This window comes from Kiloniella litopenaei, from assembly GCF_000982415.1.
GTDB lineage: Bacteria > Pseudomonadota > Alphaproteobacteria > Kiloniellales > Kiloniellaceae > Kiloniella > Kiloniella litopenaei.
In genome coordinates this window covers 1-52,707 of sequence record NZ_LANI01000032.1, presented here as the reverse complement: position 1 = coordinate 52,707, position 52,707 = coordinate 1, and the positions used below count along the sequence as shown (strand labels likewise).

The 52,707-nt window shown below is 45.6% G+C and carries 78 protein-coding genes and 1 pseudogene (1 of these 79 only partly in view); 29 read left to right on the top strand and 50 right to left on the bottom strand.

The genetic code is table 11. From position 1 onward, the window contains the following. The 22 genes from WH95_RS20815 to WH95_RS20810 form a co-directional block, all read right to left on the bottom strand. On the bottom strand, positions 1 to 1,223 hold the start of the coding sequence (locus tag WH95_RS20815; RefSeq protein ID WP_052742151.1) for a tape measure protein. The gene continues 1,282 nt to the left of window position 1, outside the view; the window shows 1,223 of its 2,505 coding nt (coding positions 1-1,223); its start codon is at positions 1,221 to 1,223; its stop codon lies beyond the left edge, outside the window. Then, positions 1,220 to 1,393, bottom strand: coding sequence for a phage tail assembly chaperone (locus WH95_RS21895; RefSeq protein WP_407060152.1), 174 nt, complete (start codon positions 1,391 to 1,393; stop codon positions 1,220 to 1,222). Before WH95_RS21895 ends, WH95_RS20815 begins: the two co-directional genes overlap by 4 nt. 23 nt (positions 1,394 to 1,416) lie before the next feature. Further along, positions 1,417 to 1,779, bottom strand: coding sequence for a gene transfer agent family protein (locus tag WH95_RS18575; protein ID WP_046509879.1), 363 nt, complete (start codon positions 1,777 to 1,779; stop codon positions 1,417 to 1,419). Beyond that, on the bottom strand, positions 1,779 to 2,189 hold the full coding sequence (locus tag WH95_RS18570; protein WP_046509878.1) for a phage tail tube protein: 411 nt from the start codon (positions 2,187 to 2,189) through the stop codon (positions 1,779 to 1,781). Before WH95_RS18570 ends, WH95_RS18575 begins: the two co-directional genes overlap by 1 nt. Before the next feature lie 43 nt (positions 2,190 to 2,232). Then, complete coding sequence (locus WH95_RS18565) at positions 2,233 to 2,616, bottom strand: DUF3168 domain-containing protein (RefSeq protein ID WP_046509877.1); 384 nt, start codon at positions 2,614 to 2,616, stop codon at positions 2,233 to 2,235. Beyond that, entirely contained in the window at positions 2,609 to 3,094 is a 486-nt protein-coding gene (locus WH95_RS18560; RefSeq protein WP_046509875.1) for an HK97 gp10 family phage protein, read from the bottom strand. Before WH95_RS18560 ends, WH95_RS18565 begins: the two co-directional genes overlap by 8 nt. Beyond that, a complete protein-coding gene (locus WH95_RS18555) occupies positions 3,091 to 3,411 on the bottom strand; it encodes a phage head closure protein (RefSeq protein ID WP_046509874.1) in 321 nt (106 codons plus the stop codon). Before WH95_RS18555 ends, WH95_RS18560 begins: the two co-directional genes overlap by 4 nt. Continuing rightward, entirely contained in the window at positions 3,408 to 3,965 is a 558-nt protein-coding gene (locus WH95_RS18550) for a head-tail connector protein (RefSeq protein WP_046509872.1), read from the bottom strand. The genes WH95_RS18555 and WH95_RS18550 overlap by 4 nt, the downstream gene beginning before the upstream one ends. A gap of 2 nt (positions 3,966 to 3,967) precedes the next feature. Further along, positions 3,968 to 4,177, bottom strand: a complete 210-nt coding sequence (locus tag WH95_RS18545) for a hypothetical protein (protein ID WP_046509871.1) — start codon at positions 4,175 to 4,177, stop codon at positions 3,968 to 3,970. Positions 4,178 to 4,239: 62 nt separating this feature from the next. Next, positions 4,240 to 5,544, bottom strand: a complete 1,305-nt coding sequence (locus WH95_RS18540; protein ID WP_046509869.1) for a phage major capsid protein — start codon at positions 5,542 to 5,544, stop codon at positions 4,240 to 4,242. Positions 5,545 to 5,559: 15 nt separating this feature from the next. After that, entirely contained in the window at positions 5,560 to 6,408 is an 849-nt protein-coding gene (locus tag WH95_RS18535; protein WP_046509868.1) for a head maturation protease, ClpP-related, read from the bottom strand. Next, the gene (locus tag WH95_RS18530; protein WP_046509866.1) at positions 6,398 to 7,645 is read right to left on the bottom strand and encodes a phage portal protein; all 1,248 of its coding nucleotides are present in this window, start codon (positions 7,643 to 7,645) and stop codon (positions 6,398 to 6,400) included. Before WH95_RS18530 ends, WH95_RS18535 begins: the two co-directional genes overlap by 11 nt. 6 nt (positions 7,646 to 7,651) lie before the next feature. Next, complete coding sequence (locus WH95_RS18525) at positions 7,652 to 9,448, bottom strand: terminase large subunit (RefSeq protein ID WP_046509865.1); 1,797 nt, start codon at positions 9,446 to 9,448, stop codon at positions 7,652 to 7,654. Beyond that, entirely contained in the window at positions 9,408 to 9,788 is a 381-nt protein-coding gene (locus tag WH95_RS18520) for a hypothetical protein (RefSeq protein ID WP_046509863.1), read from the bottom strand. The genes WH95_RS18525 and WH95_RS18520 overlap by 41 nt, the downstream gene beginning before the upstream one ends. Before the next feature lie 176 nt (positions 9,789 to 9,964). Next, complete coding sequence (locus WH95_RS18515) at positions 9,965 to 10,315, bottom strand: HNH endonuclease signature motif containing protein (protein ID WP_046509862.1); 351 nt, start codon at positions 10,313 to 10,315, stop codon at positions 9,965 to 9,967. Positions 10,316 to 10,588: 273 nt separating this feature from the next. Then, entirely contained in the window at positions 10,589 to 11,077 is a 489-nt protein-coding gene (locus tag WH95_RS18510; protein ID WP_046509861.1) for a hypothetical protein, read from the bottom strand. Positions 11,078 to 11,081: 4 nt separating this feature from the next. Further along, on the bottom strand, positions 11,082 to 11,228 hold the full coding sequence (locus WH95_RS21345) for a hypothetical protein (protein WP_157846017.1): 147 nt from the start codon (positions 11,226 to 11,228) through the stop codon (positions 11,082 to 11,084). Further along, complete coding sequence (locus WH95_RS18505) at positions 11,229 to 11,531, bottom strand: hypothetical protein (RefSeq protein WP_046509860.1); 303 nt, start codon at positions 11,529 to 11,531, stop codon at positions 11,229 to 11,231. It abuts the gene before it with no gap. Positions 11,532 to 11,533: 2 nt separating this feature from the next. Continuing rightward, a complete protein-coding gene (locus WH95_RS18500) occupies positions 11,534 to 12,388 on the bottom strand; it encodes a hypothetical protein (RefSeq protein WP_046509859.1) in 855 nt (284 codons plus the stop codon). Continuing rightward, on the bottom strand, positions 12,385 to 13,773 hold the full coding sequence (dnaB, locus tag WH95_RS18495; protein WP_046509858.1) for a replicative DNA helicase: 1,389 nt from the start codon (positions 13,771 to 13,773) through the stop codon (positions 12,385 to 12,387). The genes WH95_RS18500 and dnaB overlap by 4 nt, the downstream gene beginning before the upstream one ends. Then, a complete protein-coding gene (locus WH95_RS18490; RefSeq protein ID WP_046509857.1) occupies positions 13,760 to 13,945 on the bottom strand; it encodes a hypothetical protein in 186 nt (61 codons plus the stop codon). The genes dnaB and WH95_RS18490 overlap by 14 nt, the downstream gene beginning before the upstream one ends. Then, a complete protein-coding gene (locus WH95_RS20810; RefSeq protein WP_052742150.1) occupies positions 13,936 to 14,634 on the bottom strand; it encodes a KilA-N domain-containing protein in 699 nt (232 codons plus the stop codon). The genes WH95_RS18490 and WH95_RS20810 overlap by 10 nt, the downstream gene beginning before the upstream one ends. Before the next feature lie 326 nt (positions 14,635 to 14,960). Here WH95_RS20810 and WH95_RS18480 point away from each other — a divergent pair, with 326 nt between their 5' ends. Further along, a complete protein-coding gene (locus WH95_RS18480; protein WP_046509856.1) occupies positions 14,961 to 15,566 on the top strand; it encodes a hypothetical protein in 606 nt (201 codons plus the stop codon). Positions 15,567 to 15,601: 35 nt separating this feature from the next. On the opposite strand, the gene WH95_RS18475 is transcribed toward WH95_RS18480, so the two are convergent. From WH95_RS18475 to WH95_RS18420, 13 genes are all read right to left on the bottom strand, one after another. After that, complete coding sequence (locus WH95_RS18475) at positions 15,602 to 16,066, bottom strand: hypothetical protein (RefSeq protein WP_046509855.1); 465 nt, start codon at positions 16,064 to 16,066, stop codon at positions 15,602 to 15,604. Continuing rightward, positions 16,066 to 16,545: a hypothetical protein gene (locus WH95_RS18470; protein ID WP_046509854.1), complete on the bottom strand. Its 480-nt coding sequence runs from the start codon at positions 16,543 to 16,545 to the stop codon at positions 16,066 to 16,068. Before WH95_RS18470 ends, WH95_RS18475 begins: the two co-directional genes overlap by 1 nt. Further along, entirely contained in the window at positions 16,542 to 16,766 is a 225-nt protein-coding gene (locus WH95_RS18465) for a hypothetical protein (protein ID WP_046509853.1), read from the bottom strand. Before WH95_RS18465 ends, WH95_RS18470 begins: the two co-directional genes overlap by 4 nt. After that, positions 16,763 to 17,125 carry a hypothetical protein gene (locus tag WH95_RS18460; RefSeq protein WP_046509852.1) on the bottom strand — a complete coding sequence of 121 codons (363 nt, stop codon included), beginning with the start codon at positions 17,123 to 17,125 and terminating at the stop codon, positions 16,763 to 16,765. The genes WH95_RS18465 and WH95_RS18460 overlap by 4 nt, the downstream gene beginning before the upstream one ends. Next, a complete protein-coding gene (locus WH95_RS18455) occupies positions 17,126 to 17,311 on the bottom strand; it encodes a hypothetical protein (protein ID WP_046509851.1) in 186 nt (61 codons plus the stop codon). Next, entirely contained in the window at positions 17,308 to 17,670 is a 363-nt protein-coding gene (locus WH95_RS18450) for a RusA family crossover junction endodeoxyribonuclease (protein ID WP_046509850.1), read from the bottom strand. Before WH95_RS18450 ends, WH95_RS18455 begins: the two co-directional genes overlap by 4 nt. Further along, positions 17,667 to 18,452, bottom strand: coding sequence for a DNA cytosine methyltransferase (locus WH95_RS18445; protein ID WP_046509849.1), 786 nt, complete (start codon positions 18,450 to 18,452; stop codon positions 17,667 to 17,669). Before WH95_RS18445 ends, WH95_RS18450 begins: the two co-directional genes overlap by 4 nt. Next, positions 18,452 to 18,712 carry a DUF2312 domain-containing protein gene (locus WH95_RS18440; RefSeq protein WP_046509848.1) on the bottom strand — a complete coding sequence of 87 codons (261 nt, stop codon included), beginning with the start codon at positions 18,710 to 18,712 and terminating at the stop codon, positions 18,452 to 18,454. The genes WH95_RS18445 and WH95_RS18440 overlap by 1 nt, the downstream gene beginning before the upstream one ends. 114 nt (positions 18,713 to 18,826) lie before the next feature. Further along, positions 18,827 to 19,138: a hypothetical protein gene (locus tag WH95_RS18435; RefSeq protein ID WP_046509847.1), complete on the bottom strand. Its 312-nt coding sequence runs from the start codon at positions 19,136 to 19,138 to the stop codon at positions 18,827 to 18,829. A 38-nt stretch (positions 19,139 to 19,176) separates the two neighbouring features. After that, positions 19,177 to 19,647 (bottom strand): hypothetical protein, encoded by a 471-nt coding sequence (locus tag WH95_RS18430; protein WP_046509846.1) that lies wholly within the window; start codon positions 19,645 to 19,647, stop codon positions 19,177 to 19,179. Positions 19,648 to 19,662: 15 nt separating this feature from the next. After that, entirely contained in the window at positions 19,663 to 19,908 is a 246-nt protein-coding gene (locus WH95_RS21340; protein WP_157846016.1) for a hypothetical protein, read from the bottom strand. Beyond that, positions 19,905 to 20,096, bottom strand: coding sequence for a hypothetical protein (locus WH95_RS21335; protein ID WP_157846015.1), 192 nt, complete (start codon positions 20,094 to 20,096; stop codon positions 19,905 to 19,907). Before WH95_RS21335 ends, WH95_RS21340 begins: the two co-directional genes overlap by 4 nt. An 11-nt stretch (positions 20,097 to 20,107) precedes the next feature. Then, on the bottom strand, positions 20,108 to 20,356 hold the full coding sequence (locus tag WH95_RS18420; protein WP_046509844.1) for a hypothetical protein: 249 nt from the start codon (positions 20,354 to 20,356) through the stop codon (positions 20,108 to 20,110). A 120-nt stretch (positions 20,357 to 20,476) separates the two neighbouring features. Here WH95_RS18420 and WH95_RS20805 point away from each other — a divergent pair, with 120 nt between their 5' ends. The 3 genes from WH95_RS20805 to WH95_RS18405 are packed head-to-tail and all read left to right on the top strand — an operon-like array spanning position 20,477 to position 21,947. Next, positions 20,477 to 21,184, top strand: a complete 708-nt coding sequence (locus tag WH95_RS20805; protein ID WP_157846014.1) for a S24 family peptidase — start codon at positions 20,477 to 20,479, stop codon at positions 21,182 to 21,184. 51 nt (positions 21,185 to 21,235) lie between these two features. Then, entirely contained in the window at positions 21,236 to 21,475 is a 240-nt protein-coding gene (locus tag WH95_RS18410) for a hypothetical protein (protein ID WP_046509843.1), read from the top strand. Next, complete coding sequence (locus tag WH95_RS18405) at positions 21,468 to 21,947, top strand: hypothetical protein (RefSeq protein ID WP_046509842.1); 480 nt, start codon at positions 21,468 to 21,470, stop codon at positions 21,945 to 21,947. The genes WH95_RS18410 and WH95_RS18405 overlap by 8 nt, the downstream gene beginning before the upstream one ends. 92 nt (positions 21,948 to 22,039) lie before the next feature. Here the strand turns inward: WH95_RS18405 and WH95_RS20800 are convergent, their stop codons facing one another. Next, entirely contained in the window at positions 22,040 to 22,588 is a 549-nt protein-coding gene (locus WH95_RS20800; protein WP_052742148.1) for an HNH endonuclease, read from the bottom strand. 179 nt (positions 22,589 to 22,767) lie between these two features. Between WH95_RS20800 and WH95_RS18395 the strand changes: the two genes are divergently transcribed. From WH95_RS18395 to WH95_RS18345, 12 genes and pseudogenes are all read left to right on the top strand, one after another. Continuing rightward, positions 22,768 to 23,121, top strand: coding sequence for a hypothetical protein (locus WH95_RS18395; protein WP_046509841.1), 354 nt, complete (start codon positions 22,768 to 22,770; stop codon positions 23,119 to 23,121). A gap of 139 nt (positions 23,122 to 23,260) precedes the next feature. After that, positions 23,261 to 23,935 (top strand): DUF3560 domain-containing protein, encoded by a 675-nt coding sequence (locus WH95_RS20795; RefSeq protein ID WP_052742147.1) that lies wholly within the window; start codon positions 23,261 to 23,263, stop codon positions 23,933 to 23,935. Next, on the top strand, positions 23,928 to 24,254 hold the full coding sequence (locus WH95_RS18385) for a hypothetical protein (RefSeq protein WP_052742146.1): 327 nt from the start codon (positions 23,928 to 23,930) through the stop codon (positions 24,252 to 24,254). The genes WH95_RS20795 and WH95_RS18385 overlap by 8 nt, the downstream gene beginning before the upstream one ends. Continuing rightward, a complete protein-coding gene (locus WH95_RS21330) occupies positions 24,247 to 24,417 on the top strand; it encodes a hypothetical protein (protein ID WP_157846012.1) in 171 nt (56 codons plus the stop codon). The genes WH95_RS18385 and WH95_RS21330 overlap by 8 nt, the downstream gene beginning before the upstream one ends. Beyond that, the gene (locus WH95_RS18380; RefSeq protein ID WP_046509840.1) at positions 24,414 to 25,301 is read left to right on the top strand and encodes a YqaJ viral recombinase family nuclease; all 888 of its coding nucleotides are present in this window, start codon (positions 24,414 to 24,416) and stop codon (positions 25,299 to 25,301) included. The genes WH95_RS21330 and WH95_RS18380 overlap by 4 nt, the downstream gene beginning before the upstream one ends. Continuing rightward, entirely contained in the window at positions 25,298 to 26,302 is a 1,005-nt protein-coding gene (locus tag WH95_RS18375; protein ID WP_052742145.1) for a recombinase RecT, read from the top strand. The genes WH95_RS18380 and WH95_RS18375 overlap by 4 nt, the downstream gene beginning before the upstream one ends. A gap of 580 nt (positions 26,303 to 26,882) precedes the next feature. Continuing rightward, entirely contained in the window at positions 26,883 to 27,497 is a 615-nt protein-coding gene (locus WH95_RS18365; protein WP_046509838.1) for a Lar family restriction alleviation protein, read from the top strand. Beyond that, a complete protein-coding gene (locus WH95_RS18360; RefSeq protein ID WP_046509837.1) occupies positions 27,494 to 27,931 on the top strand; it encodes a hypothetical protein in 438 nt (145 codons plus the stop codon). Before WH95_RS18365 ends, WH95_RS18360 begins: the two co-directional genes overlap by 4 nt. A gap of 5 nt (positions 27,932 to 27,936) precedes the next feature. Further along, positions 27,937 to 28,134: a hypothetical protein gene (locus WH95_RS18355; RefSeq protein WP_157846011.1), complete on the top strand. Its 198-nt coding sequence runs from the start codon at positions 27,937 to 27,939 to the stop codon at positions 28,132 to 28,134. Then, positions 28,131 to 28,280 (top strand): annotated as a pseudogene (locus tag WH95_RS21890) (excisionase family DNA-binding protein); the annotation flags it as partial. The gene WH95_RS18355 and the pseudogene WH95_RS21890, both read left to right, overlap by 4 nt. 14 nt (positions 28,281 to 28,294) lie before the next feature. Further along, the gene (locus WH95_RS18350; protein ID WP_046509835.1) at positions 28,295 to 29,368 is read left to right on the top strand and encodes a tyrosine-type recombinase/integrase; all 1,074 of its coding nucleotides are present in this window, start codon (positions 28,295 to 28,297) and stop codon (positions 29,366 to 29,368) included. 328 nt (positions 29,369 to 29,696) lie between these two features. After that, complete coding sequence (locus WH95_RS18345) at positions 29,697 to 30,230, top strand: hypothetical protein (RefSeq protein ID WP_157846009.1); 534 nt, start codon at positions 29,697 to 29,699, stop codon at positions 30,228 to 30,230. On the opposite strand, the gene WH95_RS18340 is transcribed toward WH95_RS18345, so the two are convergent. The 5 genes from WH95_RS18340 to WH95_RS18320 all read right to left on the bottom strand — a co-directional run bounded on the left by WH95_RS18340 (position 30,227) and on the right by WH95_RS18320 (position 33,764). Beyond that, the gene (locus WH95_RS18340) at positions 30,227 to 30,736 is read right to left on the bottom strand and encodes a hypothetical protein (RefSeq protein ID WP_046509833.1); all 510 of its coding nucleotides are present in this window, start codon (positions 30,734 to 30,736) and stop codon (positions 30,227 to 30,229) included. The genes WH95_RS18345 and WH95_RS18340 overlap by 4 nt on opposite strands. A gap of 103 nt (positions 30,737 to 30,839) precedes the next feature. Then, positions 30,840 to 31,079: a hypothetical protein gene (locus tag WH95_RS18335; protein WP_046509832.1), complete on the bottom strand. Its 240-nt coding sequence runs from the start codon at positions 31,077 to 31,079 to the stop codon at positions 30,840 to 30,842. Between the two features lie 155 nt (positions 31,080 to 31,234). After that, on the bottom strand, positions 31,235 to 31,759 hold the full coding sequence (locus WH95_RS18330; protein WP_046509831.1) for a hypothetical protein: 525 nt from the start codon (positions 31,757 to 31,759) through the stop codon (positions 31,235 to 31,237). 235 nt (positions 31,760 to 31,994) lie between these two features. After that, entirely contained in the window at positions 31,995 to 33,320 is a 1,326-nt protein-coding gene (locus WH95_RS18325; protein WP_052742144.1) for a Y-family DNA polymerase, read from the bottom strand. Between the two features lie 6 nt (positions 33,321 to 33,326). Next, positions 33,327 to 33,764, bottom strand: coding sequence for a LexA family protein (locus WH95_RS18320; RefSeq protein ID WP_046509830.1), 438 nt, complete (start codon positions 33,762 to 33,764; stop codon positions 33,327 to 33,329). 185 nt (positions 33,765 to 33,949) lie between these two features. Here WH95_RS18320 and WH95_RS18315 point away from each other — a divergent pair, with 185 nt between their 5' ends. After that, a complete protein-coding gene (locus WH95_RS18315) occupies positions 33,950 to 34,507 on the top strand; it encodes a GNAT family N-acetyltransferase (RefSeq protein WP_162199399.1) in 558 nt (185 codons plus the stop codon). Between the two features lie 120 nt (positions 34,508 to 34,627). Continuing rightward, entirely contained in the window at positions 34,628 to 34,966 is a 339-nt protein-coding gene (locus tag WH95_RS18310; protein WP_046509828.1) for a hypothetical protein, read from the top strand. 92 nt (positions 34,967 to 35,058) lie between these two features. On the opposite strand, the gene WH95_RS18305 is transcribed toward WH95_RS18310, so the two are convergent. Together WH95_RS18305 and WH95_RS18300 are read right to left on the bottom strand one after the other, a co-directional pair. Further along, positions 35,059 to 35,280 carry a hypothetical protein gene (locus tag WH95_RS18305; RefSeq protein ID WP_157846007.1) on the bottom strand — a complete coding sequence of 74 codons (222 nt, stop codon included), beginning with the start codon at positions 35,278 to 35,280 and terminating at the stop codon, positions 35,059 to 35,061. A 138-nt stretch (positions 35,281 to 35,418) separates the two neighbouring features. After that, positions 35,419 to 35,775: a DOPA 4,5-dioxygenase family protein gene (locus tag WH95_RS18300; protein ID WP_218044529.1), complete on the bottom strand. Its 357-nt coding sequence runs from the start codon at positions 35,773 to 35,775 to the stop codon at positions 35,419 to 35,421. A gap of 168 nt (positions 35,776 to 35,943) precedes the next feature. Between WH95_RS18300 and WH95_RS18295 the strand changes: the two genes are divergently transcribed. The 3 genes from WH95_RS18295 to WH95_RS18285 all read left to right on the top strand — a co-directional run bounded on the left by WH95_RS18295 (position 35,944) and on the right by WH95_RS18285 (position 39,166). Next, complete coding sequence (locus tag WH95_RS18295; protein ID WP_052742142.1) at positions 35,944 to 36,585, top strand: MarC family protein; 642 nt, start codon at positions 35,944 to 35,946, stop codon at positions 36,583 to 36,585. Between the two features lie 210 nt (positions 36,586 to 36,795). After that, positions 36,796 to 38,265, top strand: a complete 1,470-nt coding sequence (locus tag WH95_RS18290; protein ID WP_157846006.1) for a sensor histidine kinase — start codon at positions 36,796 to 36,798, stop codon at positions 38,263 to 38,265. An 82-nt stretch (positions 38,266 to 38,347) separates the two neighbouring features. After that, the gene (locus WH95_RS18285; protein WP_046509826.1) at positions 38,348 to 39,166 is read left to right on the top strand and encodes a phosphodiesterase; all 819 of its coding nucleotides are present in this window, start codon (positions 38,348 to 38,350) and stop codon (positions 39,164 to 39,166) included. A 2-nt stretch (positions 39,167 to 39,168) separates the two neighbouring features. Here the strand turns inward: WH95_RS18285 and WH95_RS18280 are convergent, their stop codons facing one another. Further along, positions 39,169 to 39,867, bottom strand: a complete 699-nt coding sequence (locus WH95_RS18280) for a DUF4126 domain-containing protein (RefSeq protein WP_218044528.1) — start codon at positions 39,865 to 39,867, stop codon at positions 39,169 to 39,171. 405 nt (positions 39,868 to 40,272) lie between these two features. Here WH95_RS18280 and WH95_RS18275 point away from each other — a divergent pair, with 405 nt between their 5' ends. After that, on the top strand, positions 40,273 to 40,863 hold the full coding sequence (locus WH95_RS18275; protein WP_052742140.1) for a sigma-70 family RNA polymerase sigma factor: 591 nt from the start codon (positions 40,273 to 40,275) through the stop codon (positions 40,861 to 40,863). 80 nt (positions 40,864 to 40,943) lie between these two features. Here the strand turns inward: WH95_RS18275 and WH95_RS20790 are convergent, their stop codons facing one another. Beyond that, positions 40,944 to 41,624, bottom strand: a complete 681-nt coding sequence (locus tag WH95_RS20790; RefSeq protein ID WP_052742139.1) for a cupin domain-containing protein — start codon at positions 41,622 to 41,624, stop codon at positions 40,944 to 40,946. A 233-nt stretch (positions 41,625 to 41,857) separates the two neighbouring features. Between WH95_RS20790 and WH95_RS18265 the strand changes: the two genes are divergently transcribed. Beyond that, positions 41,858 to 42,652 (top strand): amino acid ABC transporter permease, encoded by a 795-nt coding sequence (locus WH95_RS18265; protein ID WP_218044527.1) that lies wholly within the window; start codon positions 41,858 to 41,860, stop codon positions 42,650 to 42,652. A gap of 84 nt (positions 42,653 to 42,736) precedes the next feature. Here the strand turns inward: WH95_RS18265 and WH95_RS18260 are convergent, their stop codons facing one another. Beyond that, positions 42,737 to 43,072: a PilZ domain-containing protein gene (locus WH95_RS18260; RefSeq protein WP_046509825.1), complete on the bottom strand. Its 336-nt coding sequence runs from the start codon at positions 43,070 to 43,072 to the stop codon at positions 42,737 to 42,739. Between the two features lie 50 nt (positions 43,073 to 43,122). Further along, a complete protein-coding gene (locus WH95_RS18255) occupies positions 43,123 to 43,524 on the bottom strand; it encodes a response regulator (RefSeq protein WP_046509823.1) in 402 nt (133 codons plus the stop codon). A gap of 395 nt (positions 43,525 to 43,919) precedes the next feature. Between WH95_RS18255 and WH95_RS18250 the strand changes: the two genes are divergently transcribed. From WH95_RS18250 to hutI, 3 genes are all read left to right on the top strand, one after another. Then, entirely contained in the window at positions 43,920 to 44,513 is a 594-nt protein-coding gene (locus WH95_RS18250; protein WP_052742138.1) for a pentapeptide repeat-containing protein, read from the top strand. Between the two features lie 45 nt (positions 44,514 to 44,558). Further along, positions 44,559 to 44,987 carry a DUF983 domain-containing protein gene (locus WH95_RS18245; protein WP_046509822.1) on the top strand — a complete coding sequence of 143 codons (429 nt, stop codon included), beginning with the start codon at positions 44,559 to 44,561 and terminating at the stop codon, positions 44,985 to 44,987. A gap of 233 nt (positions 44,988 to 45,220) precedes the next feature. After that, positions 45,221 to 46,450 (top strand): imidazolonepropionase, encoded by a 1,230-nt coding sequence (hutI, locus tag WH95_RS18240; protein WP_046509821.1) that lies wholly within the window; start codon positions 45,221 to 45,223, stop codon positions 46,448 to 46,450. Between the two features lie 21 nt (positions 46,451 to 46,471). On the opposite strand, the gene WH95_RS18235 is transcribed toward hutI, so the two are convergent. Beyond that, positions 46,472 to 46,852 (bottom strand): VOC family protein, encoded by a 381-nt coding sequence (locus WH95_RS18235; RefSeq protein ID WP_046509820.1) that lies wholly within the window; start codon positions 46,850 to 46,852, stop codon positions 46,472 to 46,474. 9 nt (positions 46,853 to 46,861) lie between these two features. Then, a complete protein-coding gene (locus tag WH95_RS18230) occupies positions 46,862 to 47,320 on the bottom strand; it encodes a deoxycytidylate deaminase (RefSeq protein ID WP_046509819.1) in 459 nt (152 codons plus the stop codon). A 234-nt stretch (positions 47,321 to 47,554) separates the two neighbouring features. Here WH95_RS18230 and WH95_RS18225 point away from each other — a divergent pair, with 234 nt between their 5' ends. The 3 genes from WH95_RS18225 to WH95_RS18215 all read left to right on the top strand — a co-directional run bounded on the left by WH95_RS18225 (position 47,555) and on the right by WH95_RS18215 (position 51,996). Then, on the top strand, positions 47,555 to 48,832 hold the full coding sequence (locus WH95_RS18225) for a glycosyltransferase family 87 protein (protein ID WP_046509818.1): 1,278 nt from the start codon (positions 47,555 to 47,557) through the stop codon (positions 48,830 to 48,832). Positions 48,833 to 48,938: 106 nt separating this feature from the next. Further along, positions 48,939 to 50,174, top strand: coding sequence for a glycosyltransferase family 87 protein (locus WH95_RS18220; RefSeq protein ID WP_157846005.1), 1,236 nt, complete (start codon positions 48,939 to 48,941; stop codon positions 50,172 to 50,174). Positions 50,175 to 50,220: 46 nt separating this feature from the next. Continuing rightward, positions 50,221 to 51,996, top strand: coding sequence for an SLC13 family permease (locus WH95_RS18215; protein WP_046509816.1), 1,776 nt, complete (start codon positions 50,221 to 50,223; stop codon positions 51,994 to 51,996). Positions 51,997 to 52,017: 21 nt separating this feature from the next. Here WH95_RS18215 and WH95_RS18210 read toward each other — a convergent pair whose 3' ends face one another. Beyond that, positions 52,018 to 52,596 carry a DUF1415 domain-containing protein gene (locus WH95_RS18210; RefSeq protein ID WP_046509815.1) on the bottom strand — a complete coding sequence of 193 codons (579 nt, stop codon included), beginning with the start codon at positions 52,594 to 52,596 and terminating at the stop codon, positions 52,018 to 52,020. Between the last annotated feature and the right edge of the window lie 111 nt (positions 52,597 to 52,707).

Below are 52,707 nucleotides of genomic sequence, written 5' to 3'. Positions count from 1 at the left end.
ATTTGCTTATTTAAGGAAACGACCTGCTTGTTGATTTGGTTAACAGCATCATTGCCGTCTACATCATTAAACCCTAGATCAAGAAGGTTGCTCTTGTGTTTTTCCAGCTCTTCCGTGGCTCGAATTTTGGCTTCTGCCGCTTTTCTTTGCAAACTATCAAGATCAAATTCGAGTTGTATCTGCAAGGGTGATTTATTTAGGTCACCCCGAAGTGATGATACAATATCTTGAAGCTTTTGAAGCTCCCGCCTTTTCTCTTCAACGTCCCCACCAAAGAAGCTGATCTTTTCCGAGATGCTTATTTCTTTTTTTAGATCGGCGATTTCAGACGAAAGGCTCGAAATTGACTGCTCTGCATCCTCAAGCCCCGCGTCTTCAATGAAATCAGAAAAACCGCTAACAGCTTTAGCAAACCCCTTAGAGAACCCCGTTGCCCTATCCATTGTGGAAATCAGACGCAAGAAGGCATTATCAAGCTGGGTTAATGCCTCGGCTCCTGTTTTCTCGATCTTGTCGAACTCTTCTTGCAGTGCCTGTGATTGCGTAGATAGAGCATTGACTATCTTGTCCGCGGTTAATGATCCCTCAGCCCCGAGAGCGCGAAGTTCACCAACAGAAACGCCCAAGCCATCAGCAAGGGCTTTTGCTAACCGGGGAGCGTTTTCCAGAATAGAACGAAGCTCGTCACCTTGAAGCCTGTCAGATTGCAAAGCTTGCCCGAACTGCTGGACAGCCGCCGCAGCTTCCTGAACACCACCGCCAGATATACGGCTGGCCTGATTAACAATCGTCGTTAGCTCAATAAGCTTGGATTGAGAGAGGTTTAATTCTTCCGTACTTCTCGCAACTCTCGAATAAAGATCCGCAGTGCTTTCAAAGCTGGACCTTGTATTCTGAGCTACAGAAAACAAGCTATTTTGTGTGGCAGTCAGTTCAGCAGTGCCGTTTGTTACAAGCTTTAACCTGTTTTCCGTCTGCTTCCAGGCTTCCGCATAGCGATAGATTTGCTGGACAGATAAGGCCCCTGCAACAGCACCCAACGCAGGAACAACGGCACCAGATAGAACCCGACCCAATCCAGCAAACTGGCTATTCGTCCGCGCAACCGTCTGGTCCATCTTACGAGTGAATTTCTCGCCTGACTGCTCGGCTCTCTTAAGCTCACGACGCAACCCTTCGGTCTTCGCCTCGATCTGCCATATAAGCCGTTCAATTTCACTCATATCACGTTTGCTCGTTCAAGTTTTTGACGGAACTGTGCGAAATCCTCTTCGCTATCCGACTTGTCATCAGGCGAGTTGGATTTTGTCCTTTCCTCGAGTGAGGCAAAGAACTCGTGCGGTGTGGATTTCCAGAAGACGTTAGGGGACCAACCAAGCACCCCTGATGCGATACCGAGATAGCGACGAAAAGGGATTACTTCGAACTCTTCGCCGCTTTCGCGTTTCCCTCAGCACTCTTTGCCTGACCACCAGTAATGGCATAGTCAAAGAACAATCTGACAGGTGTTTGAACACCCTCAGAGAGAACCCCAGAAGCCACAACCATCGGGCCAACTGCACCAAAGGTTGCTGGCTCACCCGCAGCATTAAGCCCATGGGTAATGATCGAAGTAATCTCTGTTAACGTGAAGTCACTCGCGTAAACTTTACGGGCCAGAGCAACAATACCCATGCCTGTTTCCGCTTCGATCTTACAAAGGCACTCAAAGGACGGAACAAGCTTATACTTATTGCCGTCCAAAGTTATCGGAACTTCGCCCCTGATTTTATTTACCATCAGGAATAAGTAGGCTGACCAGCATTTTGAAGGGTAACGCTGTATTCGGTAGCCCCATCATTTGCCCCACCAATATCAAGCTGTGTGATTGAGAACGCGCCAGCGTACTTATTGCCAGAATCATTCAGAATCAGTTCACAATTCACATTCGTTCCAGCTTCCCAATGAGCGCGAAGGATTTGCAGCCCGTTCGTGTCGGGCCACACAGCAAAACCGGACGAAGTGACCGTCATATTCCGGGTGCCGGGCAACGTCGAACCCCAACCGCCTGTCGTCTTGTCCGACACATCAACCGCATTTGCTGCGCCGCTCATGCGAGTGTCTTTTTGACCAGACAAGTCATTGAATGCTTCTGGGTCAGCGCCATCACCAACCTTTAAGATGACCTTAACGCCACTCTCTTTAGCCATTTTCCTTACTCCATAAAAAAAAGCCGCTCAAAAGCGGCTGGAATTAACCTTGAACAAAAATTCTAAATCGTTGCACACCGTGATAGGTATGCCCGTCTGGCTCTCGGATCGTATCGCCAAACACCCAACGGATTTCACGAACATCAAAGCCCGTTACAGTAAGAGGTTGCTTGTGAAGACTTGCGTAAATCTGCGCTCCAAGCTCCTTGACTTCTTTGCGTCCGGCATAGTCAGACCACGCGTGTATCGTCAGCGTTATTTGCTGTCCGTCATCCGTTTTTGTACTGTCGTCGGTCGCAGTATCATCGCCTATCGTGACATAAGGGGCCTGTGCTTCTGGCGGCACATTATCATAGACGTTCACTGATAAATCTGCGCTCAACTTGGCGTAGATAGCCTCCTGAACCTTCCATGACGCATCAGCCATTACGAACCATCCTCTTAACAGCTTTATTTACAGCATCACCGACACGCCTACGGTTTTCTTTACGATTAATCTCTGCGGCTGGCGTCATAAATGGTCTTGCTGGTGTACCAGGGTGCTGCCCGCCACTACCAACTCTAATTTGCTTACCCTTAACGAATGACCGCCGCTTTAAGCTGTGTGGCTTTGTGCCGTACTCAACCCACGCAGGCTCATAATCAACATCGTTTCGTTTAAGCTGTGATTTCGTCCGAAACCCCATCACAACTTTAAAACCGTTGGATTGAATACCTATGGCCTGTTTATCAGCAAGTGCACGCTTCAATTCAGGATAAGGCGCTCTTTTAATGGCATCAGCCTGAACCGTCTGAGCCGCTTCAACCAAAGCCTCTTTAACTTCTTTGGTAATTTCTTCTGGCGCACGTTGCAGCAAACGGCGCAGTTTCGCAGCCTGTCGCCTGTTGTGAGCCTTAGCACTCATGTCGCAGCCCCTAATTCAGCATTGAAAAACAAATACCTTTCGCTGCTATCACCTTCTAAAATCTCTCTGATATTCAGGATTTTTGATCCCCAAACAACGCGCCAAGAGGATGAAATACCACGGCTGCGGATTTTAATTCGATATAGTGTTGTCGATGCTTCTTTGTCGGCTGTGATTTGCTCGCGACCAGAGAGGGGCTTTACATTGGCCCATACTTTGGCGACCTCTCCCCAAGTTTCAGTTTGACCTCCACCGCCATCACTAACGAGTGACAATTCTTGCAAGGAAATCCGCTCCCGAAGCCGTCCCTTATTCATGCCAGCTCCCACACCCGATAAGGACTTAACATATTCTCGGCTGTGGTCAGGATACTGCTATCAACCTCGTCAAAATAGTATGTAATCAAAAGCAATATTGCATGTTTGATATCATCTGGAACCTTAGACGAATCACCATAGCCCGCAGTGTATTCAATACGAATGCGATCAAGACTTTTAGTGCTATCAAGATCAGGCCATGACTGATTAGGGGCCAGCTTTACGAAAGCCTGTCCGAAACGCTCTCCAACCTCGTAAACAGAAGCAGCGAGTGTCTGCTCTACTCCGTCAACATCGTCATACTTAACAGAATTAACAACACCAAGCGGGGGCATCTGCAACCAGATACAATCCAGCCAGCAATCAAGTGTCGCTGTATAGGTTCTGGTCACCAAAGCCCGCCCCAGAATTGTCTCAGCATGGGCTGTAGCCGCCGCAATATGAGATGTGATAAGCGCATCAGCGTCGGCTGTGTCCTCCATGGACAATTGACGCTTTGCTTCTGCGAGAGAAACAGGCTTGTCCGCTGCTGGTGTTGTTATGGTGAGTGACATGGTTATTTTTTGACCGCGCCAACGCTTATTGCCGCATCCAGAAGGTCTTTAGGGCAATCATCACCCTTTGCAAAATCCGTTGGGTATGGATTTCCACCAGTTGCACCCTTGAATGCCTTTTCAAACTTCTTTCCGCTTTTTTCCGATTCAAAACGGCTGTCCTGAGTCTTCTTTTCTGTCTTCTCAGGGGCTTCTTTTTTAGTGTTACTCATAATGATCACCTATAAAAAAGGGGCGCAGACTGGTCCACGCCCCATCATTAAAAATAAGCCAATTAAGCCGCGATTTTGTGGTAGCGCATCCACTCAGGATTCCACAAACCACCGCCTACACGCTTGGTTGTGTAGAACATGGTGTAAGGCTTATTGGTGTACGGGTCGCGAAGCAAACGAACCCCCCGACGATCAAAGATGCGATAAGTTTGCTTCATATCGCCGTAAAGCACTGGAATTGCGTTAGCCGCAATATCCGGCAATCCAGACAATTCACGCATAGCTTGCCCAGCCACAGTCTGGGGTCGGTCTGCCGCATACGAGGGTTGCCACAAATAATTACCGTCGCCATCTTTAAGTTTACGGATTGCGGCGATTGTGTTGCGGTTCGCAAAATAACCCGTATCCCTTGATGTGCGGCGGGTTGAAATTGCGTATTTTAAAGAAATCAAACCATCTGCTGTGATTTGAGAGGCGTGACCAGAATTAACCTCAGCAATCGGGCCAAGAGGATGCCGATCAGCAGCAGCCAAAGCGCCTTCAATGGTTGAGGTATATTGTGTTATGCCTTTTGGCTTCTTAACCCCATCACCGCTTACAAACGCAATGCCTTCTTGCGTCGCAAATTCATCTTCAATTTCACTTGAAATCCACGCAGCAATATCAGTTTCTGAATCTTCAAGAACATAATCTGTTGCTGCTGGATTTGCGTAAACTTCCCCGAAAGAAAATTCGTAATCCGCGAAAGCAGAGCCGTGAGTCGCATCCCGCTGCTCGGTTTCGCCGACCCACCCGGATGATGTGCCGCGCAAATTATAAAGATGCTTAAAGCCCGCGCCCGTTACTGGGACTGCCGTTGCGTACATACGCATTTCGGAAGCATCTTTAAGTTTGTCAGTAATCTGACGGTCCCATTCGACAGGTGCCGTTAGCCCTCGCTCCACATCATTTGTAGCTGCGAGAGGGGCCATAACGCCACCTGGGCGATTAGCTGCTTTCAGTTCTTTTTCAAGGGCCTCACCGCCATTGCGGAACCAGTCATTGAACTTGTCGTTATACGCCTTAACTTCTGGTGCGATCTCTTCTTGATCTCGGACAGGATCAAACTGCAATGCCGCCATTTTCTTGGCGTTTTCATCGACGGTCGCTTGAAGTTCATTCAGCGCTGCGTTGATGCGATCAAGCTTTTCAACGTCGATCACATCAGCAACGCCTTTTTTTACTTCGGCTTTGATGATTTCTTCATTTGTTGCCTTAAATTCAGCAAAGGCTTTTTGAACCGCCTCTACAGCAGCTTTAGGGTCGGTGGCATCTGCGCGCACAGCCATAAAGCCACGCGGACCGCGTGTTTTATCTAGCGTCTTCATGATATTTTCCTATGTTTATCGGATTGAATTAGCCAAGTTCATTAGGCTTAGGGATATATCGTCAGCGCAGGGCGTAACGGTTACAGTAGCGCCGAGCTTACTGCCTTTAACATCACCCAGAAGCGCGCGGCGTTCTGAGCGAGTCATGTCTGGTTTATGCGCTCGAAGCGCGTTGTCTAATTTGATTGAGGCTCTAATTGCCTTTGCATCTAGGGCTTGTGTTTCGTCTTGTTCAATCTGGTCGCTTTCCAGAAGTGAAGTAGCCAAGCCAGCCTCTACAGCTTCCTTGCCATTAAAATACGTCTCGTTATCCATCCACTCGGACGTTACCTCAACACTCTCGCCCGACCTCTTTGCGTAAAGCTCTGCCATCGCGGTATCGAACGGCTCCAAAGTGTCAGCAGCCCCTCTTAAATCGTGGCGATTTCCAACAAAGACAGACCAAGCATTATGGATCATTAAGAACCCGCTCTCACTGATCTCAATATCATCACCGGCCATTGCAATCACAGATGCAGCGGATGCAGCGATACCGAGGATTTTAACCGTAACTCGCCCCTTATGTTCCCGAAGCATGTTGTAAATCGTGATGCCCTCAAAGAAGTCGCCACCAGGGGAATTTAATTCAACAGTAATATCTTGCTCACCGATACTGCGAAGGGCTGCGCTAATCCGCTTTGCTGTTACGCCTCCACCAGAAAAAGGATCGTCGCCAATCACATCGAGCATCGTAATTGTCGTGTTGTCACTGTCAGCCGCTTTTACAGCAGGGTTCCAACCGTCAATAGCTTCGTCTTTCATGATCCAGCCACGAACAATAGAGCTATCAAAAGCCTTTATTTCAGGAAGTTTTTTAAGACTCATTGTCTTTATCTCCGTTCTGCTTTCCTGCGGTGTTTGGCGGCTCATAGAAACGGTCACCACCCTCTCTTGGTGGCAGACCCTCTGAGCGGCGTACCTCATTCGGGCTACGATAACCCCATTGCAGAGATTTTGCGTTTGCCTCAGACCGGGCTGCAATATCGCCACGTAACAGTTTTGACGAATCAACCTCTGCAACTAAATCCATACGATTAGACAGCAGGTCGCGCTCGGTGGCCCCCGTCCAGGTCTCGAACCAATCATTGAGGGTGTAATTCACAAACCCCATTGATTGCTGCTCGATGCCAGAACCCCATGAAGTTGATGTTTCAGTGAACCCGATCATATGCGGAGGAACGCCAAAGAACATGGCTATCTCTATGACTGAGAACTTTTTATTTTCAACAAATTCAGCATCTTCGAAGGTCATCCCGAGAGACTTGTATTTCATATCCTCTTCGAGAATGAGGGTCTTACCCGCGTTCTTTGACCCTCGATATTTTTCTAAACCATCACGAAGTCGCTTTTGCGCGTCTGGCCCCATTGATTTAGGATGCTCTAGCACAGCGCCTAGATTAGTTCCGTTCTTGAATGTTGATGACCCATGATCTGATGCGGCCTTTGAAAAGCCTATCGCCTCTCTAGCGTACTGGATTACAGATAATCCCTTAACCCCATCCAGTGACATGCCTCGTAGGTGGAAGATATCATCCTGTGCGAACTCAACTTTCGTCCCATCACGGCGTGTGTATGTGTACTTAAGCGAAAGATCGTTCTCTTGCTTAACTTCTGTCTGGCTAGGAGGCATTGGGATTAAAGAAACTATTTTACTCCCAGAGCGCACTTTGTAAGCGTAGCCATTACCCCGCAGCAAAACACACATTTGCAGATATTTTCTAAACTCTTGCGCCGTCTGCCAACCATTTGGCTTGCGATTTATAAGGACTGAAATAGGGTTTTTGTAATCAACCTTTAACGTCTCTTCATCCTTAATTCGAATAGGGACGGTCCCGATGACACCACACAGTAAATTTACACAGCGAAAAACCGTAGAAACCTGTAAGCTTTCGGACTCCCCCACTGCCACGCCAGAAGCGGTTTCTTTGCCGGAGCGCATATAATCTGCAAGCTCTTGCGAAGACGTCACATTACTTAAATCGTACGTCTGGCCCATCGCTTGAGGCGTGTTTTCTTCTTTGGCCGGTACTTGATCGCCCCGGAACCAATCCCTAAAACCCATTTTGCCTCACATCACAAGTAAGCCGCGCTCTTCATAAACAGAGTCAGCACCATTCAATTGCCCAGCCTTAGCCGCGCCAATTCCCATCGCTAAAGCCACAGCACCATCAATCCGGCCTGTTGCTTTTCGCTTGTCAAAAACTTTATTACCCACACCGCTTGGATCTTCCCGGGCCACAACAGAAGACACATTCCAACGCAGGACCGGATTAATCGGCGTTACAAAACGCTCTTCAATGATTGCGTTTTCAAACTCTTCAATAGATCCCGGCATCCAGAGCGGGTTTTCTTTAGGCTTCCCATGTTCATCGAGAATATGATCGCCGCGAACGTCTTTTAACGCCCCGCCACGCCTGAACCCTTGTGGGTGTTCAATCATCGGCGGCTCAATACCTAAATCTGCGAAATCGTCTTCAAGTTCTTTAAATCTGTATCGATCATAAGCAACGGCTTGTAGGTCAAAATCTTCCATCACCTCACCAAGCCGCGAACCAATTGATTCCAATTTAACAATCTTGCCGTCAGTCGCGTTTAAGTAACCTTGCTCGACCCATTGAGGGTAAGGCACCCGGTCTTGATCTGCCCGATGCTTCATTGTTGCGCCCGGCGTCCAGAACTCAACAAAGCAGTGGTATTCATCTTCAACAGCAAAGACCAAAGCCAGTGCCGTTAAATCCTTTGAGTAAGACAAATCCAGACCAGCCCAGCATGGCTTTCCGATATAATCAGATAGCTGAACATCTTTTTCACATGCATCCCACGCCTGCTTTGATACCCAAGCACTTTCAGCATCAGTCCATCGGCAAAAGTTCAATCGAAGAACCGTATTTTGTTTCCCTGGCATCGCTCTTGCCGCAGCGACTTGGGAGCGTAAATAATCCTCTTTAATCGTAATCCCTAAAGTCGGGTTAGCTTTCGCCCAGCAGCTTTCGTCCGTAAAGGGGTCATCATCGTCATCAAGCGCGGCAATATAAGTAAAGAAATCGTCATCGATAACATCACCCTTACAAACCCGCGCACCGTGTTCGTGTTGTTCCCAACAAACCGTTGTTCTGTCTGACCCGCTATTCGTGATCATAAACAACAGCGGTTGTTCGCGACCTTTAAAACCAGCCTCAAGCATTTCCAGACAGGTTCTGTCCTTGTGCTCGTGAAGCTCGTCAACCAAAGCGCAGTATGGTCGCGGCCCTGACTGTCCGTTGTCGTTCGATATAGCCTTAAAAAATGATTCCGTTGGCAAGTGCGACAATTGCCAAACCGGATTGCCACCCGATCTGGTTAATCTGTTACTCAGGTTAGGCGAAGCATTGACCATCGAAACCGCATCGCGAAACAGGATCATTGCTTGATCTTTTTTTGTTGCCGCCGCGTAAATCTCTGCCCGCTGCTCTTTATCAGCGGTCATCATGTAAAGACCAATACCCGCAGCCAGTGGCGACTTACCTGATCCCTTCCCCGTTTCTATATAAGCAGTTCGAAAGCGACGATTTCCATTGTCCTTCTTCCAGCCAAATAATGACCCGACACAAAAGGCTTGCCAGTCAGCCAGTTCAAAAGGGACAACCTCCCCAAGCCTGAAATCGAGAACCGTCAGGACAACCCGAAAGTAATCAATCACCCTTGCAGCGGCTTCATAGTCAAACCACAAACCCCGCTTATGCCCGTTTTGCAAATCATCCAAGTGGCGCCTGCAAGCCCCTCTAACATGTGGGCCAGCCGGAAAATCACCGTCAACAACACCTTGCGCGTATGCAGTCGCCCGATCAGTTAAAGAAGCTGTCTGCCGGGTCTCTCGTTTTGCCATCAGGTATTGTTATCTTTGTCCTGTCTGCGGGCGTTCCGCCCATCGCCGAGATACACATTCTAAGTTGGTTTATTTCAGCGTTCGTCATCTCTTCGCGATTAATCAGCTTGCACCGAAGCACACAGGCGATTTCCATCAAAACCCGATCAGAAGCAGCAAGCCATGGGAAATCTTTTTTAAACCCCTCCCAGATACCGCGTTCGTCATCGTTCATAAATTCGGACGGCTCACCGAGCGGTACAATTCCATCAGGCTCGGACCTGTTTTCGAACCGACCTTTGTTTTTCCGGTCCTGTCCCGTTGCCCGCGCCTTAGCTAACGGCGTTCTGTGGTTGGGCATTACCTAAATCCCGAAAATCTGAACTGTGGCGCTGAAAATGTAACTCCCCTCGGCGGTCCCTTACCCTAGACCCCTAGACTTTTACCCCTCCCCCCCTATAGGAAGGCTCAGGATAAGCATCTTTAATCATCAATGAGGTGTAAGGCACTGGAGTAAATCAAGCGCATCAGTGAGCTTTAAAATCGCTTTGTTTTGTTAAACGGATGCGCCCCATCAACGGGCCAGCCATCAGAGCCAATCTCGTTAGAGTAACCACGCTTCTCATCGGCTTGCTTGGTGCTGTTGTGGCATGGGCTACACAATGCCTGATGATTGTCAGTATCCCAGAATAACTTGTTGCAACCTTTGTGCGGTTCGATGTGATCCACTACGTTCGCACTGGCGATGATACCCTTGGCCTTGCACTTCACGCACAGCGGGTTAGCAGCTAAGAACTCCTTGCGATACTTGCGCCAGCGGTTGTCATAGCCACGCTCTCGTGAACTACCGCGCTTGCGGTCTATCTCTTTCCAGTTCTTTTTAGCCATGATCCCCAACGCAAAAAGCCCCACCGAGAGGCAGGGCTTTGGTCGCACGTTTTAGAAACTATCTGAAATGTATCACTCAGCCCCGAACCTGTCAACAGAGCATGAACATAAAGAGATTAAAAAGGGAACAGTCACTCGTCTCAAACAATCACAAATCATGGATGCGAATCCCGTATGGGTCGCCACTTCGGCACTTATTGCAAAATTTTTCTTTTTATTACAACCACTTAAAAAAGTGTGTCCCGTTTTGTAGGTCGGTGTGTCCCGTTTTCATCACGCCCTCGGCATCCCATAATGATCCGCTAAAAAATCCAGTGACAAAGACAGCCCATACATACCGCCGTCACGCCCTCGTCCAACTCGTTTAGTATGCTCTGCAACTTTAACTTCATGCAAGCACACATCAACAATCAATGACTGCGCCGAATACGGCAAAGACCTCAAAGCCCTGACAAAACTACTCCAGCACAACGCCTGATGCTCTGACATTTCCCGCTTGGCCCCACCACCATCAACACGCACAGTCATGCCCACGACCTGCACAGGCGAACGCCCCGCGCTGTACCACGTCTGATACAGCCTATCACCAGCCTCCCATTGGCGATGTGTAATATTCCCCCGCACTCTGTACCGATCTATCAACCGCTGATCTGTGACACGATGCGCGAACACTCCGGCTTGCTCTGTGAGAATGCCGCTCTCGATAACCCTGCCCTGTTTACGCTGCCACTTGATGAGGCGATCTTCGCTTGCTTTGGTCATGCGCTTACTTCCCCTCCAGCAGTCCGACGCCACCAAACAAAGCGGCAGCAAGAAAAATGAATGTTGTAAAATCCCAATCATCCAGCCTTGAAAAATAAATCCCCACCGCGGCAAGAATTAATACTACGAGAGCCTTACCAATCATGATCATTTAGCCCTCCGCTTTCATCAACTCGCCAAAGCTATGCAATTCGGTGTATTGCTTGATCTTGCAAAAAGCTTGATGAACTTCCACCGGGTCAACACCATGATTCCTAGTAATAAAAACAAATAGATCTTTCAGCATCTCCATACGTATTTCATCGCTTTCAGCCCCAACCCAGTCGCGCCGACAAACCCCATTGCAATTAGTCAATCTCGCCTGTTCTTTCGTTTCCTTGTCGTTCCAGTCAATAACTTCCACGGGGCCCGTTTTCTTGCGCCATAAAATTTTTGCGTTTTTTATATCGATCATTGTTACCCCCAAATCCCGTGTTCAATTTCGATGCCGTTTTCCTTAAAAGCGATATCATCAAACTTAGGCTTATCCTCTTCCGGCAACTTCCTTCTGCGCTGAATATATTTCATCAGGTTCTCGTGCCCACCTTCCCGTTCAAGCTTGGTTACGAGCTTGGCTTCTGCAATCTGCCTTGGCGTTTTTAAATCTCCGCTCTCAAGCTTCTTAACCATCCCATCCATCCAATCCACGTCATAACGCATCATCGAACATTGCTGGATCAAGGCTGTCCCGCATTCCAAACCAGCCCTTTTAAGCCACGCCTTAACCGCCCCTTCTGCATCCGTCCGTTTCAGATATTTGATCCCCTTTGCCATACTCACTAATTGAGAAAAAGTTGGGCTATCTACCCCTTTTGGCAATTCGATCTCATTTTCCGAAATTCCCCCTTTACCCTCTTCTTTTGTTATCTTGTTATCATTGTTGTTTGTGGTCGCTTGCTGGTCGCTTGCTGGTCGCTTGCTGGTCGCTTGCTGGTCACTTTGTTGGTCGCTTGGTTCTTTTTTATCTTGATATTTCTCGTAATTGTTTATTGTTATCAATGAGTAAGAGCTACTCGGCTCGATGGTCACATCGTTGGTCATTTTAAGGTTTTTAAGGGCAGTTCTGATGGATCTCTCTGAAATCAATAATTCTTGAGAAAGGGCCTTTCTTCCGGTGATTAATTGACCCCTTTTCACAGTCACGCCACGCCACTTTTTAGGCTCGTGATTTGCTTTCAAAAGAAGGTGCATAAACACGCGAAAAGTATTCGCGTCGGTATACCATTCCCACTCCACCATACGTCTATGGACACACACCCAACCATTGATCATGCCGCATATCCTTCCTTAGCCAAATTTCCAAATCTCATGTACTGTAATTGCGCCGATAGCCCCACTGTGCCGACCCTGCCCGCTCTGTTCTTACTGATAATCAAATCAGCCTTGCCGTAAGACGCTTCCTTACGAGCTTCCCAAGCCTCAATTGCCTTTAAGTCGCTGTTGTTCTGTGGCTTCTCTCGCTCTGCGTAGTATTCATCACGGTACAGAAAAGCGACTATATCGGCATCTTGTTCTATAGACCCTGATTCACGTAAATCAGATAGCTGGGGGCGCTTGTCTTCCCGTTGCTCAACAGCCCTAGAAAGCTGTGACAAGGCCAGCACAGGTATATCTAGATCACGGGCTATGGCCTTGAGTGTATTACTTATCTTGGTGACTTCCTGAACCTTGCTCTCGGCTCTGGCAGATAAAAGCTGTAGGTAATCCACAATTATGAGCTTGATGTTGTGCTTCCGCTTCATCCATCTGGCTTTTGCCGCCAGCTTTTCCACAGGAAATCCCGCCGAATTTTCATCAATGATTATGGGGAGATTTTCTATCTGCCTATAAGCATTTCGACACCGTATAAATTCATCCTCGTTAAGTCGCCCTTGGTTGATACACTCGGAATCAACCGTGGCGAGGTCAGCCGCCATTCGGTCATGTAGCATTTCAGGAGACATTTCGAGCGAAAACACTCCGACGGGTATACCGTCTGATGCGATCTTCCGCGCCATATTAATGGCAAGAGCGGTTTTCCCCATAGATGGCCTTGCCGCAAGAATGATAAGGTGTGTTTGGCATAAGCCACCCATCCGGCGATCTACATCAATAAAACCTGTTGATAGCCCCCGTATCTCACCACCTCGCTTGTATGCTTCCTCAAGACTCTTGAAGGCGCTTTGGGCAACTTCCTTTGTGGATCGTTGCTTTTTCTCGGTGCCCTTCTCAATTATCGAATATAAACGCCCCTCAAGCCCTTCTATTACGTCGCGGCCCGTCTCTTCTAGATCTATAGATAAAGCCCTTTCGGTGGCTTCTTGTGCTGCCCTGATTGCCTCGCGGCGCAAGTGCAAATCTTCAAGTTGTTCCGCATAATCTTTAATATTGATAACAGTAACCAAAAACGACTGTAATTCACCCAGATAAGCTCTAACATCAATATCGGTCAATAAAGGGTGCTGGTTAAAGTAGTTTGTCAGAGTAACGGCGTTTGCTTGCTTTCCGGCGTTTATCAAATCAGTGATAACCTGATAAATATCTGCGTGGATTTGAAAGTGAAAATGTTCAACGCGCACAGTGTCGGACACATAGTAATAGGCTTTATTGCTCGCCATTAAAGCGGCAATAAACGCCATTTCAATCTCTTCGTTATGAGGTAGTTCATTTGGATGCATCACCACCCCCAAGCATACGCTCTATCAAGTTAGCCTCAGCCTCGGCCCTGTGAGCCGCGCAACCAAGCGCGGCCCTTTCATGTTTTGTCAGGAAGTGTTTGAGCCGTTCCTTGGTTTCCCGAAGCTCTTTGGCTGTCTTCCTGTACCGATAAACTCGAATATCTAGTGCCATGGAATAAGCGCCTTTCCTTCGAGACTTTTAAGGGTGTCGCGGTACAGGGAAGCCGCCTCATATAGATTCCTCAAAGCTTCCTCGTTGTTGTTGCCGAATGCCTGTATACTGGCCTCAGTCATCAAGCGCTCAGCCTTTGGGAACGTCGCACCAGCTTCACCCCATGTCAGACTTAATGGTGTCAGCCGCTTACTCTCGGCAAGTGTTGACCGGATAAGCTCTCTGAGTTCTGCGCGGATATTGTTTTGCTTTGCTCGGTGATAGCTCTGCGCCTCGTCCCACCGCTCTATAGGCGTCTTTGTGTGTTCCGGTTTCTTGACTGGCTTTTTGCGTGTGTGAGCACGTACTGCGACGGGCGCTTGTCCGGTCATCCAGTCATAAACCCAATTCGTCACCTGAACGGCAAATTCTGGGGATAACCACTGCGCTAGATGAAGGGCGACTTTAGGATGAACCCATGTGCCTTGTTCGGCTGGGCGACCACCGCGCTTAATCTGGATTAGGTCCGTTATGGGATTTCCCATATCGTTACTGAGGGCGCAAAGATACTCGTTTGTAGAGGATAGGCGTCTGTAGTCAGCGAGTAGTTTATCAGCAGCGTTACACATAGCTGTCGCGCTGATAAACCCATCGCTTGAACGTTGGTTAATTACAGATGAATTTATGGTATGTGGAATTAAATTGGTCATTTTAAGCCCTCTTTTCGGCTGTTGAGCAACCGACACCAAAGAGCTTCTAACGACCCACTGGTGGCGGGAGGTTTAGAACCTGAAAAGAGACAGGCGGGTTTATTCCCCCGAAGGGTATTGTATTCACCGCCCTCCCACCGAAGTGAGACACCCAAATTTTGGGCACAAAAAATCCACACTTTCGGGGTGGGTATCCGCTCTTTTAAAGGTTCTAACGCCTCAAGAGGAAGACTACGCCCGATGTATATTTTTGTCAATAATGAAGAAAGTTCTGGACTCTGGTAGAGTCTATTTTGAAAACTTCCCGCTAAGGGGGAGTAAGAAAAATGGTCGAATTTGTTATTACTGCCATATTTATTGGCATCGTTATTTACGTTCTCAATGATCTCTTTGGTGGTAAAGAAAGTAACTACAGCCCGAGAAGCAGCCGTGATGAGTATAATTACAAAGGCCAAGTAAGTAGCCCCAAAACTATTGTCAACCAAGGCATGGCACCTAATAACGGCAAAGAGATTTTTAACAGTATCCCTATGCAAAGCATTGCTCGAGTTAGCGCAATTCCGGTAAGTGAAGACAGGGAGATTACCGACAATCAGCGAAATGCAATTATTGAACTTAGAATAAGACCTGATAATCTCACGTTTAGCGATGCTCATGTAATATTGAATCTTAGAGCAGTTATAAGGATACTGATCGAAAGAGTTGAGAATAAACGGACCAACGCCTTGGGGTGGTATGAAGTCGATGCCGCAATCGCATTGTGCGCGCAAGTCGCTGTTACTGAGCCAGCAATCCTTGATTATTGCAGCGACCCCAAGACGACACAGGGCGTAAAAAGTGAGCGCCTCCCCTCTGGTGAAGCCAAGAAGGCCCTTGAGGCGATTGCAGGAAGGTCTTACACCAACATTTCGAAATTGGCGGGGTATAGTTAAACCCCCACCTGTAAAGGATTCCTTGACAACTGCGGTCATATCAATATCCCCGTACTTAACCCTGACACATTAGTTTCTTCTGTATCGCATTCTGGGGTGTATGGGTTGTCTGCTCCCTGCCATGCAGGGGTTAATTTACAATCGCCACAGATACGCATTCCGACCCATTCGCTCTTAAATGTCTTCTGACAGGAAAGGCATTTGCGCTTTTTAACGGCCTCGGATAGCGGCTTAGAATGCTGACTGGTTTTTCGTGAATACCGCTCAACCTCAACCACGTCAGCGGGATTTGCCTTAAGCACAACATAGCGAGAACGATGATTGCCGAGGCACTGTATAAGACCTTTCGCCACCAGCTCCTGTATATGCCTAGGGAAAGACGAAATATCAGCCATGCCGCTTTTATTCTTAAGCTCGGTATATGAAATCTCATGACCAGGAGCGTCAACGAGAGCAGCGAAAACTTTATAGGGCGTAGGTGTTAGTTGTATCTCAGTCATCAAATCACCCCCGTAACAAGACTGGACACGCCGAAGCCGTCACCGTCGCCTGTGGGTGTGAATTGGTTGTCATCGGTCCATGCCCGGCTTGTTTTACACGCCTTGCAAATACGCTCCCCCGGCCATTCGCTCTTGAACTCGGTGCGGCACTTTAGGCACTTACGGCTTTTCTCTTGGCCCTTGTATTTGTTGGATTTCGGCTTGGCAGTGTTTAAAGGAATATGAATGCGGTCCACTTGAACAGGTCCTATCTGTACCTCATCGAGGCGCTTATTCGCGTGAACCGTTTTGTTTTTGGTCCCGCCTGTTTTCGAGATCAACCCGGCTTGACTTAGGAAGCATATTGAATTGCAAAATGCAGTTCTTGATTTCCCACTTAATTCCGCAAGCTTTTTATATCGAATTTGTCCGAGCGGAGCCTCGGTAATTAGCTTGAATAGATTGTATTCCGATCTGCGGAGGTTTGTTTTCTCAGTCATTCGGCTGCCTCCACCTCATCAACATCAAGAACAATGCAGCCAAACTCAATTGAGGTGCCGTCATCATTCCAAGCCCGTGAATCAGGATCAATCTGGACACGAACATCGAAGAACACCTTTTCGCCCTTCTTTAGCCGTCTCTTTAAGCTATGACGACCTCTGATAATATCCAGAGCGGCATACCCGCTGCTTTTGATCTTTGTCTTCGCTTTCTCGGTCATTCGGCTGCCTCTGCTTTTCTCATGTTTTCACGAGCCAAATTCATAAGCATCTTGAACTGCAAAGGCGGCATAACCCTCTTCACTTCATCTATGAAGTAGTTCTCAATACCTCTAAATTTCTTTTTGTCGCCCAGGGATTTGATTTGTCCTTGTAGGTGTTGAGCTTCTTTAGCTAGTTCCGCACGTTTAGGGTGCTTTTTAGGGAGTGCAGTCAGCTTCTCAACGACTACCTTGTAAATAGACACAAGGTTTTCTCTGCGCTCTTTGTCCGTTGGCTCACTGATTCCGTCCACAGATGTATTTCTCATCGTCATCCGCGAGACTGCGCTCTGAGCCTTTCTTGAGGCGACCTTGTACATTCACCCGCCCCTAGTCATTCTGCTAATGCCAAGTCGTATTTTTGACGTCAGCGGCATTTCGTCTATTAGCTTCTGCGTTGTGGACTGACGGAGCTTTTTCCAAGCGGCATGGATGCCCCGTGTATCTCCGGCCTTTGTCACCTCTTGAAGCCTTGCGTGGTGTTTTTTCCAGTCGTTACGTTTCACGCCGCCCTCCCATATCCTGTAATCCAGATAATCGTGTCTTCGCGGTCCTCGTATTCGATATCGACACCGCGCATTTTCCGGTCATCGTCAGTTGCGCCGATGGAAACAAGCACGTCAGAAATCGGCTTAATGAGGTTATCCACATCTGCCTTAGTTACGTGTTGATTGACCCTGATAATGAGTTTGTACGGACCTTCGATCTTATGCCTTAGCTGGCTTTTGAACTCGTACTGCAAGGCCATGATCCAAGCCTTGTATTCAGCAGTCTTAACCCTGCCTCTGCCCTTCACGTTTTTATAAGCGTTGTTCAGGCTTATGGGTTTGGCTTGAGTTGTGTATGTGGCAGAAGCAGGGGTCATTGCGCGGCCTCCGCATAACGAGCCGTTTCAGCTTCAAGAATTGCGTATCCGATCCACTCAGGCACAAGAGGGTGAACAGCGTTTCCAAGCGACTTTATTCTAACTCGCTCCATCCCAACGGATACCCCATCGCCGCTTCGTAAAATGAGCTCACCTCCAACCAATGACGCCCAAGCTCGAGAGTTTTTGTTGCTATTGAAGGCGAGTGCCTTTTTCGTGCTAATAAATGTGCTCCTGAACGAGATAAATCCTTGTAGTCCCGGGCATTTGGGGTAGGCCACGATCCAGACCCTGTCCCTCTGGTGAGGTGCACCAACGCAGGAAGCCGGTATGCAATACCATTCCGCGTCATACCCGATCTCGGCCAAGTCTGCGAGAACTCGGCCAAACCATTCGCCTGGTTGCTCGTCAGGGCCACTAAGCAAATTTGTGACGTTCTCCACGATTGCGTACTTGGGTCGAACTTCGCCAATAATTCGGCAGAGCTCGGACCAGAGGCCTGAGCGTTCCGCTTCGATGCCGGCTTGCTTTCCTGCGATACTGAGGTCTTGGCAGGGGAAGCCGCCTGTAACGATATCAACGGCAATTCCATCGGTAATAAGTTGCTTTGCGTTGACATTTCGAACGTCCCTATAGATCGGCACATCAGGCCAATGTTTTGCTAATACCTTGCGGGGGTAATCTTCAATCTCGCAGAACGCGACAGTTTCAAAGCCGCCGGTTCGTTCAAGGCCAAGAGAAAAGCCGCCTATGCCTGAGAAGATGTCGAGAACTTTGAGCATCACTCTGCAGCCTCTCGTGCGTGCACGCGTGAGCCATGTGCGGCGTGCCAGTACAAATCATAGATTTCCTGTTCTTCACGGAGAGCTTGTTGATCCTTCGCCCGATCCCTGACGACGGCCTTGATTACCTTGGGGTCTAGCCCGAATGATTTAGCCTCTGCCAACACCTCAGCTTTATCAGCATTGAGAGCTTTGATCTCGTCGTTAAGTCGCTCTAGGCGTTCGACTGAGCTTTTAATTTTATCATCGGCTATCGTCATAAAATCACTCTCAAAAAAGCTGCCGGGGCGAACACCTTTCCCCGGCATAGTCAACAGGGAGGCTGCCGTTGTTTTCGATACTGAGCCACAACGGCAAAAGGCTTAGGGTGTTCGTTAAGTGGCGCCTGAAGGGCTTTGACCAAAAACAATCCTGCGCCCGTTGGACTTATCGCCGCCAATTTCTTCAATGCGGCAACCGGGAACGAAAGTAAGAGCTTCAGAGACATTGTCGTAGTGCTGTGTTGTCACTTGGATTACACAGCCAAGGCCATCAATCTGCATGGCTTTCGTTGACTTCATCCAGCCCTCATGCTTGCTTGACGCCTTACAAATAAGCTTGAACGTGTCGCCATCCCCGTAGGTGATAAGATCGCTGACGTTCTTCTTTGCTTCGTCCACTGTCGTGTTGTGAAGGGTTTTACTCATGGCTAATTCCTTAAGTTTTTCAGAGTTAAACAGGGTAACTATTCGGCTGCGGATTTAACGCGCCTTTGTTCTCTCATTCGGCTGATATTGTCATGCACACGACCAGCCGCGATCATGAGCGTTTCAGCCCCTTTGATCAGGTCATCCAGTTCGTAATTGTCGTAGTGATTGTCATCCGCGTATTCACAGGCTTTACCGCAAAGCTCACCCAGCTTGCCGTTCAATGCCGCAAACATCCGTATAGGGTCTGTTTCCTCTGGTCCTGTGATATGACCACCTGACAACTCTGCAATCAGACCAGACAACAACGGCTCACCAGCTACGCACTCTAAATCGGCAATCACATCGGCAGGCATAAACTGCTCATGATGAACATTCAGATAATTGCTGATTGAAGTCTCATTGACTCGCGTCAAGCTAGCAGCTTCTTTTCCACCGCCAACAGCTTCAACAAGCCGCTTTGTTCTGGCGTTGATCTTCAAATAATCGGCTCTTGGTAATTGTCGCATGAATTCAACCACTTCTTATTCAGGTGACAGACTTGAGAAAAAACGCGCACTCTCCACCGCATCAGGACAAACAGCGGAGTACCAATCATGAGAAACGACGCCAACTGTATCAGACCGACGCTCGACACCATCGCCGCAGCCATGTTTAGACTCCAAGACCTTGAGGCCAGCAGCAGAGATATTGCCGATCATGTGACGGCCAACGTCGCGCGAATGGAGATCAAGCGGCTGTCTGAGTGTGAGGGTAGGCTTATGCGTCATGCGGCTGAGCTTCCGGGGTTTTTTGGGGTGTCGTAGTCGTTGAAAAACCATGCGATAGCCGCTGACCATACAAAGGCAGCGGCCTCCATAAGCGCAGATGAATAGTTGCCGTCCAGGACATCAAAGACGAACACCGAGACCCAAAACACGCAAAGAGAAAGCAAAAATATACGTATTAGATAACTCATTGGGGCATCCCTCAGTGACATTGGGTAAGAGAACGCTTACGACGCTCTTTTTCATTACGTCGCGCCTCTTCCCAAGCTTCGGGATCTGAGAACACTTTTTGAAAGGTCTCATAGGTATCGATACTGCAACCCTTGCCCTCTTCCAGCTTTTTGAAGAAGGCCCCACTATTCACAACAATTGTAGATAAGCGAGATAAGCTTACACCTTGCTTTGCACAGAAGTTTTCAGCGTCATCAATCAACTTTTGTCTAAGTGTCATCAATCTTTCCTCGGTTAATTTACCAACAATATGCGGCTTTATAACCGCAATGTCAATGTAAATTTACCGCATGACGATACTTTTTAAATGCGGTTAAATAGCCTCATGGAAAACGAACAAATGATTAGGCGTATAGATCAACGACTTGCCGATCTCGGATTATCTGAGCGAGCAGCTAGTTTTGACGCTACAGAAAAATATGATTCAATCCGGAATATCCGACGTGGGAGATCCCCTCGGATTGAGACTGTATTGGGCCTAGCGAATACACTAAAGGTCTCTGTCGAATGGCTTACGTCAGGAGAAGAAACGCCCCATACACCACCCCTCCCCAGTAACGTCGTTGCGATTGGCCGTACGCCAAATATGGACGCCGTGACAACGGTTCCAGAGATTGACGTTCGGGCGGGCATGGGTGGCGGTGGTGAAGCTGGCGTTGATTACTGGTATGACGACAACGGCAACGGCTACCAGAGGGATGCAGTCAAAGAGCAGTGGCAGTTCCCGACAGAGCACATTCGCGTCAAACTAAACACCCCACCAGAGAAAGCCGTTATCATTGAGGTTGAAGGCGATTCAATGTCCCCCACCCTACTGACTGGCGATCACGTCATGATCAATACTGGTGATACCCGACCATCGCCCCCAGGTATCTTTGCAATCAACGATGGTCTGGGGCTTGTGGTTAAGCGGTTAGAGTTTATTCCCCATTCCGATCCGCTTACTTGCCGTGTGAGTTCTGACAACAAGCACCATAACGAATACGAGCGTAGTGCTGAGGAATTACAGGTGATCGGGCGCGTTGTCTGGTTTGGGAGGCGGGTTTAAGCACGCCCTTGGTTGATTTTAATATTTTTATGATTAAATTGAGTGTAGATAATGGATTTGCCTGACTTTGGCTTTTTAGAGTTTTTTAAATCTGACGACCATAAAATAGCCGCAGTCATCATTATTTGTGTTACTCTACTCATCAGATCCTTATTTAAGACAACTTTAAAGTTTATTAAAGATGACAGGGCTGATAGGCGCAGATATCAACACGAAGATAAGTTATTGCAGCACGAAATAAAGAAAAGACAATTAGAGTTATTTGGAGAGGAGTTAAATTTAGATGATTGAATTTATTATAATCCTTGCCACAATACTAACAATCGCATCGTTTTGGCTCTGGGCTAAGTGCTGGTCTTTTGTTTTGGCTTCGCGTCAATTTCACAGAGATAAATTCTTCGAAACTGCTCACACATTAATAAGCTCTGACAGTATCACAAAGGATGAATTAAGCCGAATATCCTTTTACTCAAAAACCCTTAACCATCCCAAGTCAATGGACATTGTGATTGAGGCGTTAGATCAGGTCGTAAGGGAAAAGCGATCAGGGGGTGGTGCCGCCTCATCTGTCGCGAAAACTGAGAATAGAGAACAGTGGCTTGAAATGACAAGGCATTGGTCTTTAACGGTTATGTCTCAGCCGACCTATAAGGGCTTGGTAGCTTTTTCTTTACTGATGAAAATCACCACATTAACTGACAAAAAGCTTAACGAACCAGACATTTCAAAACTTCACGATAGCCTTGATTTGAAGGCGGCGTAGGCGGGGCGATTTCGTCCCGACCGCCAGCCTCTTTTTTTATAAATTTTATCATTCTTTTTTTCTCAGCTCTATAACTGAAATACTGAGTTTATTTAGTTTTTCTTCAATGGTGAGGGTCTGTGATCGTCATAATGAATGTTACTTTTACCCATGTTACAGGAATCGCAAAGAACTTGAAGGTTGTCTTTTTCAAGCGCCAAATCAGGAAATTTTGATATAGGCTTAATATGGTCCACAACTATTCTGTCATACTCTGGGCCGGATCCGCACAACATACATTTATTACCGTATTCTAATATCACTGAATACCTTAACTTCTTCCAATCCCACGATGCATAAAACGCCTTCATTTCCTCTCTTGTTTTCTTTGCTTCTCTGGATGCTTTTTTCTTAGCTATGGTTATTGGACACGCGCTTTCTTCCGTCCCCTCTAGCCATGCAACCATATCAGATACCATATCTCCCTGATCGTAAGCTCTGATTTCGTCACCCACATGCTCCAGCCATCTCTTATAAAGAACGCCAACGCGAACATTTCTATTTGTTGTGCGAGCGCCCTCCCTACTCATTCGATTAATTATCTTTAATTTTCCATCAAAATAATTCTTAGGATAGCCGCTTTTAGTTTTCTTTCTTGCCATCGGATTACCCTTACTTACCCAAACTAATTTAAGGCGATCAACGAATCGCTGATAGAGTAGTTATGCCTTACGTGCGGATAATTGACAACATTAATTGCGGTATTTTTACATTATTTTGTTGACGCGGCTAATTTACCGCATTACATTATCTCTATCGCAATCGAATAGAGGCCAGTCAGATGACGCATTCAATCGAAGCTACCGTACCTTTCACATGGGACTATGAGGTTGATGGTTTTTTTGTAACCAGCTTTGAGGTGGTCGCGACTGTCACAGCCGCTGATAACCGCCCTGTGATTACAGAATTGCAGATGATTGGCAGCAAGCCTTACCCAAGCAAAGAGACGTCACTGAACGATCTACCGGACACGCTAAAAGGCATTGCTTTCACGGACCTATCTAAGAACCGCCTTTTTCTGGCTGATGCTAGAGAGAACCTTGAGTATGAGGGTCACGTATTCGCTGATGAAAACTCATTCGAAAGCATGTTCGTTAAGCCGTTTGGCGACACGTTCGGAGTAGCAGCCCAATGATCGCCACCCTCGAATTCTTAGCCAAGGCATCTTTGGGCTTAACCGCCCTAATCGCCTTCTGGCTGATCATCCTTTCGTACTTAGCAGGGTTTGAAGACCCGCTTGCATTCCTCGTCCAAATTTCGGAGACAATACGTTGATGTTAAAAAAATACACCAAAGGCATCTATTGCCTTGAATCTGACAAGGTGTTGGATCACGGAACTAAAGTTCAGGTAGCCACGCGCAGAGGTAAAAAGCTGGATGTGTTGGTTTGGAAGCACCTCAAATCTGTGAATGGCAAACACTATCATAGCTACGTGCGTCAGGATGGCTTTTGCTCCAGAGAAAAACATCTAAGAAATGCCGAAAGATTTAAGCAGCGTGCGGAAAAGAAAGCTCTGCTCAGTAATGATGCTTACGAAAAATCCTTGAAGTACAGAGATTTTCTCTCGCTAGGCGAACCGATCAAGGTCGGACATCACTCTGAAAAACGACATAGGAAAATCATTGAAGACAATAGCCGCAACATGGAGAAGTCAGTTGCGCTTGATCGTGAGGCCAATGAGCTTAATGACCGTGCCTTGGGGGCCGAAGACGCAGCGGAAAAAATCTTTATGGACAGCCCGGACTGTCTGCCTCGCCTGCACAAAAAATTACAGCTACTTGAGGGGCAAAAAGAAGTGGTACGGCAGGCAAGAAAACAGGGCGATACGCCGCCGTATTTTTCTGTGAATCTCAATGCCAATATTAGAGCGGTAAAGAAAAAGCTCAAAATTGCCGTTGATGTTTGGAGCATCGACCCAGAGATACACGGAGTAGTTAGTTATGAGTGAGATTAACGGCCCTTGGCACACAGAAGAGCCATGCCACTACGAAGCATGTGAAATCTACATCTGCCATGAAAAGACAGTGTGTGACGCAACAGTAGCGGCAACCGTTGCCGATGTATCAGCCACCCATGAAGTCAACCGACAACGCGCCCAACTGATAGCCGCTGCTCCTGACCTTCTGGAAGCTTTGAAAGCATTCACCAAAATGTATGTGCAGATGATCGAAAGTGGCGATTGCGGCAATTGGAACCCTGAAGAGGACGCCGAAGTAATTCAGGCCCGCAAAGCCATAGCCAAAGCGGAAGGCAAGACCGATGCCTAGCGTTTCAAAGGAAATCAAATTGCTGAACGAGGCAGCTACTGCACTCGAACAGGGGCAAGGCTGGGGTCTGGGTTTTCTCAAGGACTTGGAGAAACGCTCGACACACTCAGAGGTCAAAAGCCTTGCTGCAAAAGTACTGGAAGAGCGTGGGGTGCGGGTGTGAGTAATATTCCTCATTCAGAACGCGTTAAATATATAGGAGCCTCAGAGGTTGCCGCTGTCTTTAATCTGTCTCCATTCCTCACAAAATTCGAGTTATGGCACAGGAAGGCAGGAAACATTGAAGAGAGCCGTCTAGATGATAACCGTACTCAGTGGGGAAATATACTAGAGCGTGCCATAGCAATGGCTACCGCCGAAAAGACAGGCTGGAATATTAATAAGGTCCATAGATACCTCACACACAAAACAATTGAAGGCATGGGCGCAAGTCCAGACTTTGAGATTATCAGCCACAACAGAGGCCCCGGCGCACTAGAGATTAAGAATGTTGATTGGCAAATTTTCAAAGAATGGCCTGATCACAAGCCACCTATCTATTATCAACTCCAATTACAGCAACAGTTATCAGTCATGGGTCGTTCATGGGGTGCAATAGCAGTTCTTATCGGCGGCAATCAACTAGAGGTCTTTGAGTACAGCAGACACGAGAAAGTCATTCAGAAGATTGAAAACGGCATTGCTGAATTTTGGCAATCCATCCGAGACAACAAAGAGCCGTCACCGGATTTCAGAACTGATGCTGACACCCTATCCCTACTCTACCGCTCAGGCGGTGGTGAGGCGATCAATATGCGCGGTGACAATTACATAAAGGAGCTTTGCGCACGTTATGTCGAGGCCTCCCAAAAAGAGAAAAATTGGACCAAGGAACGCAAAGCAGCCAAGGCCGAGATACTAACCAAGATTGGCGATGCATCCGTTGCCTTTGTTGATGATTACCGCCTGTTAGCTGGGGAGGTGAAAGACGTTGAAATTCCAGCTTACACAAGGCGCGGATACAGAAACTTACACGTATCACCAATGCAGAAGGAAGCAGCAGAATGAGCAATCTACCAGCCGTTCAAGAGAAGACAAATCAGGTGCGCAGCGTACTTGAGAAAATGAAGCCTCAGTTTAAAAATGCTTTACCCAAGCATGTAACGCCTGAGCGCCTATTGCGCGTCACCATGACAGCTATTCAAAACAACCCTAAACTACTTGAGTGTGACCGGACAAGCCTGTTCTCTGCGATTATGTCCTGCGCTCAGTTGGGTTTGGTTCCTGACGGCATTCTAGGACAAGCTTACATGATTCCCTTCAAAGTGCGTGGGCAAATGCGCTGTCAGTTTATACCGGGTTACAAAGGGCTTCTCACCCTAGCTCGTAACTCTGGTGAGGTGCAGAGCATTCAGGCTCAAGCGGTTCATGAGAATGACGAGTTTGAGTTTCGTTTCGGACTTGATGAGAAACTTGAGCACATTCCCGCTCAGGGCGAGCGAGGTGAGATTACACACTTCTGGGCATGCGCAAGGTTTAAAGATGGCGGGAGCCATTGGGACGTAATGAGCCGTACAGAGGTTGAGAGTATCCGTGATGGGTCACAAGGTTATCAAGCCGCTGTCCGTTTCGCCAAGAATGGCAAAGTAAATAGCCCTTGGGTTGACCACTTCTCTGAAATGGGCCGCAAGACCGTTATTCGCAGGATTGCTAAATATCTACCTATGGACGTTCAGAAGGCCGCTCATATTGCTCAGAGCTATGAGACAGGCGAACACAGCTACATTGATACCCATGGTGAGGTCGTTGTTGAAGCGGCAATCGAGCATGAGGAAGAAGCTGTTCAGGTCGAAGATAAAAGCGCACTTGATACCTTTGCGGATGATGAAGAAAAGGAAGTCGTTGAGTTTGAACCATTTGATGCAGATGAGCCAAAACTGAACGCTGCAAAGGCCGCCGCCGAAAAAGGCGAGAAGTCACTCAACGAATGGGTTGGGAAGAATAAAGACAATCTGCCAGACGGATGGCTTGAGCACTATGAGCCTGAACTCATGAAGTTGGCAAGTTAACTGAATTACATGCCGTAACCCTTCGCTGTCTTTGTCCAGGGGAGCGGCCTTACTAAGCCTCACTACGCTTGGCTTAGTAAAACAGGCTCAAAAAAACCAGCCGAGCCGAAAAAAACCGGAGAGCGGCGGGAATAGAAACCAAGGATCACAGCAGAAGGCAATATTCCCGCCGCTCTCCAAGGAAACAAACATGTTTAAACAAATAATCGCAGAAGCAAGGCAAGAGATTAGCGGGGATTACAACCCTAAGCCTTACCGCAAAAAACGAAAGCCACGCTGTCCCCGCTGCACAGCCTACATGCAGAAGAAACGCATAGATGGTCAGAGCGCATGGAACTGTCCGAGACACGGCATTGTGCGATTTATTAAACCCAAGAGTGAGGACGCAGCATGACCGCCCCAATACAAGCCGCCCTCGCCGCTGTAGGGCGTCCACCGCTCACACCAGAGCTGGTCGAGGAACTGAGAAAAGAATGGAGGGTGAGGTGATGCTGTTTATGTACATCTTTTTTGCGGCCTTACTGCTGGCAACTATCGATCATTTGGTTGCAATGAAATCAATTAAGAGTGGAGCAAGGCCATGAGTGAGCTAAAACCGTGTCCCTTTTGCGGGAGCGAAGCTTTCGAAGATATCTGGGAAAATAAGTTTGGCGTTTTTGAGGGATCAATTGCCTGTGATTGTGGTGCGCGCAGTGAAGACCTTGAAGAAGATATGCCCTTAAATGAGGCAAAGGCTATTATTATTGAGAAATGGAACACCCGCACCAGCCCCGAGGTTGGAGAGAAATCACCCGAAGAACTTCTGAAAAGCATAACAGGACTATCCAGCGAGTATGAAATTAACGTCATATTCAGAAAGGTGATGGCCAAACAAAGACAAATCATCCAAAGCCAGCAGGCGGAGATTGAGCAATGGAAAGCTAACCATGCGGATGTGGTTGCCCGTAACAGAATCTTGTCACAGCGCGAGGATCTTCCTGTTGATCGATTGCCAGCGCATAAGGAACTTGAACGCAGCCAAGCCCGAGTAAAAGAGCTTGAGGGGGTTATAGCCGATCTTGAATCGGATATGGAGAAGATCTTCAACCACACATGCAACTACGGGAAAAACTTAGGCCATCATCTTTATCAGTGCAGAAAGATAGCAGGCACCGCCCTCTATGGGATAGATGAACCAGCACCGGAGGGTGAATGATGAACATCAATGGATACATCGTTGGCGTCTACTTCGGCAGCTCATACAAATGTGACGCCTTCCTCTCAACGAGAGACAACAAAGAACTCAGGGTTCCTCGCGATGTTGGCAAATATATCATGGGCCAGCAGGAAACGGTCAACATGCTTCAAGCCAACAACGGTGACCTTGTAAACGCCTTACAGGGGCTGATGGATTACACCAAGGGGCTTATCAAAACTCATTTTGACGATCCAAGCCGGATTGAAGAGGTCGATTGCATCGGAATTGCTGAGCAAACCCTTAACGATACTGAGGCGATCAATCAGCGGAAGCCTATTGAAACTGCCCTGAGTTTTGCCGCCTCGGCAATCAAATGTGGTGATACCTGGTCACCTTCCTGCGAGAAAGTATTTAATGCAGCATGGGACGCCTTACAGGAAGAGAGAGGGTGAGTGTGATGCACATCATTAAAGATGGCAGAGTTGTTGCTGTTAACCCGTTCGATGATCACCCCGACAAAGGAATAGGGGTAATTCGCAAATCGAATTACGACGACGAAATCACCCCTGATCAATATGAAGCACTGCGAAAAGTGGTGCCGGATGAAGTAAAAACGCGGCTCGTGCCTATTGCGACTACGGAGGGCGATAGATGATACCACCTTGTTTAACTGTTAAGCAGGCAGCCCCTGAACTTGGAGTTTCAGAGCCTACTCTACGCAAATGGATTAGTTTAGGTAAAATAGGTTTCTTGCGCTTGCCGGGTGGTGGTATTAGGCTGCGCAGAGAAGACATAGAGGTTTTCAAGGAAGACAGATGGGTCGCCCCCGTAACACAACTTTCAATTATAAACTCAAGCGTAATCGTTCCGGCTATTTCGAAGTTAAATGGACTGACGAAGGAAGAACAAAAACCGCTTCCTCCGGCTCAAAAGATCGCGAAGCAGCGGAATTATTTTTAGCTCAGTTTGTAGAACGCCAGAGAATAGCACCGCCAGAGCAACCAATTGTTAGCTTAATACTTAGCGGCTACTATGAAGAGAAGATGTTTGAAGGGCGCTCAAGCATCGAAGACATTAAACGAAATTGCACAAACATAAGTCGCCACATGGGGAAAATCTTCCCCCACCAAATCTCACAGAACACAATTAAAGATTACGCCAAGAAAAGGGGCGCGGAAGGCGTAGGTAACGCATCTATTCGGCAAGACCTCGCCACATTAAGAGCCGCACTGCATTGGGCCGAGCGTGAAAAGTGGATTATTGCACCCAAATTCAAGATGCCTGTTGCAGCCCCCGAAGCTCGCCAAGAATGGGCCACAAGAGAAGAAGTCTCAGCACTCATCAGAGAAGCAGAGCAAACCCCGCACTTGTCTCTATTCATCACCCTCGCAATTTCAGCGGGCCAAAGAAAGGGCGCAGTTTGCGATCTAACCTGGGACCGTGTTGATTTTGACAGAAATAGAATTGATTTTGGTAAGGACGTGGGCAACAAGAAAAGATCTTTCATCCCAATGAGCAAAGGCTTAAGGGAAACTCTTGAGTATTACAAACGCCTAGCAACAACCGATCATGTAATCGAGTACCACGGCAAACCCGTTAAAGATGTTAAGAAAGCTTTTAAACGTTGCGCGGATCGTGCTGGCCTTCCTCATATCACCCCGCACGTTCTTCGACACTCTGCCGCAACGTGGATTGTTATGGAAGGAATAGACAAGGCAAAAGGCGCTCGATATCTCGGCATGTCAGAAGATGTTTTTGAAAATATTTACGGTAAACATGCGCCGGATTATTTAGATAGTGTTGCGGACGCTCTAGATGTCACAAAAATAAATCATGCATCGCATGAAAAACCCTATCTAAAATTGACAAAGAATCGGAAAAGCCCTTGAAGTACAATATATATTTATCAAGCATTTACCTATAAGACCTCGGATTTGTAATCAGGGGGTTCCGGGTTCAAGTCCTGGTGGAGGCACCACTTTTCTTCCTCAAATATCAAATATCAATACGTTAGACATCATTTATACATATCCTACTGTTAAAAATCAGTGGGTTGTGTGCCATTTAGTGTGTCAGTGCTAAAGTTCGCAAAGTTCGTTAAACGTCATCCGTTCGGAAATTCTGTGTCCACTTCTTCCATAAATTGAAGAAACTATACTCATAATGTACAGTTCGTCATCTTTCTTCCCTACCCAAAATTTTTCTGCGCTTATAAAAATGACCTACCGAAAAATACTACTTACTTTATTCAGTTTAATTCTGGCAGCATGTGCAACTAATAACAAAAATACGACATTCATGGCACAGTCCCTGACTGACACATCCGAAGAAAGCCTAAGAAACAGAGGATTAATACCATTATCGGGCGAGGAAATTACTCGTCTTATATTAAATAAAACGATCACTGGTGAATATGTAAGCACCCCATCTGTTCCAATCCAAAAGCACCGTTCCCGCTGGATGGAATTTTATAACGAGGACGGATACTCAATTTATCGTTATTGCAATACAACCAGTGTTCCTGACCAATGGGATTGCTCGAACAAGCTAACGGGGCAGTGGAAAATCACTGATAATCGACTGTGCCTCAAATACAGAAAAGCAAAAACCGTCACACATTGTTTTCGCGCATATTTTGATAGTAAAAATTACATGATCGTAGCAACAACAGGAAAATCAGCTGGCTATGTTCTTGGAATAGCAACAAAAGCAATTGAAGGCTATGTTGAAGAAGGTCCTTTTATTAACTAACGCACCTCTCTTGGCATTGAGGAAGCGTTAACACCTTCATCAATGCTAGGGATAAAGGAGAAATATTCAGAACTTTCATGCTGAACTATCCTGGCCGTCTCTTCCGACAATTCATTTGCAAGCATGAACACGCCAGCAACATCACCGTCACTTTCCAGCTTGAGTTTCCGGATTTCTGTTTCCACCATCAAAGATTCGATTTGAAATTGGGCAAGACGATGCGATTCCCAAGCCCCTCTCCATCCAAAAAAACCGGACAAGGAAACACTAAGCGCACTGACTATAGCCAAGATTGTGACGAGTTTCTTTTTTGAAAGACTGAAAAGTGTTGTTTTTTTATCATCAAGCGTTGCTGAAAGGTACGCGATGAAAATAGTACAGATAATCGATAGGCCCCCGACAACCCGGAACAGAATCAACTTGGAAATGCCAAAAAACTGATACCAGTCAATTTGTTTTTGGGCATATTCCAATGCCACAAGAAAAGCCTGATTTGCTTCCTCCACACTCAATCCCCCCTATAAATTGAACATACCAAGAATGAGGCAAATCTATATAAATTTCAATAACCCGGTGGCTCTCGTATTTGTCATACCTCCGTGCAGCCATCTACTGCACATCCTTTTCTTTCAAGCTCTTCTCGTATTCTTCCCAATAATGTGGAACACTTTTTAAACGCTCTTTTTTATCCGGACCTTCAACATGTTTATCCAGATAAATTTTAAGCTCGTTAAAATTTGAAATATCGGGGACATTAAGATCGGCGAGAAAAAGATCAATCCATCCAGCCGCGTCTTTTGGTAAAACTGTTTTTTCCTTTAGGAACGACTTGAAGTCACCAGCACTCATACCGAACTCTCCTACCTATATCGTCAGTGTACCCAAACCCGGTCAGTGCCTTGATCAAAAATTATGCCGTATAATTAAACGCTTGAAAAAACTATTTTCGACAACCTTGGCCCGGACTTTTAACTGTCTTGCCTCTCCTTCTAACAGAACTTCTTTTACATTAGCTTAAGGACGAGACTTTGGGCCTGTTTTTGGGTCAGATCGGCCAAAGATTGTGGCATTTCAAACCCCATAGCTTTGGCTTGGGCAGAAAGAGCCGCTGGGCCAATCTGTCTTAGATATTCCATAGGATATTCCAACATATCCTTGACCTTGGCTTCCTCGAGCTTCTTGGCAACATCTGAACTGCTATCAACCGTCGCGGCCTTTGCCGCGTCCATCCAGTTAAGGCCGCCTGTCATGGATTTAACACTGCTTGGCATAAAGCGAACAAGGTCCGCAGCCTTTTGCCGATCAGTACGCGGATTATCCAACTGTTGCTGATAAATCAGCTTTTGTGCTTCTGGCGAGATGGAAATCTGATCTCTGTTCTTTGTTGCCTCAGCTTGCGCATCACCCACATTGTTTTTGGCTTTATTGGCCAAAAGTGCCTGTTCACGCGCCTGCTGAACATATGGATTGTTCGAAGAATTGGCCGCGGTGTTGCGATCAAACCAGGAAGAGTTCAGAAGATTGATCATGTTTTCTTTTCCATCATTAGTTTAGAAAACACGAAGCAAGATAGATGCCAATTTTTACAATCAAAAACAGAGGGGATTTTCCGCCTAACAAGCGATAAAATAGATGTAAATGACCTTCAAGAGATCTCTTTGGGCAAGTTTTTCCCCAAGCAATCATCCCAGACCGGAAGCTTTTGCTCAGCTGGTCATTTTATAACCCATAGCGTGTAAGCAACCGCGTTAGAAAATAATATCCCTATCTTACAACAGGCAGGTCACTCCAGCGCGTGGTATAGCGCGGGGAAATCATCTTCTGTCTCATTTTCCAGTCTTCATCTATGCCCGATGCTGCAAAGCGAACTGTATCGCGACCATGGGAACGGTTGAGATCATCCAGAACACGCATCAACGCCTTTGATTTCGTCACGTCCTTTTGCGTAAAAATACTCTGCTGCACCCCTTGAGCATCAACCAGTCCGCCCAGGAAGACCCCGACTTTTTGATACAGCAATCCTTTCCGATAAACCTTCCTGAGGCAATGTTCTGCTGCCTTGATCAACAGAGCCGTTTCACTGGTCGCCTCGGCAAAAGTAATACCAAAGGACTTTTTGTAATAGACCTGATCTTTACCATGCGGACTGGTCCGTAACGAAATGCTCAGCTTATTTGCCGCAAGCTGTTGTTTGCGAAGTTTTTCTCCGGCCCGTGTTGCGTGGGCCGCAACGGCTTGTTGAATAAGAGAAAACTCGCTTAGATAGCGACCAAATCCGCGGGAAACGATAATGCTTTTTCTTGGCGGCACCACCTCTTCCACCGCAAGACATGAAATACCGTTAAGCTCGTGCACCATGCGTTCAAGCACGACATTAAAACCGGATCGAATACGTTTGGGATCAGCAGACGCGAGATCAAGCGCACTATAGATACCCAGCGCCTGTAACTTTGGCGTTAATCGACGGGAAATCCCCCAGACATCATCAATAGATATCTGTTGCAACTGCGCCTTGTTATCCGGCTCAAACACAAAGACGCCGTCATAGTGACTATTCTTCTTGGCAATGCGGTTCGCGACCTTGGCCAGCGTTTTTGTAGTCGAAATCCCGACACAAACGGGCAATCCTGTATATTGACCTACTGTTTGACGAATAGACTGCCCCAGCTCAGTCAATGTCGCCAAATTGTGAACAACACCTCCCCCCGAAAAGCGAAGGAAACTCTCGTCAATGGAATAAACTTCGATCCCGGACGTAAAGCGGCTATAAATCTCGTTGACCCGGTCAGACATATCGCCATAGAGCGCATAGTTTGACGAGAACACCTTTGTACCCGTCTGGCGGAGCTTTGGCTTAATAACGTGAAAAAGGTCACCCATTTTATAGCCGAGCCTTTTGGCCTCTTCCGAGCGCGCGATTACACAGCCATCATTGTTTGACAGCACAACAATCGGGACATTTTCCAGATCCGGGCGAAAAACCCGTTCACAGGAGGCATAGAAATTGTTGACATCAACCAATGCAATCCACTGACAATGATCAGAAGTTTTGGCTTGAGAAAAGATCATATCACTAGGATTATTAATCATGGCAGGTTAGTCCAGTCTGGTGATCACACTCGTCACCACCCCCCAGATTTGTAGATCCTGCTCTCTCGAAATTTTGATTGGTTGGTATTTGGGGTTTTCTGAACACAATTGGACTCGCCCCCCGCGATCATAGAGGCGCTTGACCGTCAACTGACCATCCACCACAGCAATAACAATCTTGCCATGCCTTGCTTCCAGAGATCGATCGACAACAAGCATTCCGCCCGGCATGATGCCTGCCCCAATCATGGAATCTCCGGACACTCTCATAAAAAAAGTCGCCTCTTCGCAATCAACCAACTCGTCATTCAGATCCAGTTTCCCTTCCATATAGTCTTCAGCCGGAGACGGAAAACCAGCAGGAATTCTGAAAGCATAAAGAGGAAGCGGGAGAGATCCTCTTTTTTTCGCCCGTCCCATGCACTCAAGAGCTTCTTTTTTCATGGGTGTACTCTTATTCGTTATGCTCAACATCAAACCAAGAACAAATAGAGAACAAAATAATTATTATGTCAAGGGAAGTGACTTCTCTTTAACAGCAAGCAACAATTAAATTGTCACCCAAACCTAATTTAATTAGGTTCAACCTAAGGATAAAAACAAACCCACTCGCCAGCCAGTTGAGCATCATGATGTCAGATATTTTTGTAAACTGCCGCATTGAAACAGCGCGGATGATTTTGCGCCCCTATGCAATGGAAGATGCACCATCACTCCAGAGAATTGCATCTGATCCTAAAGTTCTTGAATTCTTGCCTGACGATCCCCTCTCTCTCGAAGAGGTGGAAGGTATAATCACCTGGTCAATTGGCTGTCATAAAAGCAATAGCAAGGAAAAACTGCATAAACTCAACCTCGCCATTCTCTCAAAAGAAACAGAGCAACTCATTGGATGGTGCGGCTTGGGACCGGCCGATTGGGATCAAAGCCTGATTGAAATTTACTACACCATTGCACCGGAACATTGGGGTAAAGGCTTTGCCACAGAGGCTGCCAGCGCCCTGAGAAACTATGCACTAAAGACAATTGAGATAAAAAAACTTGTCGGTATTGTTGCTGTTGAAAACGCTGCTTCAAACAAAGTATTGCAAAAATTAGGAATGAAATATGAGGGACAACTACATACTGTACCAACAGACTGTGATCCTTATTTTCTTGGGCAAAATCTCTATTCCTTAACGCAATAAAATCCCAAAACTTATGGATATTTAACTTAGTCTTTCCAAGACTCTCTTAGCGCGCTAAGAAGTGTTCAACACTTCATAATCAAACAGAAAATATAAATACTGCTACCGAGGAAAAAACCGATGGCTGCAAAGAAAAATCCGTTAAAATTGAACAAGTTACAACTACGAACGCTTGTACTGGCTCAGGTCATTGGGCGCGACGAAAGGCAAGCTGTACATCACCCCAACGGTGACGTGACACTGTCTCAGCTCCCCCACGCACACGGCGATCATGTGCACGTGGGTGAATTTGTCGTTTCAGCAAAGGATGCCAGCGGTTTCAGTAATCCTGCCGTTTGGGTTGCTCTCGCACGTAAAGGCTTGGTCAGAGAAGATGGGCAGGCAATTACTTTAACTGCCGAAGGTGTTTCCTATGAAACAGGTCTAGGTGATAAATTCCTAGAAAAATCAGATCACTAAAAAATCAGGAAAGCCCTGCTTTAATTAAAAATTCATTTTCCCTTAAATGAGAAACTGGCTTTTTGTTTCAAAAGATCTATCGGGAATAGTATCTATTCCCGGTTAGCAGCAGTACCACGGACATGACTACATCCAAGACAAACATGTAATGTCAAGTCGACAGAGACATGACCAGATTCAACATCTTTGATATCTTCAGATTGATATTTACCTATATCATTATCCAGATACCAGCGACCGGATTCCTCAATATCCTTGCGGGAAAGTTCGTAACGGACAACACGTTCAGAAAAACACTTATTACACTTTTTCATAGTATCCCCTTTTATAACTTTCTTATAAAACAGTACCCCATCCAAGAGCCGAAGCATAGCCTCTTTAACATGGAATATAGCTTAACATACTTAGAACATTACAAAAAACTGGCACCATCTGCCTTTGAATAATGACAATCAATCAAATACTGTCAAATCCAACGCAAGCATTTCCCCCATCCATATAGCGTGATCCCTATGATCCTTTAGATCGTCGCCAGTGTTTGGATGAATAAACACAGTCAAGCCAGCACGATTAAGTGAGACCCAGGAAATAACGTCTCCAAATTTTTCAACAGGAACAGTCAATACACAGCTCCATCTAGGGTGTGGACCGACATTTTTCTCGTGAACCCGCCCCATAGGAACTGAAAATTTGTCACGCACGTCTTCACAAATTTGTCGCGCCGAAGTCACTGTATTCTGATCAAAATAAAAATGTACATGATAATCGTATGGACACACCATAGACTGACCTTCTTTTTTATACTCCAAAATCTCACCTATCCTCATGAATAGATATTCAAACTCACCTTAACAAGGGGCGCTTTCCTTCGACCCTGCGTCAAAGAAAAGCACATCGCTTAAGAGTTTATTATAGGATATAAAGCTATTGAAGAATTAAAGTAATTACATATAGCCTATGAGATTGAGATTTTCTTGATGCTAACGCCTGCCATTTTCGACATTGCACTTACCGCTTTTGTTTCTCTATTTGTCATTATAGATCCGCTGGGCTTATTACCGATCTTCATAGGACTGACACAAGGGGCAGATGCAGCACATAAAAGAAAAATGGCCTTCAAGGGTGTCTTGATTGGCGGTGTTATTCTGGTTTTCTTTGCTCTTCTGGGGGATCGTTTTCTTGAGCTATTGGGCGTCGGTCTCCCGGCTTTTCGCATTGCCGGAGGCGTAATGCTGTTCCTGATTGCCTTGGAAATGGTATTTGATAAACGCGCCAAACGACGGGAAAACAAGGCCGAAGAACTAAAAAGTTCTGAACATCATGAAGATATCGCAGTTTTCCCCCTTGCCATTCCGTTGATTTCCGGGCCTGGGGCCATCGCAACAGTTATGTTGCTTATGAGTGCAAACAAAGAAAATATTGTCGCACAATCCGCTATTCTAATGGTTTTGGCCGGGGTTCTTCTGCTTTGCCTTACCCTCTTCTTGCTCGCCGACAAACTGGAACGCTTTGTTGGCGATACAATAACTCATATTATCTCTCGAGTTCTTGGTATTGTACTTGCGGCACTCGCCATTCAGTACATACTGGATGGCTTAAAAAGGGGCCTTCTCAGTTAATTCAATAGCCATATCAAAATACCGATGTAATGCCTCTTTAAACTTTAGAAACTTTTCCTGATTATAAATAATTTCCAGAATGGAAAAATTATAGAAACAAGCCTAAAGCTTGGCGTTAATTCATTCCCAAATGTGGTTTAGTGGGTAGGTGTTGGTGTGAAAAATTGCGTTTCTGATTGGCAGGCCCTGCTCAATGCCTTTCCTCTCCCCGTGTTTATTACTGATGAATCTCAAGTTTTCATTGCAGGAAATTCTGCCTTTGAAGATTTTACGGCACCCACCCCCCCCTTTGAAGATTTTACGGCACCCCCCCCCCCATGTAATGGATGCAAGGTTGAAAAATTACTGGAGACTTCCCTACCGCAACAAATCATCCGCGATTTAGATCGGGAAGTTTTACAAAGGGGTTCACCAAAATCTCTGGATCTGACGGTAAAAAATATCCTTGGTCAAGAACATCACATCAGAATAAAAAAAGCACTTTTTAAAATACCATCTGAAGAGCAATCATCGTATATTCTTAATACGATAGAAGATATCACGCCCCAATACAGAGCACAGCATGCGCTTGTCGACGCAATAGATTCTATCGCAGAAGCTTTTGTCATGTACGACAGCAATGGGCATCTGGAAATCTGTAATCAAAATTTCCGAAACATGTACCAATACACCAAAGAACAAGCCAAACCAGGCGTTCATTTTAAAGAACTGGGACAAATTGATATTCTTAACGGTAATGTGGCTATCGGCGATGAAAAAGGTGAAGATTATCTGGAACGGAAAGCCGCTTACAGGCGCGAGCTAAAAGGATCATTTACCGTTAAGCTTAAAGACGGCCGATGGATAAGAACAACTGACAGAGCTGTACCCGGCAAAGGGTTTGTATCTATCCAAAGCGATATTACAGCCATCAAGAATACTGAAAACACCCTGTTAAAAGCAAAAGAAACTGCCGAGCTGGCCAGCCGCGCAAAATCGGAGTTTCTGGCAAATATGAGCCACGAACTTAAAACCCCATTGAATTGTATCATTGGCTTTTCAGAAATTTTAATGTCAGAGATGTTTGGCCAACATTCTAATCCTAAATACAAAGAATATTCTGAAGCAATCAACGGATCGAGTATTCATCTATTAGAACTGATTTCAGAAATCCTTGATCAATCAAAGATCGAGCTTGGAAATGTAGCATTAGACGAAGAAGATGTTCATTTAGAAACCATACTCGATGAATGTAAGACATTGGTAAAAGAACGCAGTTCTCAGGCTAATATTGAAATAAGAATTGAATGCCCAAAAGACCTACCCTCTTTCTCACTGGATCGTCTCAAAATAAAGCAAACTGTCTTAAATCTTTTAACCAATTCAATTAAATTTACTGACCCGAATGGTACAGTACGGATAACAGCAGAGTTAACAGGTAATCAGGAATTAGAAATTAAAGTTTCTGATAACGGCATTGGCATATCCCCTGATGACTTACAATGGGTGACACAACCTTTTACTCAAGTCGCTGAAAGCAAAACCAGAAACCACGATGGAACTGGCCTTGGGCTATCAATTGCAAAATCATTTACAGAGCTTCATCAAGGAGAGCTGAGTATTGACAGTACTTTGGGACAAGGTACTGTCGTCTCTTTACGCTTTCCATCAGCAAGAACAAAAAAACTTCTGATCGCATAATTCTCGTCTGTCACTTCTTAGGAATTAATTTTCTACAGGACAATCACAGGGACCAACGATTAGGCCGTAAAATGAGTACACCATGCTAATTGCCCAAATAACCGACTTTCATGTCGGGCGTATCATTGAAACGGATAATGGACCAATTGATCTATACGATCGGCTCGTTGAAACTATTGCCCACCTATCAAATCTTAGGCCGCGGCCTGATCTGGTCGTTGTATCCGGCGACATATCAAACCACGGAAATGAAGAAGATTATATACGCGCCAAGACGTTACTAGACACAATGGCACTTCCGTATTTCGTTATGCCCGGCAATCACGACACCAGGGAAAGTTTACGCAAACTGTTTCATGACGATGGATACCTACCCAACCAAGGTACATTCCTGCAATACACAATAGAACAGTACCCATTAAGACTGATCATGCTGGACTCATTAGAAGTTGGTGCACATCACGGTATGATTTGCGATGAGCGCTTGCAGTGGCTTAATAATAAACTTACGGACGCACCTGAGCGACCAACCCTTATTTTCATGCACCATCCGCCAGCAAAATTACAGCTGCCGTATCAAGATGGCATGCGTTGTTTCAACGGAGAAAAACTAGCTAAAATCATAGAAAACCACAATCAGATACTCGGTATTGCCTGTGGTCATACTCATCGGGATAGCGTTGCAAATTGGGCCAATACTGTTTTGTTTGTCACACCCAGTGCAACATTTTCTTACCCCCTTGAATTGCGCCCCGTTGAAGATCTTACCCCAAGGTTCGAACCCGCCTGTATTCGCCTTTTTCATTGGGATAACGACACAGGGTTAGTATCTCATCTAAGTTTTGTTGGACCTTATACAAATGGCCTGACAGAGGGCGTTCCCACCCCCGCCGCAAATTAATTTCAATCCTTGCGGTGACCAAGCTTTTTAGCTTCCCCAACAAAGCTTTCATCTTCTAATTGTTCCGAGGCTGACAATGTTTGTTCGTGTGATTGAGCCCGATCATTTCCATTATCACTTTTTCCGAATATAAACCGGAAAACCTTTCGTATACCCCGGAAAATTTTGGGAACGATCCAGATAGCCAAAATCAGGAACAATGCCAAAAACGCAGCAAAAACAGCCGGGCTTAACAAAGCTGTTGCCAAGCCAACAATAACCAAGACATCTTCACCTAAGGAAACTGCTATATTGGTAAAGGCTTCCGGGGAAGTATTTAGAATGGCACGCGTACCAGCCTTCATTGAATGACTAATGGTTGCGAGTCCTCCGCCCCCCACAAATGCCATTGCCTGGGCTTCTGGACTTATATCCCCCAACAAACCAGCGGCCATCATTGCGCCGGCGGGTATACGTATAAAGGTATGAATGCCATCCCAAACGGAGTCCACCGCCGGAATTTTATCTGCAATAAATTCGATAACATAAAAAATAATGGCAATTACAATAACAGCCGGATGCTCTACAATGTCCATTGCCGTGGGTAATGCTAACTGACCGCTTGCACCTAGGATCCCCAAAATAGCAAGCGTCGCGTAGAGGTTAATCCCCCCAGCCCAAGCCACCCCCATAGCCAAAATTACGATTTCAAAAAGAGACACCAGAACTCCAATTACATTTAAATTATGTTTATCGCTTTTTTTTTATAACATTAACGAACTATATTTACTTTAAGTCATATTATACAGAGGCACAGTAACGACATTTACCATGAGATTTCTACCATGAAATCCATTACAATCTCTGTAAAGGTTGAAAGCGCAATAATTGAGGTATGCCAATTTATAACCTCAATTCTGCCACACTATAAAAATACAAAAAAGTGTCGATAAATCGATAGGAGAGAATATAACGGAACAAAATGTTCCAGCCTTAATTACAGAATTCAATGGGGGAGACGTTCAACTTGTTGGGTAATGTAAAAATATACGCCACAGAATGAACAGCTATCCCAAAGACTTCTGAATCAGCCCGAGAAATCGGCCACGCTAGGGGAGTTTTCAGCGTTGGATGATGGTGTAACAGATAGCCTGAGTGCTCAGCAACAGGCAGATTTAATGGCTCTGGTAGCCCATTCCAGAGATCGCGAGGCCTTTGTCAAACTTTTCAGGCATTTTGCTCCTCGCCTCATGTCCTATATGCGAAAACTCGGCACCGATAATAACATTACAGAAGGTTTGGTTCAGGACGTCATGCTTACTCTATGGCGCCAGGCAGAATCCTATGATCCAGAAAAAAGTTATGTCTCTAGTTGGGTTTTTGCCATTGCACGTAACCGACGCATTGATCGCTATCGCAGACAAAGACTGGTTCCTGTTGATCAAGACTATTTGCAAGGGCAACTGCACCTGCAAAATCAAATAGACGAATCTCCTGGTCAGGATCAAGACATTGAACATCAAGAAGTCGAATCCCTTCTCAAAGAGGCGATAGAAAGCCTGCCTGCTGATCAGGCAAGTTTACTGGAACTCGCCTTTTACGAAGATATGACACACAAAGAGATTGCAGAGCACACAAATCTGCCGCTTGGAACCGTAAAATCCCGATTGAGATTAGCAATTAATAAATTAAGACGCATACTTGGGCCAAGTATCTGACAATCCCTGATTTGGCTATAAATATGTCGAGATTTGATCTGATAAAAGAAATATAACTTATCAGTCTCTCGTGAAGCGCCTTATTCTGTATCTTTCGTCAGCAACAAAAGACAATAAGTGAGCGATAGATCGTCAACTGCATAGTGTTTTTCACGTAGTTGATCTAACCCCGTTATATCACCAACAGAAAGATCATCATCGCCGCATAGGAGGCCACCATCCAGAACAAGCAAATATCCAAAATCAGCGATCTCACCGTTGACAGAGATACGCTCTCCCGCAGGTATCCTGAGCAAAAACAAATAACTGGCACCTGCTGTATCTTCTTTTTCACTCACAGCCCCAAGACACAAAGCTTCGCCACCAGTCAGAACATTCCTATCCCATGAAAGTTTTGCTGGATCGCTTGGCAAAAGAGCTGTCACAGGTTCTGGTAAATCCATCAACATTTCATGTTTAGGGCTTGGAAAACTTGTAATTTCGGCAGAATCCAAAAGATCGAGAACTCTCTCTTCCATTCCCTCGGGAAGATCCTCACAAGGAATTTTATCTAACAAAGCTCCACCAAGGGCCTGTAATTTTGCTACTTGATCTCGACATTCTGCACAAAGAGAGAGATGAGCATTGATAAACAGTTCCAAGCTGTGGCTACAACTACCTGAAACATAATCTACCAAATGTTCTTCCATGGGATGATGTTGCGGTTTTGATACTGCGATTATGTCATCCCTGGATACAGATCCGGAATTGATGCCTGTCATTATTCTTGTTCTCTACGCTTAAAATTAACCAAGCCATTTATATCTTTATTAAGGCTTGAGTTATTATTACGTCACGGTCATGATTTTGGATCACAATAATGTGTCTGTATTTGAAAGAGACTGTAAATATTATGCCACAAAAGCAAGCTATGGCAAATTCGCTCTTCTGTGGCACTTCGCTGATATTGTATCCCTGACAAAACCTGTATCAACGCCCAAAAGGCTCTCTCATCTTGGACATACATATTTCAAAACCCCGAACAAACCTTATCATCTCTTTATCCTTGCTCGTCATGCTTTCCGGCTGTGGTGGTGACTATACTTGGGGGTGGCATGTTGTAGATCCGACCAAACTATCAGGACAGAACAATATTCAATTTTTACTGGGTGGGCTTCTGGGAACGATTGAAATGTCGATCGTAGCTATTCTTCTTTCCATGACAGCAGGTTTACTTATTAGCCTCCCCGGTATTTCCAGCAATAAATATCTGCGGGTAATCAATTTATTTTACGTCGCAGTTTTCAGATCTATACCTGTTTTAGTAATGATTTTATGGACTTATTACGGTCTTCCCGTCGTCTTGGGGATAGATCTCGGCTTATTTGCAGCCGGGGTATTAGCTCTGGCAATTTGCGACAGTCCCTTTCAAGCTGAAATATTCAGGGCTGGCATTCAATCGATTGATACAGGCCAGCATGAAGCAGCAGAAAGTATGGGGCTAACATATTTCCAGAAAATGAGATTGATCATACTCCCCCAGGCAATAAGAAAAATCATTCCACCACTGGGGAACCAATTTGTTTACATGCTTAAAATGTCTTCGCTTGCTTCTGTAATCGGCTATAGCGACCTGACTAGGCGTGCAACAGAACTGGTTGTGAATGAATACCGCCCGCTGGAAATATATACATTCCTTATTTTGGAATACCTAGCACTCATACTCGTTGTGACCTATTTCGTTCGAAAGCTCGAAAATCACCTTAAAAAAAATGAACGGCTTCAAAACCCAAAGGCTGAAAGGGCCTAAACACAGCCAGCTCGATTATTTAGAGTAAACTGAATAGCGCCATTGAATTTCGTTAGTACACATGAATTTCAAAGGCCACTATTACTATTGGCGACATATAGATTCAGAACGATTACAACGGGTTAGCAAGCGCCCCACCCCCGGGCCGAGCTCCAGCCCAATTTCTTGTGGCGAATTCCATTTAACCGTCCCCAAAACACGTCCACAGTGATTATGAGATATAATAATCTCACTCCCAATAGGAAGCTTGGTTTCCAGTAGAAGACGCGCACCGCAGAATGACAAATCAAGAACTTCACAATCATAACTGTTATCAAAAGCAATCAAGCGTACTTTTGTGCCAGGAGAAACCATATGACGCGGTGCTTGACGTCTATTTGTCAAACGCTGCAGAGAAACAGGGGGAACTTCTTGATACAACTTACAAAACCTTACAATAAATGCTGCTTCAGCACGACCAATCTATTTTCTTATTCTGGCCTGTCAATACAGGCAGACATAATATGATGTTTAACAAGATCAACAGTTACGGGTTTTGGCATATACCCTGAAATTTCATCAGAAAAACGTGTGTCAGATTTTTCGTAACCACTCATCATTAAAAAGGGAAGTGCCCGGGTAAGCTCTTCGGTTGATTGGCGCAAACGATTGAGCAAATCCAGCCCCGTCTCTGGCACCATGTAATAGTCGGAAATGACAAGATCAGGTTTTTTCTTTTCAATACCATCCATCGCTTCGCTAACATTTTCATAGAGAAAAATTTCACCCACGCCCAAGGATGAAAGCATCAGTTTCATCATCGATCGTACGGCCCTACTGTCATCAACCACAGCCACCTTTAATTTCTTCCAATCGTCCGCTGCCCAAGACACACTTAACCTCCAATACGGCTGAACAGGGAAACCCAAAATGAAAGAATCCAAATGTTCCCATCCAAAGTTATTTTATGGCGTGAGAATCTTAAAATTGTCCTACTGAAAAGGTCGCATTCCAGATAAATTGTATTGATAACAGAGGCAGCACCTCAATCAAACAAAGAAAAATTTTCTTTTAATTCAATACATTAACTTACAAATCAAGCGTTCAGACATAAGCAAAAACATTTTTCAACAACGTTGTGTTTTCCTAATCACGCTCTTGCGATTAAGAAGAATCGAACGACATCTTTTAGGACTTTTTTATTCTGTCCATAATTTGTTTAGGAAATTGTCGTAAGTTCATTCCGTTTCCGATAAGATCTTAAAATAAAATTCGCAGGGAGTGGTAAATGAGCCTAAGAAAATATACTTACCAGATTCAAGCTGACCCTATGTCACGGGTTGAAACTGGTGAAATTCAGGCCAAAGATCTTGAAGATGCCAGGCGTCAACTAAGGGTTCAGTTTATGATGGCCCAGTTACCTGATGACACAGAGATCGTTGATCAATCTGAACTTGATGAGAACTTGGCAAAAGAAAAGTCAGCAAAAGCCCGAGATCTCTTAAGAGTTCTTGCGGATCACCACGCCTGGATTCAAGATTCCAATCAAGGGTCCCGAGCAAATCTGAATAATTTGAACTTGTCTGACATGGTTATGCCAGGATCAAAGTTACAGAATGCCGATATGGCTGGTGCAGACTTTTCCGGGGCTGATCTGAGTGGTTCTGACCTGACAAATGCGAACCTTGTTCGGGCCAGCCTTCATGGAGCAAACCTTAAAGACGCAGATTTATCCGGGGCCGATTTAAGTGATGCAGATTTACGTGGGGCTATACTAACTGGCGCAACACTAGACGGTGTTGACCTGTGGAGAGCAAATCTAATGGGGTGCGTCATTTCGCCATCTGCCCTTCACAAGGCACTTTCTTGTAAATCTAAATAGTCTGTGCCCGCTGATGCGGGCGAGTTATAGTTTACAACGGTTGTAATGAGCGAAAACAATAAAGACCTTGGGGAATTCGCCGAACAAAAACCGGAAGAAAGATCTGTGTTCCAAGCTTTAAAGCGCGGAATACGGAAAAAATGCCCCCATTGTGGTACAGGGAATATCTTTCGGAAATATGTCACTGTTAATGACGAGTGTGCGCATTGTCACGAAGAACTAAGCCACATTCGAGCTGACGATATCCCCCCTTACTTCACCATCACAATCGTGGGGCATATTGTTGTACCCGGTGTCATGTGGACAGAACAGCTTTATTCCCCTTCCCTTCTTACGCATGTTGCAATCTGGCCCGCGCTAACCCTTGCCCTGACAATGGCTATCCTGCCCTTTGTAAAAGGTGGCGTTCTCGGCGTGTTATGGGCGCTACGCATGTTCGAAGATGAAAAGCGTTTTACCTCTGCTGCTGAATAATTCTTAGAGCCGGGATAGTTACATTGGGCTGATCTGTTTCTTATCCAGCCAACATCAGTTCCACCGATACTGGCCAACCATAAGCCTTAACGCAAGCGTACGATCATCCCTCCGGCACAATTTTCAAACCGAACACATGGCTAGATTATGATAGATTTAGCTCTAAATCTTCTTTACGATCCAAAACAAAGTTGTATATACAATATACTCAAATACAAACCTCGGAGCTTGTTATGTGGGATAGCCTTTGGATTAACTGTAATCTATGTACAATACATGACGTCGAAAATGACGCCGGATTGGGCATAATTCATAACGGAGCTATTGCCAGTACAGCTGGCAACATTGTTTGGGTGGGTGAAGCATCAAAGTTGCCCGATGCCCCGGAAAAACTGGCAAAAGAAATTAATGACCTTAATGGATCATGGATCACCCCCGGCTTGATAGATTGCCACACACACATTGTGCACGGCGGTGAGCGCATCAATGAATTTAACATGCGTCTCGAGGGGGCAAGTTATGAAGAAATCGCACGCGCCGGTGGCGGTATACGCTCGACAGTAAAAGCAACCCGCGCCGCCAGCGAGCAAGAGCTTTTTGATAAAGCAATGAAACGGGCACAGTCCCTTCAGTCTGAAGGGGTCACAGTTCTTGAGATTAAATCCGGGTATGGCCTGGACTGGGAAAATGAAACGAAACAATTACGCGTCGCCCGGCAAGTTGGTGAAAATCTGCCACTTGATGTCATCACGACATATCTAGCGGCCCACACCATTCCAGAAGAGTATCAAAATGACGGCGATGGTTATATCGATAGTATAATTGAAAAACTCCCGGACCTGGAAAAATCCGGGTTGGCTGATGCCATTGATGGCTTCTGCGAAGGGATTGCCTTTTCCCCGGCACAAATAGAGAAACTTTTTAAAGCCGCAAAAGACCTTGGCTTTAGCCTGAAACTTCACGCTGAGCAGCTCAGTGATCTGGGTGGGGCAGCCCTTGCCGCAAAATATGGCGCCAAGTCAGCTGACCATTTAGAATATGTGTCAGAAAAATCGGCCAAAGCAATGGCCGCAGCAAACTCTGTCGCGGTTATCCTGCCCTGTGCTTTTTACTTTCTTAATGAAACAAAAAAACCGCCAATTGATCTGTTTCGGGAAAACACTGTTCCCATGGCTGTTGCGACAGACATGAACCCAGGTTCATCCCCCTGTTGCTCTCTCTTACTTGCCATGAATATGGCCTGTACTTTCTTCAAGATGACGCCAACGGAAACAATGCGAGGGGTCACGTTACATGCAGCACAGGCACTGGGCCTGGAAAAAACCCATGGCAGTCTGGAAGTTGGAAAAGTCGCTGATCTGGCAATATGGGATATTACCCACCCTGCTGAACTTTCCTATCATATGGGCTTCAACCCCTTGCAAGAACTGATCAAAGGCGGGAAGCAAATTATCCAGAGATAGAATATATGCTTATTCAGGGGATCACATAACTTTCAGACGGCTTTGAAGATCCCCTACGTGTAATTCCATTTTGTGACAGTCTGGATCGAGAAAATAGAAAGAGGCCCCTTCGCTTTTATTCTCTTTCCAGACTTCAACACCAAACTCTTTGAGTTGCTGACAAAGAGATGGAAAATCATCTTCTTCAACACTAAAAGCAATATGTGTGTAATCGGGATGTGGTGTGTCCCTTGTAACAGAATCTGGTGAGAGACAAATCCAGAAAGACCCGGCTTCAAGATAAGCCCCACCCGGCCAGACCTTTACCAAATCAAGTCCGAGGATATCCCGATAAAACAGGATAGACCTATCCAGATCCTTCACGGCCAATGTGATGTGGTTTAGCCCGGTTACCTTCTTCATCGTCTTCACTCAATCATTAACAATGGCGAAACGCCATCTAACTGAAGCTTCTTTCAGCATAACTTCCTGAGTTTGAATTTCCCCCCAGCGCTCTGCGAAATCAGGATCTTCTTTGCTTTTTGCATCCACAACAATTTCCTTAATACCACTTTGGATAATTGCTCTTGAACAATCCGAACAGGGAAAATGAGTCACATAGATAGAAGCCCCGCTTAACCTGACACCCACACGCGCAGCATGAAAAATTGCATTGCGTTCAGCATGTTCTGTCCAGTCGTACTTTAGTGGTCGCGCATGGCGTTCGTCAGCATCGTCATCAACAGCACGCGGAAAGCCATTAAAGCCATAAGGACCAGGCGTATTATCCTCAAGAATAATAACCGCCCCGACCTGAGTGGATCGGTCTTTTGACCAAGTCGCAACTTCCCTGGCAAGTTTCAAATAACGTGTATCCCATTTTCCGGACATCAATGTAACCCCTTAGAAAAACCCCGCGTCACTGTAGCAGAATTAAATCCCTGAGAAACAAAAACCCATTCTTCAACTGATACTAAACATATGAAATCATCATAATTTATTCTAAATTAACCAAATAGATATAATAAAAAAACTTTATGATCCTTTCAAAATAGGTCAATTTTGTTTTTTCAATATCCATTGTTACCCAGCTTTAAAAAAAGAGCTCTTGGCTACAGCACAATAATGGCTGTTTTGACCATTTTCTTTTACTTTTTAAGCATTTTAATCGGAACAGGTCAGGAATCCTATTTCGGTGTCCCTCTTGGCGTTGATTTTCTGGCTTTTTACACAGGCGGCAGTTTTTATTTAAACGATAACCTTGATAGCGTGTATGAGCACATTTTTATACATCAACAAAGTAATCCGGTTTCAGAAATATATTTTCCAAATCAATTAACTTTTCAACAAACGATAATAGGACCCGACTTCAATAAATTAAGTCCCTTTATTAACCCACCATTCACCGCTTTATTATACGCCCCCTTTGCTTATTTTGACTATGTACCTGCCTTTATAGGCTGGACATTTTTTAATCTGGTCTTACTTTTCCTATCCGTTCTAACAATACGAAGTGAACTACCAAGGCTACAGCAATTTTCAAGCATCAAACTTTATCTTTGCTGTTTTCTTTTTTTTCCGACAATTGCCTGTTTTTTATATGGTCAGGCCGCTCCGATTATCCTGTTTATCTATTGCCTGTGTTTTAAATCACTGCGTAATGGGCAGGACTTTCGAGCTGGTTTTTTCTTGGGATTACTTTTGTTTAAACCCCAACTGGCCGTCGGCGTAGCATTTATTCTTATCCTAAAATGTAGATGGAAAGCGATAATCGGCGGTATCTGCTCTGTAACAATAGTTACCGGTTATGCCATCGTATACATGACTGACGAGCTACAAGCTTATTTTACCATATCCCCCTACCTATTTGACCTATTAAGGGCTGAATACTATCCAACTTGGGGCATTAATTCCTTTTTTGGATTTTCGGCGCTGTTACTGGACCCCGTGAGCATCACCGCAACAAACGTCCTTACGGTTATTCTGACAGTTGGCAGTCTCAGCTTACTTTTTGTTTCGTGGAATAAAAACACATGGCTGACCGATAAAGCCAGCTGGGATATACATATGGCGATAACCTTCTGCTGGGGACTACTCATTAGCCCCCATTTATATTATTATGATCTGATGCTGTTGCTTCTTCCTGCCGCGATAGTTACTCAGCACTTGCCACAGCTTTACCCCCAAAGCCCCCGAATAATATTATGGATGACTTTGGTCTGGGTAGCCTGTTATCTCGGTAGCCAGTTCACCTCTGTACAACTAAAGATCAGCAATTTATTGGAACTGCCTAATATCGGCGTCCAGTTTACCACTGTAATCGTTTTCTATTTTGGCTATCTGCTCTATAAATCAGTCACATCACCACCTCCGCAACTATCTAATTCAAATAACTCGACTTAGCTGACCCAGCGAATAAATAAACCATAAAAGTATGAGGCCCCTAATGTCTTGCTTTCCGATTTCAGATAGGTATGTCAAATCACATGCTCTGTGGCCAGCGCTTGTTATGTTGTCTTTAACTGGGGGGTATCTTCTTTATACACACATCAACCTGAGCGGATTGGTTACAGGGTCTGGAAGTGTACTTGGAGGTGACTTTCTAGCGTTCTATACTGGCGGTGTCTTTTTAAACCAAGGCATATTAAAAGATATATATTCGATAAATTCCAGCCTCCTTTTCCCACACCAGATTGATTTTCAAAAATCATTGATCAGCAAAGACTTAGACGGATATGCTCCGTTTCTGAACCCGCCATTTATGGCATTTATTTATAGTCCATTTGCCAGACTACCTTACGTTTATGGCTTAATCATCTGGCAAGTTTTTAATTTTCTTGTCCTGACTTACACGATAAATTTACTACGAAAAGAGCTTGAATTCTTTCAGCAGATTCCTCTGCATAAACTTGTTGGATGTTGTTTTTTGTTTTACCCAACACTTGGATGGTTTATGCACGCCCAAGCAACACCAATCATATTACTCCTTTATGTGCTTTGTTATAAATACCTGCGTCATGGCAATGACTTTAAAGCAGGTTTTTTCTTAGGATTAATTGCTTTCAAACCACAACTAGCCATAGCTCTTGCAGTGGTTCTTCTTCTAAAATGGCGTTGGCAAGCCCTGCTTGGGGGTGTTATTTCAGTATCATTATGGATGGGCACAGGTTTTATCTTTTTACCTGATGCTATGTTCGCTTTTCTAGAAGTAAGCCCGCAGTTCTTAGATCTTCTTCGGTCCCCTAATTATCCAACATGGGGCATTCATTCATTTTTTGGGTTTTTTGTTCTATTACTGGATCACACAAACGTACTATTATCGAATTCGTCAATCTATATCATAAGTGGAGGCACAATAATTTTATTGTATTTCCTATGGCACAAGTTTACATGGAAAAAAGATCTCGCATGGTGGGACCTTGCCATGGCAATTACCTTTATCTGGGGAATACTACTAAGCCCCCACCTTTATTACTATGATCTGATGCTTCTTTTGTTACCCGCCGCAATCGTCATAAATTTCATCGAAACAGGTAAAACCGAAAGCACCACAATGCTGTTTGGGATCGCAATAACCTGGATTGCTTGTTTTTTAAGTGGGTTTATTTCAATCGGGCAAATATTATTGTATGACAAGTATCAAATTATCGCACCAGTTTTTCAAGTTTCGACCCCAATAATCTTTTTGTGGGGGCTATCTATTTTTAACTATCTGATAAAGAGACATAAACAAGTTTACACCTAACTTATTTACGTTTTGAGCTGTCAAAATGGCAAAAACAAGGTAATCCATGACAACAGAACAAAGTTTTCTCTTCGCTCTTTTTGGCTCTGTATTCATCTTTTTGATATGGGGAAAAATCAGATATGATCTGGTTGCTTTTGGAGCACTTGTTATTGCTGTCATTGCCGGGTTCGTAACGCCTGATGATGCCTTTGCGGGATTTGGGCATCCCGCCGTTGTGATCATTGCCCTTGTTTTGATTGTATCACGGGGATTAATCAATTCAGGGGCTGTCGAGCTGATTTCAGGGCTTGTACTATCCTCTGATCGCCCCCTGCCCTTTCATATTGGCATCATGTCGGTTGTTGGTGCCGCATTGTCAGCGATCATCAATAACGTTGCTGCCCTCGCACTTTTAATGTCACTGGACCTTGAAGCTGCTGAAAAAGCCAAACGTGCTGCGGCTCTTAGCCTTATGCCTTTGTCATTTGCCACTATTCTAGGGGGCATGATCACCTTAATAGGCACCCCACCAAACATCGTCATCGCCCAATACAGAGAACGTGTTCTTGGCGAAAGCTTTAACATGTTCGACTTTGCCCCTGTTGGGTTATGTGTTGCCTTTGCTGGTATCGTTTTTGTCGCCCTGATTGGTTGGCGATTAATCCCCACCCGTGATCGTCCAGGAACTATTCGAAGTGCAGATGACACAGATCTGTTTGTTGCCGAAGCGCAAGTTCCTGAAGATTCAAAATCTATCGGTTCCCGTGTCAGAGATCTTTACACTCTTGCAGGTGAACATGACATCACAGTTCTTGGCCTTGTCCGGAGAGGCCGACGATTACCCGGTTTTGCCCGCTATGAAGAAATCCGTGTTGGAGATCATCTGGTTCTGGAAGGTGACCCCAAATCCATCGAATCATTTCTTGGCCTAGCACAACTGGATTTTGCAGGAAAAGACAAACATGATGTGGGTTTAACAAGCTCTTCGTTGAAACTAACAGAAGTTATTGTTCCAGATGGTGCGAGAATAGAAGGAAAATCCAGTAACAGTTTAAAGCTTCTCTCTCGACATGGTGTGACTCTATTGGGTGTTTCAAGACAAGGAAAACGCTTTAGAGAACGTGTAAGAAAGCTCACCATACAAAGTGGTGATATGTTACTTTTACTTGGTCCCGAAGATCGTCTCACAGAAGTCACAAAATGGCTCGGCGTTCTCCCGCTTGCCGAAAAACAACATTCCATAATACAAAGGAAAAAGGCTTCAATGACCATTGGCCTTTTCCTTGGTGCAATTGCCCTGTCTGTCGCTGGTTTGGTTTATCTTCCCGTTGCGCTCGCAGGCTGTGTTATTGCATTTGCTGCTTTGGGGATCGTATCCGGGCGCGAAGTTTATGAAAGTGTCGAATGGAAAGTCATCGTTCTTCTTGCTTCTCTTATTCCCCTTGGCATTGCCTTGGAAAACTCTGGCGGTACTAAACTTATTGCCGAATTGATTGTGGCCCAAACATCTGGCTGGCCTCATTGGGCCATTCTGACGGTTTTGATTATTGTTACAATGACCCTGTCAGACTTCCTCAACAATGTGGCCACAGCTTTAATTGCCGCCCCCATAGGACTGGATGTCGCCAATGCTATTGGTGCCTCACCTGATCCCTTTCTTATGGGCGTGGCCGTCGCTGCATCTTGCGCCTTTCTGACGCCCATCGGGCACAAGAACAATACCATTATCATGGGACCAGGCGGGTACCGCTTTGGTGATTATTGGCGGATGGGTTTACCGTTGGAAATACTTGTCGTCATGATCTCTGTCCCTGCCATTTTATTCTTCTGGCCGCTTTAGAGTAACTTCGGAACAATTTCCCTATTTGATGTAATCTTGAAATGGCGGGAAACGCTGTATCAGACCTTTTGCACCCAGCCTTTCCATCAAAGCCATGTTTCTTTCTGGGATCTCTTCGGGTGATTTATAGCTATCCAGCACACGCCCCATTTGCCCTTCGCGAATGATATGAAGAACCGGAAAAGGAGATCTGTTTGTCCAGTTGGTAATATCTTCGCTGGGCAGGCCATCAAACTGGTAATTGGGATGAAAGCTGGCAAGCTGAAATAAACCTTCTACGCCCACCTGAACCAAAGCATCTTCTGCATAATCCAGTAAATCTAAAAAGACATCAAAATTGTCGAACCCGGTAGGAAAAATGACAAGCGATGTAGAAGCTTCGTCTTCCGAGCTTTGCTGTAAGAACAAAAGTTCACTTAGAAACATCTCTATCGCTTCTGATTGTTTCTCCTTTTCAACAATCACATAACGAATAGATTTTCGATTTCGTTCCGGGGCTGCAAAGGGGCACAGGTTTTGACCGATCACCATTACATCAACCCACAATTTAGTGAGTTCCAGTGCATTCGCAATAGTATAAGACGGATATAACTGAGACATACAGAATGTTATAGAACCAATCGTCCTCGCTGCCCAGCGACATATGAGAACAGTTTAAACAGCATTTAACAGCGCGCATAAAAAAAGCAGCGGTGTTAATTGTCAAGCACC

Bases quoted from the DNA above. Each gene is read 5' to 3' on its own strand.
- WH95_RS18225 (WP_046509818.1), top strand. From the start codon at position 47,555: ATGGCTGTTTTGACCATTTTCTTTTACTTTTTAAGCATTTTAATCGGA.
- WH95_RS18410 (WP_046509843.1), top strand. From the start codon at position 21,236: ATGGATTTGCCTGACTTTGGCTTTTTAGAGTTTTTTAAATCTGACGAC.
- WH95_RS20805 (WP_157846014.1), top strand. From the start codon at position 20,477: ATGATTAGGCGTATAGATCAACGACTTGCCGATCTCGGATTATCTGAG.
- WH95_RS18545 (WP_046509871.1), bottom strand. From the start codon at position 4,177: ATGAGTAACACTAAAAAAGAAGCCCCTGAGAAGACAGAAAAGAAGACT.
- WH95_RS18540 (WP_046509869.1), bottom strand. From the start codon at position 5,544: ATGAAGACGCTAGATAAAACACGCGGTCCGCGTGGCTTTATGGCTGTG.
- WH95_RS18220 (WP_157846005.1), top strand. From the start codon at position 48,939: ATGTTGTCTTTAACTGGGGGGTATCTTCTTTATACACACATCAACCTG.
- WH95_RS18325 (WP_052742144.1), bottom strand. From the start codon at position 33,320: ATGATTAATAATCCTAGTGATATGATCTTTTCTCAAGCCAAAACTTCT.
- WH95_RS18420 (WP_046509844.1), bottom strand. From the start codon at position 20,356: ATGACACTTAGACAAAAGTTGATTGATGACGCTGAAAACTTCTGTGCA.
- WH95_RS18575 (WP_046509879.1), bottom strand. From the start codon at position 1,779: ATGGTAAATAAAATCAGGGGCGAAGTTCCGATAACTTTGGACGGCAAT.
- WH95_RS18555 (WP_046509874.1), bottom strand. From the start codon at position 3,411: ATGAATAAGGGACGGCTTCGGGAGCGGATTTCCTTGCAAGAATTGTCA.
- WH95_RS18450 (WP_046509850.1), bottom strand. From the start codon at position 17,670: ATGACCCCTGCTTCTGCCACATACACAACTCAAGCCAAACCCATAAGC.
- WH95_RS20800 (WP_052742148.1), bottom strand. From the start codon at position 22,588: ATGGCAAGAAAGAAAACTAAAAGCGGCTATCCTAAGAATTATTTTGAT.
- WH95_RS18320 (WP_046509830.1), bottom strand. From the start codon at position 33,764: ATGAAAAAAGAAGCTCTTGAGTGCATGGGACGGGCGAAAAAAAGAGGA.
- WH95_RS18360 (WP_046509837.1), top strand. From the start codon at position 27,494: ATGATGAACATCAATGGATACATCGTTGGCGTCTACTTCGGCAGCTCA.
- WH95_RS18305 (WP_157846007.1), bottom strand. From the start codon at position 35,280: ATGAAAAAGTGTAATAAGTGTTTTTCTGAACGTGTTGTCCGTTACGAA.
- WH95_RS18440 (WP_046509848.1), bottom strand. From the start codon at position 18,712: ATGACGATAGCCGATGATAAAATTAAAAGCTCAGTCGAACGCCTAGAG.
- WH95_RS18500 (WP_046509859.1), bottom strand. From the start codon at position 12,388: ATGATCAATGGTTGGGTGTGTGTCCATAGACGTATGGTGGAGTGGGAA.
- WH95_RS18350 (WP_046509835.1), top strand. From the start codon at position 28,295: ATGGGTCGCCCCCGTAACACAACTTTCAATTATAAACTCAAGCGTAAT.
- WH95_RS18330 (WP_046509831.1), bottom strand. From the start codon at position 31,759: ATGATCAATCTTCTGAACTCTTCCTGGTTTGATCGCAACACCGCGGCC.
- WH95_RS18210 (WP_046509815.1), bottom strand. From the start codon at position 52,596: ATGTCTCAGTTATATCCGTCTTATACTATTGCGAATGCACTGGAACTC.
- WH95_RS18285 (WP_046509826.1), top strand. From the start codon at position 38,348: ATGCTAATTGCCCAAATAACCGACTTTCATGTCGGGCGTATCATTGAA.
- WH95_RS18430 (WP_046509846.1), bottom strand. From the start codon at position 19,647: ATGCGACAATTACCAAGAGCCGATTATTTGAAGATCAACGCCAGAACA.
- WH95_RS18405 (WP_046509842.1), top strand. From the start codon at position 21,468: ATGATTGAATTTATTATAATCCTTGCCACAATACTAACAATCGCATCG.
- WH95_RS18550 (WP_046509872.1), bottom strand. From the start codon at position 3,965: ATGTCACTCACCATAACAACACCAGCAGCGGACAAGCCTGTTTCTCTC.
- WH95_RS18570 (WP_046509878.1), bottom strand. From the start codon at position 2,189: ATGGCTAAAGAGAGTGGCGTTAAGGTCATCTTAAAGGTTGGTGATGGC.
- WH95_RS18470 (WP_046509854.1), bottom strand. From the start codon at position 16,545: ATGACTGAGAAAACAAACCTCCGCAGATCGGAATACAATCTATTCAAG.
- WH95_RS18560 (WP_046509875.1), bottom strand. From the start codon at position 3,094: ATGAGTGCTAAGGCTCACAACAGGCGACAGGCTGCGAAACTGCGCCGT.
- WH95_RS18565 (WP_046509877.1), bottom strand. From the start codon at position 2,616: ATGGCTGATGCGTCATGGAAGGTTCAGGAGGCTATCTACGCCAAGTTG.
- WH95_RS18435 (WP_046509847.1), bottom strand. From the start codon at position 19,138: ATGAGTAAAACCCTTCACAACACGACAGTGGACGAAGCAAAGAAGAAC.
- WH95_RS18365 (WP_046509838.1), top strand. From the start codon at position 26,883: ATGAGTGAGCTAAAACCGTGTCCCTTTTGCGGGAGCGAAGCTTTCGAA.
- WH95_RS18490 (WP_046509857.1), bottom strand. From the start codon at position 13,945: ATGGCACTAGATATTCGAGTTTATCGGTACAGGAAGACAGCCAAAGAG.
- WH95_RS18465 (WP_046509853.1), bottom strand. From the start codon at position 16,766: ATGACCGAGAAAGCGAAGACAAAGATCAAAAGCAGCGGGTATGCCGCT.
- WH95_RS21340 (WP_157846016.1), bottom strand. From the start codon at position 19,908: ATGACGCATAAGCCTACCCTCACACTCAGACAGCCGCTTGATCTCCAT.
- WH95_RS18385 (WP_052742146.1), top strand. From the start codon at position 23,928: ATGAGTGAGATTAACGGCCCTTGGCACACAGAAGAGCCATGCCACTAC.
- WH95_RS18250 (WP_052742138.1), top strand. From the start codon at position 43,920: ATGAGCCTAAGAAAATATACTTACCAGATTCAAGCTGACCCTATGTCA.
- WH95_RS18335 (WP_046509832.1), bottom strand. From the start codon at position 31,079: ATGAGTGCTGGTGACTTCAAGTCGTTCCTAAAGGAAAAAACAGTTTTA.
- WH95_RS21345 (WP_157846017.1), bottom strand. From the start codon at position 11,228: ATGATCATGATTGGTAAGGCTCTCGTAGTATTAATTCTTGCCGCGGTG.
- WH95_RS18395 (WP_046509841.1), top strand. From the start codon at position 22,768: ATGACGCATTCAATCGAAGCTACCGTACCTTTCACATGGGACTATGAG.
- WH95_RS18475 (WP_046509855.1), bottom strand. From the start codon at position 16,066: ATGACTGAGATACAACTAACACCTACGCCCTATAAAGTTTTCGCTGCT.
- WH95_RS18520 (WP_046509863.1), bottom strand. From the start codon at position 9,788: ATGCCCAACCACAGAACGCCGTTAGCTAAGGCGCGGGCAACGGGACAG.
- WH95_RS18345 (WP_157846009.1), top strand. From the start codon at position 29,697: ATGACCTACCGAAAAATACTACTTACTTTATTCAGTTTAATTCTGGCA.
- WH95_RS21335 (WP_157846015.1), bottom strand. From the start codon at position 20,096: ATGAGTTATCTAATACGTATATTTTTGCTTTCTCTTTGCGTGTTTTGG.
- WH95_RS18510 (WP_046509861.1), bottom strand. From the start codon at position 11,077: ATGACCAAAGCAAGCGAAGATCGCCTCATCAAGTGGCAGCGTAAACAG.
- WH95_RS18315 (WP_162199399.1), top strand. From the start codon at position 33,950: ATGATGTCAGATATTTTTGTAAACTGCCGCATTGAAACAGCGCGGATG.
- WH95_RS18235 (WP_046509820.1), bottom strand. From the start codon at position 46,852: ATGAAGAAGGTAACCGGGCTAAACCACATCACATTGGCCGTGAAGGAT.
- WH95_RS18515 (WP_046509862.1), bottom strand. From the start codon at position 10,315: ATGGCTAAAAAGAACTGGAAAGAGATAGACCGCAAGCGCGGTAGTTCA.
- WH95_RS18355 (WP_157846011.1), top strand. From the start codon at position 27,937: ATGCACATCATTAAAGATGGCAGAGTTGTTGCTGTTAACCCGTTCGAT.
- WH95_RS18525 (WP_046509865.1), bottom strand. From the start codon at position 9,448: ATGGCAAAACGAGAGACCCGGCAGACAGCTTCTTTAACTGATCGGGCG.
- WH95_RS21330 (WP_157846012.1), top strand. From the start codon at position 24,247: ATGCCTAGCGTTTCAAAGGAAATCAAATTGCTGAACGAGGCAGCTACT.
- WH95_RS18310 (WP_046509828.1), top strand. From the start codon at position 34,628: ATGGCTGCAAAGAAAAATCCGTTAAAATTGAACAAGTTACAACTACGA.
- WH95_RS20810 (WP_052742150.1), bottom strand. From the start codon at position 14,634: ATGACCAATTTAATTCCACATACCATAAATTCATCTGTAATTAACCAA.
- WH95_RS18375 (WP_052742145.1), top strand. From the start codon at position 25,298: ATGAGCAATCTACCAGCCGTTCAAGAGAAGACAAATCAGGTGCGCAGC.
- WH95_RS18245 (WP_046509822.1), top strand. From the start codon at position 44,559: ATGAGCGAAAACAATAAAGACCTTGGGGAATTCGCCGAACAAAAACCG.
- WH95_RS18530 (WP_046509866.1), bottom strand. From the start codon at position 7,645: ATGGGTTTTAGGGATTGGTTCCGGGGCGATCAAGTACCGGCCAAAGAA.
- WH95_RS18230 (WP_046509819.1), bottom strand. From the start codon at position 47,320: ATGTCCGGAAAATGGGATACACGTTATTTGAAACTTGCCAGGGAAGTT.
- WH95_RS18295 (WP_052742142.1), top strand. From the start codon at position 35,944: ATGCTAACGCCTGCCATTTTCGACATTGCACTTACCGCTTTTGTTTCT.
- WH95_RS18535 (WP_046509868.1), bottom strand. From the start codon at position 6,408: ATGAGTCTTAAAAAACTTCCTGAAATAAAGGCTTTTGATAGCTCTATT.
- hutI (WP_046509821.1), top strand. From the start codon at position 45,221: ATGTGGGATAGCCTTTGGATTAACTGTAATCTATGTACAATACATGAC.
- WH95_RS18445 (WP_046509849.1), bottom strand. From the start codon at position 18,452: ATGCTCAAAGTTCTCGACATCTTCTCAGGCATAGGCGGCTTTTCTCTT.
- WH95_RS18480 (WP_046509856.1), top strand. From the start codon at position 14,961: ATGGTCGAATTTGTTATTACTGCCATATTTATTGGCATCGTTATTTAC.
- WH95_RS18460 (WP_046509852.1), bottom strand. From the start codon at position 17,125: ATGTACAAGGTCGCCTCAAGAAAGGCTCAGAGCGCAGTCTCGCGGATG.
- WH95_RS20790 (WP_052742139.1), bottom strand. From the start codon at position 41,624: ATGACAGGCATCAATTCCGGATCTGTATCCAGGGATGACATAATCGCA.
- dnaB (WP_046509858.1), bottom strand. From the start codon at position 13,773: ATGCATCCAAATGAACTACCTCATAACGAAGAGATTGAAATGGCGTTT.
- WH95_RS18215 (WP_046509816.1), top strand. From the start codon at position 50,221: ATGACAACAGAACAAAGTTTTCTCTTCGCTCTTTTTGGCTCTGTATTC.
- WH95_RS18505 (WP_046509860.1), bottom strand. From the start codon at position 11,531: ATGATCGATATAAAAAACGCAAAAATTTTATGGCGCAAGAAAACGGGC.
- WH95_RS20795 (WP_052742147.1), top strand. From the start codon at position 23,261: ATGTTAAAAAAATACACCAAAGGCATCTATTGCCTTGAATCTGACAAG.